This window comes from Pantoea cypripedii (assembly GCF_002095535.1).
Taxonomy (GTDB): domain Bacteria; phylum Pseudomonadota; class Gammaproteobacteria; order Enterobacterales; family Enterobacteriaceae; genus Pantoea; species Pantoea cypripedii.
Genome location: NZ_MLJI01000001.1, coordinates 2,705,505 through 2,763,175 on the forward strand (window position 1 = coordinate 2,705,505; position 57,671 = coordinate 2,763,175).

Annotated in this window: 54 protein-coding genes, 1 tRNA gene and 1 other annotated feature (2 of these 56 cut by a window edge); of the genes, 28 read left to right on the plus strand and 27 right to left on the minus strand. The window is 51.7% G+C overall.

What is annotated here, in order from left to right:
• The 4 genes from tssJ to HA50_RS12530 all read right to left on the minus strand — a co-directional run.
• Positions 1-34, minus strand: partial view of a type VI secretion system lipoprotein TssJ gene (gene tssJ / locus HA50_RS12515; protein WP_084875898.1) — the 5' portion only. It extends 470 nt beyond the left edge of the window; only the first 34 of its 504 coding nucleotides appear in the window; its start codon is at positions 32-34; its stop codon lies off the left edge, out of view.
• A gap of 26 nt (positions 35-60) precedes the next feature.
• Entirely contained in the window at positions 61-651 is a 591-nt protein-coding gene (locus tag HA50_RS12520; RefSeq protein ID WP_084875900.1) for a hypothetical protein, read from the minus strand.
• A 939-nt stretch (positions 652-1,590) separates the two neighbouring features.
• Complete coding sequence (locus HA50_RS12525) at positions 1,591-2,247, minus strand: methionine ABC transporter permease (RefSeq protein WP_084875902.1); 657 nt, start codon at positions 2,245-2,247, stop codon at positions 1,591-1,593.
• Entirely contained in the window at positions 2,228-3,328 is a 1,101-nt protein-coding gene (locus HA50_RS12530) for a methionine ABC transporter ATP-binding protein (protein WP_084875904.1), read from the minus strand. The genes HA50_RS12525 and HA50_RS12530 overlap by 20 nt, the downstream gene beginning before the upstream one ends.
• 194 nt (positions 3,329-3,522) lie before the next feature.
• Between HA50_RS12530 and HA50_RS12535 the strand changes: the two genes are divergently transcribed.
• The 3 genes from HA50_RS12535 (at position 3,523) to HA50_RS12545 (ending at position 6,462) form a co-directional block, all read left to right on the plus strand.
• Entirely contained in the window at positions 3,523-4,161 is a 639-nt protein-coding gene (locus HA50_RS12535) for a TetR/AcrR family transcriptional regulator (protein ID WP_084875906.1), read from the plus strand.
• A 75-nt stretch (positions 4,162-4,236) separates the two neighbouring features.
• Positions 4,237-5,616 carry a D-arabinono-1,4-lactone oxidase gene (locus HA50_RS12540; protein WP_084875909.1) on the plus strand — a complete coding sequence of 460 codons (1,380 nt, stop codon included), beginning with the start codon at positions 4,237-4,239 and terminating at the stop codon, positions 5,614-5,616.
• Positions 5,617-5,634: 18 nt separating this feature from the next.
• Positions 5,635-6,462, plus strand: coding sequence for a glycosyltransferase family 8 protein (locus HA50_RS12545; protein ID WP_084875911.1), 828 nt, complete (start codon positions 5,635-5,637; stop codon positions 6,460-6,462).
• 107 nt (positions 6,463-6,569) lie between these two features.
• On the opposite strand, the gene HA50_RS12550 is transcribed toward HA50_RS12545, so the two are convergent.
• On the minus strand, positions 6,570-7,691 hold the full coding sequence (locus HA50_RS12550; RefSeq protein ID WP_084875914.1) for a Gfo/Idh/MocA family protein: 1,122 nt from the start codon (positions 7,689-7,691) through the stop codon (positions 6,570-6,572).
• 344 nt (positions 7,692-8,035) lie between these two features.
• Here HA50_RS12550 and HA50_RS12555 point away from each other — a divergent pair.
• Positions 8,036-8,111, plus strand: a tRNA-Asn gene (locus tag HA50_RS12555).
• 105 nt (positions 8,112-8,216) lie between these two features.
• Here the strand turns inward: HA50_RS12555 and HA50_RS12560 are convergent.
• Positions 8,217-9,239 (minus strand): LLM class flavin-dependent oxidoreductase, encoded by a 1,023-nt coding sequence (locus HA50_RS12560; RefSeq protein WP_084875917.1) that lies wholly within the window; start codon positions 9,237-9,239, stop codon positions 8,217-8,219.
• 219 nt (positions 9,240-9,458) lie between these two features.
• Between HA50_RS12560 and HA50_RS12565 the strand changes: the two genes are divergently transcribed.
• On the plus strand, positions 9,459-10,430 hold the full coding sequence (locus HA50_RS12565; RefSeq protein ID WP_084875919.1) for a fatty acid desaturase: 972 nt from the start codon (positions 9,459-9,461) through the stop codon (positions 10,428-10,430).
• Complete coding sequence (locus HA50_RS12570) at positions 10,423-11,211, plus strand: phosphate/phosphite/phosphonate ABC transporter substrate-binding protein (protein WP_084875922.1); 789 nt, start codon at positions 10,423-10,425, stop codon at positions 11,209-11,211. Before HA50_RS12565 ends, HA50_RS12570 begins: the two co-directional genes overlap by 8 nt.
• A 2-nt stretch (positions 11,212-11,213) precedes the next feature.
• On the opposite strand, the gene fusA is transcribed toward HA50_RS12570, so the two are convergent.
• Complete coding sequence (fusA, locus tag HA50_RS12575) at positions 11,214-13,310, minus strand: elongation factor G (protein ID WP_084875925.1); 2,097 nt, start codon at positions 13,308-13,310, stop codon at positions 11,214-11,216.
• A 205-nt stretch (positions 13,311-13,515) separates the two neighbouring features.
• On the opposite strand from fusA, the gene HA50_RS12580 reads away from it, so the two are divergent.
• A complete protein-coding gene (locus tag HA50_RS12580; protein ID WP_084875928.1) occupies positions 13,516-14,427 on the plus strand; it encodes a ketopantoate reductase family protein in 912 nt (303 codons plus the stop codon).
• A 44-nt stretch (positions 14,428-14,471) separates the two neighbouring features.
• Here the strand turns inward: HA50_RS12580 and HA50_RS12585 are convergent, their stop codons facing one another.
• The gene (locus HA50_RS12585; protein ID WP_084875931.1) at positions 14,472-15,245 is read right to left on the minus strand and encodes an ElyC/SanA/YdcF family protein; all 774 of its coding nucleotides are present in this window, start codon (positions 15,243-15,245) and stop codon (positions 14,472-14,474) included.
• A 99-nt stretch (positions 15,246-15,344) separates the two neighbouring features.
• Between HA50_RS12585 and HA50_RS12590 the strand changes: the two genes are divergently transcribed.
• Complete coding sequence (locus tag HA50_RS12590; protein WP_084875934.1) at positions 15,345-16,403, plus strand: LacI family DNA-binding transcriptional regulator; 1,059 nt, start codon at positions 15,345-15,347, stop codon at positions 16,401-16,403.
• Between the two features lie 43 nt (positions 16,404-16,446).
• Here HA50_RS12590 and tmaR read toward each other — a convergent pair whose 3' ends face one another.
• The 4 genes from tmaR to dacD all read right to left on the minus strand — a co-directional run bounded on the left by tmaR (position 16,447) and on the right by dacD (position 19,960).
• Complete coding sequence (tmaR, locus tag HA50_RS12595) at positions 16,447-16,767, minus strand: PTS system regulator TmaR (RefSeq protein WP_013509702.1); 321 nt, start codon at positions 16,765-16,767, stop codon at positions 16,447-16,449.
• Between the two features lie 282 nt (positions 16,768-17,049).
• On the minus strand, positions 17,050-18,108 hold the full coding sequence (locus tag HA50_RS12605) for an FUSC family protein (RefSeq protein WP_084875940.1): 1,059 nt from the start codon (positions 18,106-18,108) through the stop codon (positions 17,050-17,052).
• A 170-nt stretch (positions 18,109-18,278) separates the two neighbouring features.
• Positions 18,279-18,740, minus strand: coding sequence for a GyrI-like domain-containing protein (locus HA50_RS12610; protein WP_084875942.1), 462 nt, complete (start codon positions 18,738-18,740; stop codon positions 18,279-18,281).
• A gap of 53 nt (positions 18,741-18,793) precedes the next feature.
• The gene (gene dacD, locus HA50_RS12615) at positions 18,794-19,960 is read right to left on the minus strand and encodes a serine-type D-Ala-D-Ala carboxypeptidase DacD (protein WP_208617286.1); all 1,167 of its coding nucleotides are present in this window, start codon (positions 19,958-19,960) and stop codon (positions 18,794-18,796) included.
• A 195-nt stretch (positions 19,961-20,155) separates the two neighbouring features.
• On the opposite strand from dacD, the gene sbcB reads away from it, so the two are divergent.
• Entirely contained in the window at positions 20,156-21,577 is a 1,422-nt protein-coding gene (gene sbcB / locus HA50_RS12620; RefSeq protein WP_084875948.1) for an exodeoxyribonuclease I, read from the plus strand.
• Positions 21,578-21,688: 111 nt separating this feature from the next.
• Here sbcB and HA50_RS12625 read toward each other — a convergent pair whose 3' ends face one another.
• Together HA50_RS12625 and HA50_RS12630 are read right to left on the minus strand one after the other, a co-directional pair.
• Entirely contained in the window at positions 21,689-23,047 is a 1,359-nt protein-coding gene (locus HA50_RS12625; RefSeq protein WP_084875950.1) for an APC family permease, read from the minus strand.
• A 370-nt stretch (positions 23,048-23,417) separates the two neighbouring features.
• Positions 23,418-24,836: a glutamine synthetase family protein gene (locus HA50_RS12630; RefSeq protein WP_208617317.1), complete on the minus strand. Its 1,419-nt coding sequence runs from the start codon at positions 24,834-24,836 to the stop codon at positions 23,418-23,420.
• A 207-nt stretch (positions 24,837-25,043) separates the two neighbouring features.
• On the opposite strand from HA50_RS12630, the gene puuD reads away from it, so the two are divergent.
• The 5 genes from puuD (at position 25,044) to HA50_RS12655 (ending at position 29,082) form a co-directional block, all read left to right on the plus strand.
• The gene (gene puuD / locus HA50_RS12635) at positions 25,044-25,808 is read left to right on the plus strand and encodes a gamma-glutamyl-gamma-aminobutyrate hydrolase (protein WP_084875956.1); all 765 of its coding nucleotides are present in this window, start codon (positions 25,044-25,046) and stop codon (positions 25,806-25,808) included.
• On the plus strand, positions 25,805-26,362 hold the full coding sequence (puuR, locus tag HA50_RS12640; protein ID WP_084875959.1) for an HTH-type transcriptional regulator PuuR: 558 nt from the start codon (positions 25,805-25,807) through the stop codon (positions 26,360-26,362). The genes puuD and puuR overlap by 4 nt, the downstream gene beginning before the upstream one ends.
• Positions 26,363-26,386: 24 nt before the next feature.
• A complete protein-coding gene (locus tag HA50_RS12645; protein ID WP_084875962.1) occupies positions 26,387-27,664 on the plus strand; it encodes an NAD(P)/FAD-dependent oxidoreductase in 1,278 nt (425 codons plus the stop codon).
• A 135-nt stretch (positions 27,665-27,799) separates the two neighbouring features.
• On the plus strand, positions 27,800-28,159 hold the full coding sequence (locus tag HA50_RS12650) for a GtrA family protein (RefSeq protein WP_167379248.1): 360 nt from the start codon (positions 27,800-27,802) through the stop codon (positions 28,157-28,159).
• The gene (locus HA50_RS12655; protein ID WP_084875965.1) at positions 28,156-29,082 is read left to right on the plus strand and encodes a glycosyltransferase family 2 protein; all 927 of its coding nucleotides are present in this window, start codon (positions 28,156-28,158) and stop codon (positions 29,080-29,082) included. Before HA50_RS12650 ends, HA50_RS12655 begins: the two co-directional genes overlap by 4 nt.
• 71 nt (positions 29,083-29,153) lie before the next feature.
• Here the strand turns inward: HA50_RS12655 and HA50_RS12660 are convergent, their stop codons facing one another.
• On the minus strand, positions 29,154-29,981 hold the full coding sequence (locus HA50_RS12660; protein ID WP_084875967.1) for an SDR family oxidoreductase: 828 nt from the start codon (positions 29,979-29,981) through the stop codon (positions 29,154-29,156).
• 180 nt (positions 29,982-30,161) lie between these two features.
• On the opposite strand from HA50_RS12660, the gene hisL reads away from it, so the two are divergent.
• From hisL to HA50_RS12715, 12 genes are all read left to right on the plus strand, one after another.
• Complete coding sequence (hisL, locus tag HA50_RS31085; RefSeq protein ID WP_100396937.1) at positions 30,162-30,209, plus strand: his operon leader peptide; 48 nt, start codon at positions 30,162-30,164, stop codon at positions 30,207-30,209.
• Positions 30,185-30,306: a sequence feature (His leader region), on the plus strand. It overlaps the preceding gene by 25 nt.
• Positions 30,307-30,360: 54 nt before the next feature.
• Positions 30,361-31,260: an ATP phosphoribosyltransferase gene (gene hisG, locus HA50_RS12665; protein WP_084875970.1), complete on the plus strand. Its 900-nt coding sequence runs from the start codon at positions 30,361-30,363 to the stop codon at positions 31,258-31,260.
• A 4-nt stretch (positions 31,261-31,264) separates the two neighbouring features.
• Positions 31,265-32,572 (plus strand): histidinol dehydrogenase, encoded by a 1,308-nt coding sequence (gene hisD, locus HA50_RS12670; RefSeq protein WP_084875971.1) that lies wholly within the window; start codon positions 31,265-31,267, stop codon positions 32,570-32,572.
• Positions 32,569-33,645, plus strand: a complete 1,077-nt coding sequence (gene hisC / locus HA50_RS12675) for a histidinol-phosphate transaminase (protein ID WP_084875972.1) — start codon at positions 32,569-32,571, stop codon at positions 33,643-33,645. Before hisD ends, hisC begins: the two co-directional genes overlap by 4 nt.
• Positions 33,642-34,709, plus strand: a complete 1,068-nt coding sequence (gene hisB, locus HA50_RS12680) for a bifunctional histidinol-phosphatase/imidazoleglycerol-phosphate dehydratase HisB (protein WP_084875973.1) — start codon at positions 33,642-33,644, stop codon at positions 34,707-34,709. The genes hisC and hisB overlap by 4 nt, the downstream gene beginning before the upstream one ends.
• Positions 34,709-35,299 carry an imidazole glycerol phosphate synthase subunit HisH gene (hisH, locus tag HA50_RS12685; protein WP_084875974.1) on the plus strand — a complete coding sequence of 197 codons (591 nt, stop codon included), beginning with the start codon at positions 34,709-34,711 and terminating at the stop codon, positions 35,297-35,299. Before hisB ends, hisH begins: the two co-directional genes overlap by 1 nt.
• Entirely contained in the window at positions 35,299-36,036 is a 738-nt protein-coding gene (gene hisA, locus HA50_RS12690; RefSeq protein ID WP_084875975.1) for a 1-(5-phosphoribosyl)-5-[(5-phosphoribosylamino)methylideneamino]imidazole-4-carboxamide isomerase, read from the plus strand. Before hisH ends, hisA begins: the two co-directional genes overlap by 1 nt.
• Positions 36,018-36,794 (plus strand): imidazole glycerol phosphate synthase subunit HisF, encoded by a 777-nt coding sequence (gene hisF / locus HA50_RS12695; protein ID WP_084875976.1) that lies wholly within the window; start codon positions 36,018-36,020, stop codon positions 36,792-36,794. The genes hisA and hisF overlap by 19 nt, the downstream gene beginning before the upstream one ends.
• On the plus strand, positions 36,788-37,399 hold the full coding sequence (hisIE, locus tag HA50_RS12700) for a bifunctional phosphoribosyl-AMP cyclohydrolase/phosphoribosyl-ATP diphosphatase HisIE (protein ID WP_084875977.1): 612 nt from the start codon (positions 36,788-36,790) through the stop codon (positions 37,397-37,399). Before hisF ends, hisIE begins: the two co-directional genes overlap by 7 nt.
• A 118-nt stretch (positions 37,400-37,517) precedes the next feature.
• Positions 37,518-38,834, plus strand: coding sequence for a type II toxin-antitoxin system HipA family toxin (locus HA50_RS12705; protein ID WP_084875978.1), 1,317 nt, complete (start codon positions 37,518-37,520; stop codon positions 38,832-38,834).
• Positions 38,831-39,166, plus strand: coding sequence for a helix-turn-helix domain-containing protein (locus HA50_RS12710; protein WP_084875979.1), 336 nt, complete (start codon positions 38,831-38,833; stop codon positions 39,164-39,166). Before HA50_RS12705 ends, HA50_RS12710 begins: the two co-directional genes overlap by 4 nt.
• On the plus strand, positions 39,153-39,629 hold the full coding sequence (locus HA50_RS12715) for a YbaK/EbsC family protein (RefSeq protein WP_084875980.1): 477 nt from the start codon (positions 39,153-39,155) through the stop codon (positions 39,627-39,629). The genes HA50_RS12710 and HA50_RS12715 overlap by 14 nt, the downstream gene beginning before the upstream one ends.
• A gap of 19 nt (positions 39,630-39,648) precedes the next feature.
• Here the strand turns inward: HA50_RS12715 and HA50_RS12720 are convergent, their stop codons facing one another.
• Together HA50_RS12720 and HA50_RS12725 are read right to left on the minus strand one after the other, a co-directional pair.
• Positions 39,649-40,914 (minus strand): O-antigen ligase family protein, encoded by a 1,266-nt coding sequence (locus HA50_RS12720; protein WP_244193579.1) that lies wholly within the window; start codon positions 40,912-40,914, stop codon positions 39,649-39,651.
• Positions 40,907-41,998 (minus strand): glycosyltransferase, encoded by a 1,092-nt coding sequence (locus HA50_RS12725; RefSeq protein ID WP_244193580.1) that lies wholly within the window; start codon positions 41,996-41,998, stop codon positions 40,907-40,909. Before HA50_RS12725 ends, HA50_RS12720 begins: the two co-directional genes overlap by 8 nt.
• Before the next feature lie 317 nt (positions 41,999-42,315).
• Here HA50_RS12725 and HA50_RS12730 point away from each other — a divergent pair, with 317 nt between their 5' ends.
• Positions 42,316-43,113, plus strand: a complete 798-nt coding sequence (locus tag HA50_RS12730; RefSeq protein WP_084878514.1) for an ABC transporter substrate-binding protein — start codon at positions 42,316-42,318, stop codon at positions 43,111-43,113.
• 119 nt (positions 43,114-43,232) lie between these two features.
• Positions 43,233-44,348 (plus strand): succinylglutamate desuccinylase/aspartoacylase family protein, encoded by a 1,116-nt coding sequence (locus HA50_RS12735; RefSeq protein ID WP_084875982.1) that lies wholly within the window; start codon positions 43,233-43,235, stop codon positions 44,346-44,348.
• A 34-nt stretch (positions 44,349-44,382) separates the two neighbouring features.
• Here HA50_RS12735 and gndA read toward each other — a convergent pair whose 3' ends face one another.
• The 10 genes from gndA to rfbD form a co-directional block, all read right to left on the minus strand.
• Positions 44,383-45,792 (minus strand): NADP-dependent phosphogluconate dehydrogenase, encoded by a 1,410-nt coding sequence (gene gndA / locus HA50_RS12740; RefSeq protein ID WP_084875983.1) that lies wholly within the window; start codon positions 45,790-45,792, stop codon positions 44,383-44,385.
• Between the two features lie 235 nt (positions 45,793-46,027).
• Positions 46,028-46,846, minus strand: a complete 819-nt coding sequence (locus HA50_RS12745; protein ID WP_084875984.1) for a glycosyltransferase — start codon at positions 46,844-46,846, stop codon at positions 46,028-46,030.
• Positions 46,847-46,861: 15 nt separating this feature from the next.
• The gene (locus HA50_RS12750) at positions 46,862-47,791 is read right to left on the minus strand and encodes a glycosyltransferase family 2 protein (protein ID WP_084875985.1); all 930 of its coding nucleotides are present in this window, start codon (positions 47,789-47,791) and stop codon (positions 46,862-46,864) included.
• 6 nt (positions 47,792-47,797) lie between these two features.
• On the minus strand, positions 47,798-49,606 hold the full coding sequence (locus HA50_RS12755; protein ID WP_139810930.1) for an HAD family hydrolase: 1,809 nt from the start codon (positions 49,604-49,606) through the stop codon (positions 47,798-47,800).
• Positions 49,607-49,620: 14 nt separating this feature from the next.
• The gene (locus tag HA50_RS12760; RefSeq protein ID WP_084875987.1) at positions 49,621-53,664 is read right to left on the minus strand and encodes a glycosyltransferase; all 4,044 of its coding nucleotides are present in this window, start codon (positions 53,662-53,664) and stop codon (positions 49,621-49,623) included.
• Entirely contained in the window at positions 53,639-55,018 is a 1,380-nt protein-coding gene (locus HA50_RS12765) for an ABC transporter ATP-binding protein (protein ID WP_084875988.1), read from the minus strand. Before HA50_RS12765 ends, HA50_RS12760 begins: the two co-directional genes overlap by 26 nt.
• Positions 55,008-55,844 (minus strand): ABC transporter permease, encoded by an 837-nt coding sequence (locus HA50_RS12770; RefSeq protein WP_415860459.1) that lies wholly within the window; start codon positions 55,842-55,844, stop codon positions 55,008-55,010. The genes HA50_RS12765 and HA50_RS12770 overlap by 11 nt, the downstream gene beginning before the upstream one ends.
• A gap of 116 nt (positions 55,845-55,960) precedes the next feature.
• Positions 55,961-56,494 (minus strand): dTDP-4-dehydrorhamnose 3,5-epimerase, encoded by a 534-nt coding sequence (gene rfbC, locus HA50_RS12775; RefSeq protein WP_084875990.1) that lies wholly within the window; start codon positions 56,492-56,494, stop codon positions 55,961-55,963.
• Positions 56,491-57,375, minus strand: coding sequence for a glucose-1-phosphate thymidylyltransferase RfbA (gene rfbA / locus HA50_RS12780; RefSeq protein WP_084875991.1), 885 nt, complete (start codon positions 57,373-57,375; stop codon positions 56,491-56,493). The genes rfbC and rfbA overlap by 4 nt, the downstream gene beginning before the upstream one ends.
• Positions 57,376-57,415: 40 nt before the next feature.
• Positions 57,416-57,671, minus strand: the 3' portion of a protein-coding gene (rfbD, locus tag HA50_RS12785; protein ID WP_084875992.1) for a dTDP-4-dehydrorhamnose reductase. 632 nt of this gene lie beyond the right edge of the window; 256 of the gene's 888 nt are visible here — the last part of the coding sequence; its start codon lies beyond the right edge, outside the window; it ends in the stop codon at positions 57,416-57,418.

Genomic DNA, 57,671 nt, shown 5'->3' on the forward strand with positions numbered 1-57,671 from the left:
GCCTCAGTCGGAATGTTGTTAGCGTCAATGCCATCTCCTGTCCCTCTATGCTCATCGTGATTAGTTGATGATCCAGGTCCCGCTATTGCCGTTCTGACAGGCTTTGCTGTCACCATCGACCGACACGCAGGTTTTCTTCTTCGCACTGGTACGGGCACGGCGTTTAGGTTGGTCAGCCTTCAGGGTTTGATCATACAAATCGCTTTTCACCAACGCGCGGAACGGCACATAACCGGTTAGCTGAGCTGGCTGCGCCGTCGTCTGAGGGACTGAATCTGCGGCTTTTTTCGCATCGGCATCCGGCGCTGCAGCCTGCTGGGGTTGTTCGCCCACAGCCAGCCAGTTGTTCTCTACCATGCCCAGCACGGTATAGGTTCCACCGGTTTGTAATGTAGTGACGACTTTGCCGCTAAAGTCAGGGCGGGTCATGACCGACGCCGGATAGAGCGCACGATATTCTTCATTGATGGGGCTTAACTGCGCAGGGGGGGTAACGGCATGACGATGGCTCAGGGTCACACCATCGACGGTGCTGGTGACCACAGTGTCATCAGTGATTTTCGGTGGCGCTTTACAACCTGCAACAGCAAAGACAAACAGCAGGCTTAACGCAATGCGGAGATTCACCATTTTCTTCATGTTTAGTTCCATTAATCTCTAAAAAATGGCCATTGGCCGGTTGTTGGCAAAACAAATCACTGGTTGCAGTTATTCATACTGCAATACAGGACCATTTAAAAAAATTAACCACAAGATTCATGTGGCAGAAATAAGCAAAAAGATGCTCACAACTGATCAGTTATAATTAAGTATTTAAGATGCAATAAAAGGAAACGAGAGACCAGGCGGGAGTTTCTGAGTGGCGGATGAATCATTCATCAAAATGATCAATATTTGCAACTCAAAGGAGGTTATGCAGCGATCACAAGATTTTCTTATGACATTCCCGGTCTGAAAATCACCCTATTCAATGAGACTGATTAATCAGTATTGAATTAGGGGGTAATAGCAGTGACGAATTTTAACTGTTAATTGCGTTAAAATAATCGATCTAAATCAATATGTTAAAAACGTGTACGCCAGCATGGCTACCGCACGAGCCAGGTAATACCCGCCCGTGAGCACATAATCGCAATCGAATTGTTAACAATCGCCAAAGGTTTACATAACCCTGACGAAATATCAACGCGATGTTATCCTGGAAACATACTTAAATAAACGTTAACAAATAAAACTAATGCAAATTCAGCTCAATTTACCGGGTTTAAATAAGAATGCTCCCAAAAAATGATTAGAAACATAAGAAAATAATCACTTATGATGAGATTTCGTACATAGAAAATTCATAAAATTTCATACAAATAATGGATCTGATTCAGGGAGGAATTAGCGAAAGCTGCAGTGACGGGCGATATGAAGGTTAAAAAACTTACAAAACCGTACAAATGAGACGTTTATCCCATCAGGTGATGGATTTCACCTGATTATTGAAAATAAACGCCCATCTGAAATGTGAAGAGAAAGAAATGAATTCGAATTTTTCCGATGCTTACCAGTCGGTTCAGGGGGGATTGGGCAGAAAACGGGTGCTTAACGCCGCTTGTCCACACGCGCAACCAGACGATCGCCCAGCCACTGAATTCCGCATACCAGGATAATCAGCACCGCGATCACCGCCAGCATGACATTGGTTTCGAAACGTTGATAACCGTAGCGAATCGCCAGATCCCCTAACCCACCGGCCCCAATGGCACCCGCCATCGCCGACGCGCCCACCAGCGCCACCAGGGTGACAACAAACCCCGCCAGGATACCCGGAAGCGCTTCGGGCACCAGAACCTCCCAGACGATGCGTAATCTGCTGGCACCCATCGCGCGTACTGCATCGATCAGGCCACGATCCACCTCACGTAATGACACCTCCGCCACACGGGCAAAATATGGTGTCGCGGTGATTGAAAGGGGGACAATTGCGGCCCAGGTTCCAAGCGAGGTGCCAACCAGAAAACGGGTAAACGGAATCAACGCCACCAGCAGAATAATAAACGGCAGCGAACGAAAGCCATTAATGATCACCCCAAGCACCCGATTGATGAATCGATGTTCGGCTATTCCACCCGGACTGGTGACCACCAGAATTAACCCCAGCGGTAAGCCTGCCACCAAAGAAAACAATCCAGCAACCAGCGTCATTAGCAACGTTTCGCCAATGGCGTTAAGCAATAAATCAATCATGACTGGCGACATAACCTATTAACTCCACTTGCGCCTGCTGCTGTTGCAGCCAGCTGATTAACGGTTGCTGCTGCGCGTGTGGCAGTGCAATAAAGAAACGGACGACCGCGTAGTGCTGAATATGATCCTCCCCGCCCTGCAACAGACGAAATGCGCCTGGCCATTGACTGGCGAGCCGCGTCAGCAGGTCACCCTGAGCATCATCACCGGCAAAATTGACGCGAAAAATCGCGTCTCCATCAGGTTGCGGCTGGATACGTGCCGCCAGACTTTCCGGCAGCTGCGGCAGCAGACCACGTAATAATGTTTGTGTTAATGAGGTTTGTGGATGGGCAAAGACCTGCCACACCGGGCCACTTTCAATAATTTCGCCGCCGTCGATCACCGCCACCCGATGAGCAACCGTTTTGATGACCTCCATCTCGTGGGTGATCAGCAGGATAGTGATGCCGAGCTGTTGATTAAGTGATTTCAGCAGCGCGAGAATCGAGCGTGTGGTTTCAGGGTCGAGCGCCGATGTGGCTTCATCACACAGCAGCAGTGCTGGTTCTGCCGCCAGTGCACGAGCAATCCCCACGCGTTGCTTCTGCCCCCCTGACAGGGCTGCCGGGTAGTGATCCGCTTTGTCAGCCAGCCCCACCAGATGTAATAACTCATCAACGCGTTGCTGCCGCTGTGCTTTGGCCACCCCGGCGATTTTTAGCGGCAGCGCCACGTTCTGTGCCACCGTTTTTGCTGACAATAAATTGAAGTGCTGGAACACCATCCCTACCCGGCTACGCACCGCCTGTAAGGCTTTCTCTGATAAATCACTGATAGCGCGCCCTTCAATCTCAATCACACCTTCATCAGGTTGTTCCAGGCCGTTCAGACAGCGAATCAGCGTGGATTTCCCGGCACCACTGCGACCAATGATGCCGAGTATTTCGCCCTGATTGACCGCCAGGGAAACCTTACGTAGCGCATGTGTGGCACCAAACCGGCGTGAAATATCGCGTACGCTTACCACCACTGGCGAGGAGTGCAGGCGATCCTGCGCATCGCTGACCGCACGGCGCGATATTGAAATGTCATGGGGAAGGAGTAGTGTCATGGGTCATCCTGCATCGGCTGAGCTCTGCCCGGTTAACGGGTCGGGAATCAGCGCAGTATACGCAGCGCGTTATTATCACTTAATCTCGATTTCAGAATTGTTATTCACAAAATGCATATAAAGCGCACAGCCTCTGCGTTATCACGCGTTATGCTGTGCTAACATCCTCTTTTTGCACCTTGTTACTGAGCACTATGTCGGATACCACCAAACGTAAGAATGACCCTGAAGGGCTAAAGAAACGCATCCTCGCTGGCGCACTGAAAACCTTTGCCGAGTTCGGTATGCAGGGTGCACGGCTGGAGCAGATTGCCGAGCACGCTCAGACCACCAAACGTATGGTGGTGTACCACTTTGGTAATAAAGAGAAGTTATATATCGAAGTGCTGGAGCAGGTTTATCAGGCGATTCGTCAGCATGAAACCGGGCTGAATCTGGCGGCGATGGCCCCGGAAGAAGCGATGGTCAAACTGGTGGAAGCCAGTTTTGATTACCACGTCTCTCACCCCGATTTTATGCGACTGGTCTGCACCGAAAACCTGTTACGTGGTCGCTACATCACCCAGTCGGAACGGATAAAAGCGCTGAACAAGAGCGCCCTTGATTTGCTTGATGATATTTTGTTGCGCGGGCAGCAACAGGGCATTTTTATCACCGATGTGAATACCATCGATGTGCATCGCCTGATCAGCAGTATCTGCGTACATCATGTCTCGAACCGCTACACCTTCAACGCGCTGTTTAGCCCGGATAAGAGTGAAGAGGAGAGTATCCACCGCAACCGGCAGCTGGCCGTCACCGCCACGCTGCGCTATATCCGTAAAGCCTCTTAGTCTGTGGCTGCGCTGTGATGGTCTACGCTTTAGTGAAATGGGACCGTCACAGACCTCAGACTAAGGAACGCCGTAGTGAAAGATTCCCACCTTTATCCATTACGTCACACCGCCAGCATCGATCATGCCACTGCCTTATGGAACTGGGCGCGAAATGCCGTCGTCGGCCAGCGCAGCCAGTTACTGCGACCACAGAACGAAGCCGAACTGCAGCATATTTTGCGCCATTCGCAGGGCAAAGTGCGCGTACTGGGGAGCCGTCTGTCACCCGGACGAATGCTGCGGGTCGGTGAGCAGGATGTGTTGCTGGACCTCAGTGCGTTTCAAGGGGTGATCGCCAGCGATGATGCCAGCGTCACCTTTGGGGCGGGTACCCGGCTGGAGCAGGTCTATGCCACGCTCACTGCCATGAACCTGATGCTGGCTTCATCTCCGGGCGTGATTGCGGTACAAACCCTGGCTGGCGCCATGTCCACCGGTACCCACGGCCAGGGATTGGATCAGAGTTCACTGGCAGACGAAGCGCTCCGCATCCGTATGGTGCTGGCCGATGGTAGCCTGCGGGAATTTACCCGCGACGATGCCGATTTCCCTGCCGCGCAAGTCGCGCTTGGTGCACTGGGCATTGTTACCGCAGTCACACTGCGTACCCGGCCTTTTCGCCTGTTTACCTGCCACAAGAATGCCGTGTCCGCCGATAACCTTGAACAGGATTTGCTGAACTGGAACCAGCAATACGAATTGAGCAAAGCCTGGTGGTTTGTCGATGACAACCTGATACATGTCTGGAATGCCGAAGAGGCCAGCGAGCAGGACAAGCAGCGTTATTACGCCAGTCAGCGTGCCGTGATTGAACACGGAGAAGAAACCAATAGCAGTCTGAATGACACCATTGATCAAACGCTGGCGCAGATGCATCGGGATACGCAAATCCAGGGCAAAGGCGGCAAACAATTCCGCACTGTCACGCGTTTTCGCGACTTCACCGATATCAGCGGCGATATTTACCAGCTGTTTTGTCGCGGCATTGCGGTGCCGCAAATTAATGTTGAGATTGGTGTCCCACTGGACAAGACTCCGCAAATAATCAGCAAAATCAAAGCCTGGTATGCGGCCAATCATCCCCATATGCATTACCCGATCATTCTGCGCTGCACCGGCCCTTCATCAGCCTGGCTGAGTCCGGCCTGGCAGCAAGCCACCTGTTTTTTCGGCTTTGTGGTGTATTACGCCGATGATGGTTCGTTATCGCAGGACGGGCTGCACTTTCTCACTGAAGTGGAAAAATTGCTGGCAGCCGAGGGGGGACGCCCACACTGGGGTAAATATTACGATGCCCGACGCTACCACTGGCGTGATATTTATCCGCAGTGGGAGGCTTTTCGCGCCGTGCGCCAGCAGCTCGATCCGTACCGCCGTTTCAGCAACGACTACGTTACCGCCCTTTTCGATTAAGCCTGACGAGAGGAAAGTATGTTTGCCTGGGTCACTTTATTGACACAACCCGACTACCTGGTCGGAGTGAAAGCTTTGCATCGTTCGCTACAAAAAAGCGCCACCCAATGGCCGTTGATTGTGATGGTCACCGACACCATTGATGTCGCCACGCGTGAAGCGTTGCAGACTGATGGTTGCGTGCTCCATCCGGTGACGCCACTGACTCCCCGTGCCGATTTAGATCAACACTACGCTTCGGCGCAGTTTGGCGAGGTGTGGAGCAAACTACGCGCCTGGGAACTCACTGGCTGTGAACGCGTGGTTTTTCTTGATGCCGATATGCTGGTGTTACGCAATATGGACGAGCTTTTCACCCTAGATCTGGGTGATCACGCCCTCGCCGCCTGCCATGCCTGCCGCTGCAACCCGAATCAGATTGCCAGTTACCCGGCCAGCTGGCAGCCGGAGAATTGTCACTATACCTGGCAGGAACGCCACCAGCCGGCCCCGCCAGAACTGGATCGCTATCTCAACGGCGGATTTCTGGTCCTGAAGCCCGATATGGCCGTTTTTCAGCAGTTGCAGGATAAAGTCGCCGCGATTGACGATCTGCGCCGGTATCCTTTTTCCGAGCAGGATTTGCTCAATGAGGTTTTTGCCGGGCGTTGGCTGCCCCTGCCGTATATCTACAATGCGCTGAAAACCTTGCCTTTTCAGCACCCGAAGATGTGGCAGTCTGAAGAGGTAAAAAACCTGCATTACATTCTGGCGAAACCCTGGAAGCGCGATTTGTACCAGCCTGAGATGGAGCGCGACCGCTACTATGCGCTGGATAAGTTATGGTGGCAGATGGCCGAAGAGTGACCACAGAACTGATCAGATCGTAGCGGCGCGATTTATCGCGCAATTCCATGCACGCTGCCGGAAAAACCTGCGCGATAAATCGCGCCGCTACGCCTAACGCTCCAGAACTACACCGTCATCCAGCGACGTTCCACTGCCGACACCGCCACCGCTTCCAGCACCTTCTGCACCTGTAATCCTTCAGCAAAATCAGGCCACATACGATCGCCTGCCGCGATGCCGTTAATCAGGTCACGAATTTCCACGGTTTTCTGATCGTTGAAACCAATGCCATGTCCGGCAGAAACGCAGAAGTTGGCATAGTCCGGGTGAGCAGGCCCGGTAAGAATGGTTTTAAAACCCTGGCGACCGGCTGGATCATCGTGGAGATAAAGTTCCAGCTCCGCCATACGCTCCTGGGTATAACGCAACGTGCCTTTGGTGCCGGTTACCACGTAGGTCAGCCCCATTTTGCTGCCGCAGGCGATACGCGAGGTTTCAAACACCCCATGTGCGCCGTTTTTGAATCGCAGCAATGCACTGGCCTGGTCTTCATTTTCTACCGGCAACAGGCGGGTCGCGTCTTTCGGATCGGGACGCTGTTTGATGACCGTCATCATGTCGCCACTGACTTCGGCAATGTCGCCCACCAGATAGTGCGCCATATTGACGATATGCGCCGCAAGGTCGCCCAGCGCGCCCAGTCCGGCCAGCGCTTTCTGGCAGTGCCAGTCCAGCGGCGTTTCGGGCTTCGCCAGATAATCTTCATTGTGGGTGCCATAAAAATGCACCACCTCACCAATTTCCCCCCGGGCGATAATTTCACGCGCCAGCTGGCTGGTTGGGTTTTTCATATAGTTGAAGCCCACCAGGGTTTTGACACCCGCCTCGCGGGCAGCCTGCACCATTTCTTCCGCATCGGCGACCGAGAGTGACAGCGGTTTTTCTGAATAGACATGTTTACCGTGGCGAATCGCTTCCAGCGCCATCTCCTTATGCAGGAAATTGGGAGCGCAGATATCAACCACATCAATACCGGGATCGCGCACCAGCTCACGCCAGTCGCCGGTGGAGCGGGCAAAACCAAAGGTTGCCGCCTGTTTTGCTGCCAGCTCCGGATTGACCTCCGCCAGCATCTCTCGCACGATTTCACCTTTCAGCGCAAAAACCGTGGGGGCCTGGGCATAGGCAATTGCATGACAACGTCCAATGTAGCCACTGCCAATCATACCGATTCTGACTTTGTTCATAGCGCACATCCTGGGTTCACAGAAGAAGTGATCCGGAATATAAATTTCATCCTGTGCGTCTACAATGGTGAAATGAAATATCTGTGATCATGCATGCGATCGACCTGACAAAAACGACAAAAGAGAATGTAATTTTTCATATAGTTAGTGACAAACATCACAATTCATTGTTCCCACTTGCCGTTTATATGGATGTTACATTTCATTATCTTCCTGCGTGGATTTGCCGTTTTTACGTTTGACGCTGGCCGCCCTGATGCTTTATTCAGCAGTCAGAACAATTTGTGCAAAAGGGCTTTGACAAGCTGCGGCCTGCTCGTTACTATGCGCCCCGTTCAAACGATTCCTCTGTAGTTCAGTCGGTAGAACGGCGGACTGTTAATCCGTATGTCACTGGTTCGAGTCCAGTCAGAGGAGCCAAATTCGAAGAAGAGCAGCCTGAAAAGGCTGCTTTTTTTTTGCCTGTAGTAACGCCAGCAATGTGCCAACGTCAAAACAGCGCGATAAATCGCGCTGTTACCTGAATTAACGCCAGCCCAGCTCCGGTGCGACGTGGGTCAGAATCGCTTCCATCACATGGGCACAGTAGTCCACGCCCAGCTGGTTCGGAATGGTCAGCAGCAGGGTATCGGCTTCAGCAATCGCCTCATCCTGCGCCAGCTGTTTGATCAGCTGTTCCGGTTCCGCCGCATAGCTGCGACCGAAGATAGCGCGGGTTTTCTCGTCGAGGAAACCTACTGAATCCTGTTCCTGCCCACTGCGGCCAAAATAAGCACGGTCAATATCGTTGGTCAGGGCAAAAATACTACGGCTGACGGAAACGCGTGGCGTATGCTGATGCCCCGCCGCCTGCCAGGCTTCACGGTAAGCACGAATCTGTTTCGCCTGCTGGATGTGGAACGGCTCGCCGGTTTCATCATCTTTCAGCGTAGAACTTTGCAGGTTCATCCCCTGTTGCGCCGCCCAAATGGCCGTGGCATTGGAGCCAGAACCCCACCAGATACGCTCACGTAGCCCTTCTGAGAACGGCTCCAGACGCAGCAGGCCCGGCGGATTCGGGAACATCGGCTGTGGATTGGGTTTGGCAAAACCTTCACCGCGCAACACCTCAAGAAACTCTTCGGTGTGACGACGGCCCATATCCGCATCGCTCTCCCCTTCCTTCGGGTTATAACCAAAGTAGCGATAACCTTCGACCACCTGCTCCGGCGAACCACGACTGATCCCCAGTTGCAGACGACCATTAGAAATCAGGTCCGCTGCACCGGCGTCTTCCGCCATATACATCGGGTTTTCATAACGCATATCAATCACGCCAGTACCAATCTCGATCTTTTTGGTACGTGCCCCCACCGCAGCCAGCAGCGGGAATGGCGAACTTAGCTGACGGGCAAAGTGATGCACACGGTAATAAGCGCCGTCGGCTCCTAACTCTTCAGCAGCCACGGCCAGATCGATGGATTGCAGCAGTACATCCTGCGCGGAACGGGTGGCGGACTGCGATGATGGGGTCCAGTGACCAAAGGATAAGAAGCCAATCTTTTTCATGGAAATATTCTCCTCGTGGGCGGGTTACGCCCCGGCTAAGTCAAATCAGTTTCGATGCTGAAAGGTTACGTCAGACCGGTCCGCACTGATAGCCAATAGTTTTCAACCGTATCATCAAGTTTTTCGACATAAGTAAGAAAATTAAGGTCTTTGTCTTTTTTTTGACCTTGCCGCATCGTCTGGCGGAGAGAGATTACACCGCAGGACTACGCCGCCATCATGACCCAGGGTTCATCCGCCTATATCAGCGCGCAACAGCGTGAACAGATTTATCACCTCAGACGCAGCTGGCTGTGGCGCAGTGAGCTGCCGACCTGGCTGCTGATCCTGGCTGTCTATGGCGGCTGGTTTGGCACCTTGTGGTATGGACAACGACTGGGGCTGTTGCCCACCACCCTGCTGATGATTATCTTCACCACCTGGTATATGTCGTTGCAGCATGAGCTGATCCATGGCCACCCCACGCGCTGGCCACGCCTTAACCAGCTGTTTGGCACCCTGCCGCTGGCGGTGTGGTATCCGTATGGGTTATATTGTGACTCGCATCTGGCACATCATCACAACCATACCCTGACCGATCCGCAGGACGACCCTGAAAGCTATTACCTGACACCGCAACATTGGGCGCGGCTCCAGCCGTGGCAACGCCGGATCATTCATCTGCGTAATACCTTCCCTGGGCGTCTGCTGCTCGGGCCGCTGCTGGATATCCTGGCCACCCTGCATGCCATGCTGAGCGCTTTCCGCCAGCGTGATGGGCGCGCTATCACCATGTGGATCATTCACCTTGGTCTGCTGGCAGGGCTGTTTACCTGGCTGGCACAGCAGGGATTTTCGCCGCTGTGGTTCGTGTTGGCTGTCAGCTATCCGGCGCTGGCGCTGACCAAAATCCGATCCTTTTATGAACATCGGGCTGAAGAGGAGCCGCTGGCCCGCTCGGTAAATAACGAAGCAGCACTGCCGTGGCGTTTGCTGTTTCTTAACCTCAACTATCATTCAGTACATCACGATCTGCCTGGCCTGCCGTGGTATGGCCTGCGTCGGGTTTATCTGCTGCACCGGGATGGCTACTTTCAGCGTAACCAGGGTTTCCGTGTGGCAGGATATGCCGAGTGGCTGCGACGTTTCTGGGCCAGGCCGATCAATGTTAACGCCCATCCGGGCCGCAACCAGGATGCACAGGATGACTAAACGCTTGTCGTTACCGATGTACGACATCAATCACACCGTGACCGAAGCGTTAATCGGCACGCTGGCACAGCTGCTGGCAGTGCGCGGTATCACGGCCAAGGTGGAGTGGCACAGTGACCTGCTGCCGCACTGGCGCGACAGAGACTTATTGCTGAGTCAGACTTGCGGTTATCCGCTGGTGAAATTGCTGCCGGAGGTGCAACTGGTCGGCGCGTTTCAGTCCAGTGCGCCGGGTTGTGAGGGGCTGCGCTATCGCAGCTGGCTGGTGGTCCGGGATGAAGATCAGGCGCTGTCACTGGCTGACTTTCGTGGTCGCCGCGCGGTGTGCAACAGCGACGATTCGCACTCCGGCTACAACTCGCTGCGTTATGTGGTGGCGCCACTGGCACAGCAGGGGCGTTTCTTTGCTGAGACTCACTTCAGCGGCAGCCATCGTCAGTCACTGGCCGCACTGCGTCAGGGCCGGGCGGATATCGCCGCCATCGACTGCATCACCTGGGCGCTGTTACAGCGCAATTTCCCCAGGGAACTGGCCGGGCTGACGATGATTGGTGAGACGCCGCTATGCGCCGCGTTGCCGCTGATCACCGCAGCACAGACCGACTCGGATACGCTGGCACAATTACGCGCCGCGCTTACGCAGTTGACGGAGGACGAGAGGTATCGGGAGCTGTGCGCCGCCAACCTGATTGGCGGTTTCGCCACGCCAGAGCGCGCCTTTTATGATGAGGTGTTGCAGTGGGAACAACAGGCCGCCACGCTGGGCGTGACGGCGCTGTAAGGTTAATGACGTGAAGCGATGATCGCGTCAGCCACATTTTTCGGTGCTTCGGCGTAGTGGTTAAACTCCATGCTGTAGGTGGCACGTCCCTGCGACATCGAACGCAGCGTGGTGGAGTAACCAAACATCTCCGCCAGCGGCACTTCGGCGCGGATAATACGTGCGCCAAAACGTTCGTCCATGCCCTGCAACGTGCCACGGCGTGAGGAGAGATCCCCCATCACGTTACCGGCGTACTCTTCCGGGGTTTCCACTTCAACCTGCATCACCGGTTCGAGGATCACCGGGTCAGCCAGTTTTGCTGCTGCCTTAAAGCCAAAAATTGCCGCCATGCGGAACGCCATTTCCGACGAGTCAACATCATGGTAGGAACCAAATGTCAGGGTGGCTTTAATGTCCACCACCGGATAGCCCGCCAGCACCCCGCTATTGAGCGCTTCGCGAATCCCCTTCTCTACCGAAGGAATAAACTCGCGCGGCACGACCCCGCCTTTAGTGGCATCTTCAAACGCAAAACCGGCTCCCGCCTGCTGTGGTTCCAGCGTCAGAACCACATGACCATACTGGCCTTTACCGCCTGACTGACGCACAAACTTCCCTTCCACATCACGCACCGTTTTACGGATGGTTTCGCGGTAAGTCACCTGCGGTCGGCCAATGTTGGCTTCAACGCCAAACTCACGCTTCATGCGATCAACGATGATCTCCAGATGCAACTCGCCCATGCCGGAAATAATCGTCTGACCTGACTCTTCATCGGTATGCAGGCGGAATGAGGGATCCTCCGCCGCCAGCCGCTGCAATGCCAGCCCCATTTTTTCCTGGTCGCTCTTGGTTTTCGGCTCGATGGAGAGCGAAATCACCGGTTCCGGGAATTCCATGCGCTCCAGCGTGATCACCGCGTTGGGATCGCACAGAGTTTCGCCAGTGGTCACTTCTTTCAGGCCGACGCAGGCAGCGATATCACCCGCCCGAATCTCTTCGATTTCAATACGATCATTGGCCTGCATCTGCACAATGCGTCCGATACGTTCTTTACGCCCTTTCACCGCGTTCCACACGCTGTCGCCTTTGCGCAGCACGCCAGAATAGACGCGGACAAAGGTCAGCTGGCCGACATACGGATCGCTCATCAGTTTGAAGGCCAGCGCCGAGAAGGGCTCATCATCGTCGGCATGGCGTTCAGCGTGTTCACCGCGCTCATCCACCCCGGCGACCGGCGGTACATCCACTGGCGACGGCATCAGCTCGATCACCGCGTCCAGCATGCGTTGCACCCCTTTGTTTTTAAAGGCGCTGCCGCACAACATCGGCTGGATCTCGTTCTGCAAAGTACGCTGACGCAGACCGGCAATCACCTGCTCCTCGCTCAGGTCTCCCTGCTCAAGATACGCATCCATCAGCGCTTCACTGGCTTCCGCCGCAGCGGCGACCATGTTTTCGCGCCACTCCGCCGCCAGGGCCTGCAACTCATCCGGGATCGGGGCGTAACTGAAGGTCATCCCCTGAGTCGCGTCATCCCAGGAAATGGCGCGCATTTTGATCAGATCCACCACGCCGGTAAAGTGTTCCTCGGCACCAATCGGGATCACAATCGGCACCGGATTGGCGTGCAGGCGATCTTTCATCATCTGCACCACATGGAAGAAATCCGCACCCTGCCGGTCCATTTTGTTGACGAAGGCGATGCGTGGCACATGATATTTGTTGGCCTGACGCCAGACGGTTTCTGACTGCGGTTGCACGCCGCCAACGGCGTCATACACCATCACCGCCCCATCCAGCACGCGCATGGAACGTTCCACCTCGATAGTAAAATCGACGTGTCCGGGGGTATCAATGATGTTGATACGGTGTGGCGCAAAGCTGCCATCCATACCCGGCCAGTAGCAGCTCACGGCAGCCGAGGTGATGGTGATACCACGCTCCTGCTCCTGCGCCATCCAGTCGGTGGTTGCCGCGCCATCGTGCACTTCACCCAGCTTATGGCTCATCCCGGTGTAAAACAGGATGCGCTCGGTGGTGGTGGTTTTACCGGCATCGATGTGCGCGGAAATGCCGATATTGCGATAACGTTCGATGGGTAGCGGTCGGGGCATGATGCGTCCTTAGTCTGTTTGACGGAAAAAAGCGGGCACCAATTGCCCGCTGCTGCTAAATAGCTTAGACCCATTGTACGAATGAATACGAACAGTTTGAGCTGTTTTTCATCAACCGCAATGACATCAATACACATTTGACCACTGGCATCCCATGCCGCTGCGTTTTAAGGTAGGGGTCTCATTCTCAACGGGAAACACAACCATGCGTATTCTGGTAGTCGGCGCCGGCGCAACCGGCGGGTATTTCGGTGCGCGTCTGGCGCAAGCAGGACGTGATGTGACTTTTCTGGTGCGCGAGCGCCGTTTTCAGCAGTTAAAAAGCGGCGGGCTGGTACTGAAAACCCCCACCAGCAGCGAGCCCCTGCAACCGCAGCTGGTGCAGACCGGTGCGCTGCACGGCACTTATGACCTGATTATCCTGACGGTGAAAAGCTTTGGGCTGGCACAGGCGATTGAAGATATCGCCCCTGCGGTTGGCCCGGAGACGTTGATTATGCCGATCCTGAACGGCATGCGGCATATCGATACGCTGCGCAGCCGCTTTGGCGATAAGGTGATTGGCGGACTGTGCAAAATCAACGCGACTTTGGGTGAAAACGGCGAAGTGGTGCAGATGACCCCGCTGCATATCCTGTTCTATGGCGCGCTGGATGGTCATAACGATGCACGGCTGCAACGGGTGAATGAGGCCCTGAGTGGTGCGCAATTCGACAGCGTTTTTGCCGATAACATCGGCAGCGAACTGTGGGAAAAGTGGCTGCTGCTCAGCACGCTCGGAGCCGTCTGCTGTATTGGCCGTGGCAATACCCAGCAGATTCTCACCTCACAGGGCGGTGAAGCGTTATTGCGGGGAGTTTTCGGCGAAGTGCTGTCCGTCATCAGCGCAGAAGGCTATCAGGAGCGCCCGGCCGTGACCGCGAAGATTTTTGAGACGCTGAATAACCCGGCGACGCCGATGACCTCATCGATGTATCGCGATCTGACCCAGGGCTATGACATCGAAGCGGATCAGATCATCGGTGACCTGCTGGTGCGCGCCACGCGTAACGGCGTGGTAACGCCGCTGCTGAATGCGGTGTACGTCAATTTGCAGGTGTATTTGAAGAATCGTTAATACTGCACCGTCACGGCGCGATTGATCGTGCCGTGACGGCAACATTAACCCGCTACGCGTGATTGTACGCCCGGCAGACGCATCAGCCGCTGCCATCCAGCTTCTACCGCTTCCGGCACCTCAACATGACCAAAAAATCCTTTGCCACGCGGCCCATACCCATTTTCATCGTCACGCAGCCGTTGCACTTCCCCCATCAGCAACGACAGGAAGCGTTCCATTGACCACAATCCCTGCGGCGGTGCGCCGGTGATACGCAACATGCCGGAATCAACAATCACCTGCGGGGTAAACACCGGCCAGCTGATAAATTCCGGGGCATCCGCGCGATCGCGCCATTGCCAGCGAAAGGTTTCCCAGGTACGACGTTGCATCAGGGGATCCTGCACCAGAATCACCCGCTGCGGCTGCCATTGCTCGGTATCCAGCAATTGCTGACTGAACGCCGCATTTTCTCCGCAGTTACGTGATTTCTCTTCCAGCAGCAGCAGATCGTCCGGCAATGCCGCAAAGACGCGCGCAATGTCACCCAGCATGGCGGCCTCGCTTTTGCCCTGGGTATCAATCTGCCGATACAGCGGATGCGCGGCCATCATCTGTGCCAGTAACGGCGTGGAATGACCGATTCCGCCGCTGATTAATAATGGCAGCTGGTATTTCTTTGCCAGCGCCACCACACCTTCAATATTCGGCAGCACCGCATGCCCGGCCAGAATGGCCAAGTCAGCCTCCAGCGTGCCCTGATGCGGCATATGATCCAGCGCCAGCCACTGCGCCAGCGTGTTGATATCGTGAATGTGTTCCTTATTGAGTTGCATGCTGTTCTCCTCAGGTTATCTCTCGCAGTGTACGCCTTAAGACCACGCCGACAGGGAAAAATTTGCTACACTCGCCGCTATCATCTTCAGGAGAGTTCAATGACTTCGCGCTCCGTAACCCTCGATGACGTCGCTCAACTGGCGGGGGTTTCCTACCAAACCGTTTCCCGCGTGCTTAACCGTTCCGTACAGGTCTCCGCGCGTACCCGCGCCAAAGTTGAAGCCGCGATGCAGCAACTCAACTATGTGCCGAACCGCGTGGCACAACAACTGGCCGGTAAAGCCACTCGCACGCTGGGACTGGCAACCAGTGATCTGGCTCTGATGGCACCGGCGCAGATCGCCTCCGCCATCCAGCAACGTGCCGCAGCACTTGGCTACCATCTGGTGATTGCCATGGCTTCAGGCAGCGCTCAGGACACGGTCAATGAACTGCTGGCGCAGCGGGTTGATGCGCTGCTGATCAATCTGCCGCTGGACGCCAGCGCGGCAGAACAGATTCAGCAGCAATGTGGTGATAAACCGGTCCTGTTTCTTGATGTTGAGCGTAGTGCCAGGGTCATGCAATGTCAGTATCGCAGTGAATCTGGCGCACGCCAGGCAGTGGATCATCTGGTGGCGCTCGGCCACCGCCAGATTGGGGTGCTGAACGGTCCGGCAAGTTCAGCCTCTGCGCGCGCACGCTTTCAGGCGTGGCAGCAGGCGCTGGCAGCACATCAACTTAAAGCCTGTTGCGTGCTGGAAGGCGACTGGAGCGCGGCGTCAGGTTATCAGGCATTGCTCAGTCAGTTACCGCACCATCTGCCGCAGGCACTGCTGGTGGCGAACGATCAGATGGCGCTCGGGGCGATGCGCGCGCTGCATCAGCATGGCGTGCAGATTCCCGCTGAGATAGCCGTGATTGGTTATGATGACACGGTGGAAAGCGCCTGGTACCAGCCCCCGCTGACTACGGTACGACAGGATTTGCAGCAGCTCGGTGCAATCAGTGTGGATCGGCTGCTGGCGCGCCTGGACGGCGCGAGCCACGACGAGCAGCCACTGGAAACCACGTTGGTGGTGCGGGAAACCACGGCAGCGCCGCAACAGGAAAAGTCAGATATCGCCGAGGTGGCGCAACAGTTGCAGGTGCTGGCAAGACGGCTGCTGCGCGAATAGTCGCGACGGAAAAACATTCAGGGGCCTTTCGGCCCCTGAATACTTATTGCGGCTTGGGTTCGCCCATCGCCTTGAGCTTTTTCGACAGCTCACGGCGTTCTTTGGAGAGATCCGCGTTTTTAATGATGTACTCGTCCACGCGGTCTTCATAGTCCACGCGCATGCTGGCGATAATTTCCTGAATCGCCTCAACGCTCATGCCCGGTTTGATGTATTCGCTCAGGTTATCCAGCAGCAACACACGTTTCTGGTTATCACGGATTTTCTTCTCGTTGTCCGTAATTTCGCGCTGTAGTTTGTTTTTACGACGAAACATACGCACAAACTCCAGAACGTCCTGAAATGATTGCTTGGCATTTTCCATGTTGGCACCTTTCTTTAGGCCTGCCTGAGCAGGCGGAATAGTCATATACCCTAAATACTTCGAGGTGCAGGAAGGCGGCAAGAGAATGAAGCCCCAGGAGCTTACTGAAGTAAGTGACTGGGGTGAATGAGCGCAGCCAACGCACCTGCAACTTGAAGTATGACGGGTATCTTCAGCTTAGCGGCTTGCCAGCCTCGTAAGCAATTTTCACAGCTAAAATCGGACAGGGACTTATCTTAGCGCAAAGAAAGGGCGATTCACATTAAGTCATTGCCGCGAAAACTATTTACGTAACGCCAGACGTACCAGATCGGTCATTCGCTCCAGCTGGCGCGCCTGTTCAAGGCTCAGCCAGACATAGCCATAAATCGAGGTGGTCTCCAGCTGCTTGCTGCCATTAGCAATCAGTTGCTCCAGTTCCTGCATGATGTTGCCCAGTTCATGGCTGTTGGCCGTGACCTGTTCCGTCTCCCCTTTAACCATCAGCACCGCCAGTGCCTTCAGGGTGTTTTCCGTCATCTGCTGAGTGCGGCGTAACGCGGGTGCATTCAGTAACAGATAATGGCTTTCGCGTGACGCCCACCACGCATCAATTTGCATCTGCATGGTGTTAACCATATTACGGTTTATGGTCTGAATCGCTTCAAACACCGATTTTGGAATGCGGGTCTCTTTGCTGGCGGGTTCCAGTAGCGCGCGCATTTTGATCACGCTGGTGAGCAGTTTTTGAAACGGTTTATTCAGCCGGGGTTTATCCACCAGGTTGGCAGAGAAACCGGTGTGATGAATTTTCGTCATATTGATAAAGGCATCGGAGAGCTGGATACGCCAGTGAATGTAGGCACGCTGCGCCCAGATGGCGGTGAACATCAGTGCCATCAGCGAGCCCAGAATCACATCCCCGCCGCGCCACATCGCCACGGTGAAGTCCCCGGCCGGTGCGCCAACCACCACACTCAGGGTGATGCCTATCAGCAGTGCCATATACGGATGTTTGCCAAGGGTAAGATAACCGCACACCACCATCACCGCAAAACACCAGACCAGCATCACCGGCAGTGAGATCAGTTCCAGCTTCAGGGCGATCAGCCCCGAGACCGCACCCGCAAAGGTGCCAATGATACGCTGGACCACACGAGGAAAGACATTTCCCCAGGTCGAGATCGGCCCCATCACGACCACCAGCGTAATCAGTGGCCAGGTTCCTTCCGGGATCTCAGTCAGACGGACAAACAAAAAGCTCAGGACAAAAGCGATGGCGATACGCACGCCATGCACGGCGCGATAATGACGGTAGAGCCAGAACTCAATGGATGAAATAGGCTTATCAGCGCGTAACATGATGGTCCGGGAACGGGAAAATTTTGCGCGCTATGTTACCCTGGCAAAACAGGATCGCTTAAGCCCTGACGCGCATTTTTACTGACTTTTTGACGACTGCTTACAAAAACCAACATGCGCGCTACATCCATTTTTCCCAATCGAAACATAGATGTAACGCCATGATCTTTTTAGCGTGGCCGCACCGGGATATACATGTTCAGCAACCAGTTGCCGCTTTGCGAACCGTCAGAAAGATAATGCTCATAACAGGGCCGTTCATCGATTTGCCAGTCGCTGCGTTGCTGCAACAGCGCGAACAACTCATTCCAGGCAGCGAAGAAGTCGTTATTGGTCACTTCCCGGCAGGTATGGAAGTAATAACCACCCGCCAGCGTACCGTGTTGAATATTGTCCCCCGCCGCGAGGGCAAAATCCGCAGGAACCGTCAGCACGGTTTCCACTGCTAACTCCTCAGGCGGTAACTGCTGGGGATTGCCATAGTAAATGGCCATCCACTCCCCGGAGAAACCATGACGCGCCGCCCACACCTTCAGCTGTCCAAAACCCTGCGGCACGGTTTCCTGCCAGGGTCCCTTCAGGCGGTAACCGACCCAGCTTTGCGCCGGACGATCAACGACAGATGTTTTCATGATTCACCTCGGTATCAGCAAATGGGGATGCTGATACCGAAGTTAGACCATGCTTACAGTTTTTGCTTCAGGTAATCTTCAATACGCGTCACGATCCCGGCTTTATTTACCGCCGTCAGCGCATAGAGCGGATAGCTCGCCAGCTGCTTATCCTTGTCCATCACCTGAATCTCACCCACCTGCTCGTTGGCCTTTAATGGCGCTTCCAGATCTTTGCGGTCGATAACGTATTTCGCTTTCACGTTCTGCACTTCGCCACGTGGCAGCGACAGATAGATATCCTGGGTGGTGCCGACATCCACCTGATGCGGATTACCGTACCAGACGTTTTCGGTGCCAATCTTCTTACCGGCATGGAACAATTGTACGGTGTCGAAGTTGTTCTGACCCCAGATCAGCAGCTTACGCGCCTGATCCTCACGTCCTTTCGAGCTTTTACCCCCCATAATCACCGCAATCAGACGATGCTGACCGATGATATTTGAGGCGATAATGTTAAAGCCGGCGGTTTCGGTATGACCGGTTTTCAGGCCGTCAACGTGCAGGTTGTTATCCCACAGCAGCCCGTTACGGTTGTTCTGGGTGATGCCGTTCCAGGTGAGGGTTTTCTCACTGTACATGGCATAGAAATCAGGTTCACCACTGATGATAGCGCGGGATAACACTGCCAGATCGCGGGCGGTGGTGTGCTGACCTGGCGCATCCAGACCGTGCACGGTTTCAAAGTGGGTATGCGTCAGACCCAGTTTCTGTACATAGCTGTTCATCATGGTGACGAAGTTTTGCTGGCTACCCGCAACATAATCGGCCAGTGCCACACAGGCATCGTTGCCTGAATCGATGATCACCCCACGGCTCAGATCGCGCACCGTCACTTTATCACCAGGCTTGAGGAACATCAGCGAGGAACCTTTAAACACCGGATTACCGGCAGCCCAGGCATCTTTGCCAACGGTAACCACATCGTCGCGCGTGATTTTGTGCTGATCGATAGCCCGATCCACCACGTAGCCGGTCATCAGTTTGGTGAGACTGGCCGGGTTGCGCTCCTCATCGGGATTCCCGGATGTGAGAATCTGCCCGGTGGTCGCGTCCATCAGGACCCAGGAAGCCGCATCAATCGACGGAGGCGTCAGGGGGAATGGCATGCTGTCGTCAGCCTGCGCCAGCGATGCCCAAAAAATCATTCCAGATACAGTTACCAGCAGACGCCTTTTCAACACTTCTTCCTCAAAAAATGAATTTACCGCCGCACTTTGTACGGCAAATGCCTTTAAGAGGTTTGAATAAATTGAAAAAAAGTATGAACTGAGGACAAATTCTGCGCGCGGACGCGCAGAGCTGTGGAGGGAGGTTGTACTGTGCCAGCCGGACGACTATTCTGTGCGTTGATTTTACATTGCCAGGATAACGCCGTGCCCGCCTCCGAATTCACCTTTTTAGTCCACGATTACGAAACCTTCGGCAAGAGCCCCTCGCTGGATCGACCGGCGCAGTTTGCCGGGTTGCGAACTGATAAAGATTTCAATGCCATAGGTGAACCGCAGGTGTTTTATTGCCAGCCAGCCGATGATTATCTGCCGCAACCTGAAGCGGTGATGATCACCGGCATTACCCCGCAAACGGCGCAGGCACGCGGCGTAACGGAAGCGGCCTTTGCCGAGCGTATCCATGGCCTGTTTACCGAGCCGCAGACCTGCGTGCTGGGATACAACAATGTCCGCTTCGATGACGAAGTCACCCGCAACATTTTCTATCGAAATTTCTTCGATCCCTACGGCTGGAGCTGGCAAAACGGTAACTCGCGCTGGGATTTGCTGGATGTGATGCGCGCCTGCTATGCGTTGCGCCCGGAAGGCATTATCTGGCCGGAAAATGATGACGGCTTCCCCAGCTTTAAACTGGAGCATCTGACCAAAGCCAACGGCGTGTCACACGAACAGGCGCATGATGCGATGTCAGATGTCTATGCCACGCTGGCAATGGCAAAGCTGGTCAAAGAGAAGCAACCGAAACTGTTTGAGTTCCTGTTTAGCCATCGTAATAAACAGAAACTGATGACGCTGATCGACATCCCGCAAATGAAGCCGCTGGTGCATGTTTCAGGGATGTTTGGCGCGGCACGGGGCAACACCAGCTGGATTGTGCCGCTGGCATGGCACCCGGATAACCGCAATGCGCTGATCGTGGCCGACCTGGCGGGAGACATGACGCCACTGCTTGAGCTGTCTCCTGACGAATTGCGCGAGCGGTTGTACACCCGCCATAGCGAACTGGGCGATCGTGCGGCAGTGCCCATCAAACTGGTACATATCAATAAATGCCCGGTGCTGGCCCCGGCCAACACCCTGCGGCCGGAAGATGCTGAGCGGCTGAATATCGATCGCCAGGCCTGCCTGGCAAACCTTGCGCTGTTGCGTCAGCATGCGGAAGTGCGGGAAAAAGCGGTGACGTTATTTGCAGAAGCCGAGCCGTTTACCCCATCGGATGATGTGGATGCGCAGTTGTATAACGGTTTCTTCAGTGATGCCGACCGGGCAGCAATGAATATTGTGCGTCAGACACCGGCACAGAATCTGCCCGCGCTGGATTTAACCTTTGATGACAAGCGCATTGCAAAGCTGTTGTTCCGCTACCGGGCGCGCAACTTCCCAGGCACGCTGGATGATGCCGAGCAGCAGCGCTGGTTACAGCATCGCCGCGAAGCGCTGAACGCCGAGCGTGTGCAGGCATTCCTGCTGGAGCTGGAGTCACTGGCGAGTTTGCATGAAGGGAATAACGAAAAACTGGGATTGTTAAAATCGCTGTATTTGTATGCGCAGGAACTGGTTTCGTAATCCCCCATTCTCTGCGCGATAAATCGCGCCGCTACCACGCTGCCGGAAAAACCCGCGCGATAAATCGCGCCGCTACCGATGAAGGTGCGCGTTACCGCGCACCTTTTTGATTTAAACTTCTTCGCTGTACTGCGGCACCGGGTTACGGAAGGTGCGGGTCACAAACGCCAGGTAAATAATCCCTACCGCTGCCCACACCAGACCTAACACCATGGAAGTCTCTTCCAGGTTAATCCACAGCGCGCCGACGGTCATGGCACCGAGTACCGGCAGCACCAGATAGTGGAAGTGATCTTTCAGCGTTTTGTTACGCTTTTCACGGATCCAGAACTGCGCAATCACCGACAGGTTAACAAAGGTAAACGCTACCAGCGCACCGAAGTTAATCAGTGCCGTTGCGGTCACCAGGTCGAAGTTAATCGCCAGCAATGCAATCGCGCCCACCAGCAGCACGTTCAGTGACGGGGTACGCCATTTCGGGTGTACATAGCCAAAGAAACGCTCCGGGAACACGCCATCACGCCCCATCACATACATCAGACGGGAAACGCCCGCGTGTGCCGCCATGCCAGATGCCAGCACCGTGACCACCGAGAAGATCAGGATGCCAACCTGCAGCGCTTTACCCGCTACAAACAGCATAATTTCCGGCTGAGAGGAATCCGGATTCTGGAAACGCGAGATATCCGGGAAGTACAGCTGCAGGAAGTAAGACACCGCAATAAAGATCACACCACCGATCAGCGCGGTAAGGAAAATCGCGCGCGGAATGGTGCGTTCAGCGTCTTTGGTCTCTTCCGACAGCGAACTGATGCCATCAAAGCCAAGGAATGAGAAACACAAGATAGTCGCACCGGTGATCATTGGCACCACATGGGCGTCAGATGACCAGAATGGTTTCGAGCTGGTCAGCGTACCTGCACCTACACCGTGCGCCACACCGTAGATCACCATCGCGGTAATCCCGATCATCACCAGAACCTGCAACACCACAATCAGGCTGTTGAAGTTAGCAACGGTTTTGATACCACGCAGGTTGGAGAGCGTCATAAAGCCCACCAGCAACACCACGAAAATCCACGACGGAATACCCGGCACCAGCGTTTCAAAATAGCTTTTTGCCAGCAGGATGTTGATCATCGGCATGAACAGGTAGTCCAGCAGTGATGACCAGCCGACCATAAAGCCAACATGTGGGCTGATGGCCTTCTGTGCATAGGTATAAGCGGAGCCCGCAGATGGGAAGCGGCGTACCAGCTTACCGTAGCTAATAGCAGTGAACAGAATGGCAATCAGCGCAAACGCATACGCTGTGGCGACGTGGCCGTCAGTCAGACCTGAAACGATGCCAAAGGTATCAAACAGGGTCATTGGCTGCATATATGCCAGGCCCATCATGACCACCGGGATCAAGGTCAGGGATTTTTTCAGATGTGCACGCTGCGGTGCGGCAGAGGTATTAAGCGACATTGTTCAGGCCCCCTACAGCAACAACCGGACTGGGTTGTACCACAGGGAAACTGCGCAAATTGCGACAGGAGGTGGGTTGATAAGCATTTGTGCTTACCGCAGCGCCGTAGTCATCACGAAAGCGAGAACCAGCCTGCGCTGGTGCAGTTGTAAACAGCCCCATCTTTGTATCCTCAAAATCTCACGCGCAACGCGTGTTTCAGTGTCTATCTATCCGGATGCGTGTCCGGCCTCGGTTAAATTATGGTGAAATCACTCTGCAAAAAATAACCGACGCGATAAGCGTCGGTTATGTTGGTATTTTGCAGGGCGCATATTTTGCCTTAATTACTGGCTTCAATACAAGATGTTGCCGCTATTCTTCCTGCGATCAAGCATTCTTCAGCATCCAGTCAATCTCGGTGGCGGTGATCAGCCGCTCAAACTGCATCAGTTCGTACTGTTTGCAGCTATGCCACACGGCACTGAAACGCTCCCCCAATATTTTTTGCAGCGGATAACTGTTCTCAAATTCATACAGCGCATCACTCTGCCGAATCGGCAGCGCCAGCCCCTCCGCCTCATGGCCATTGCCTTTCACCGGATGCGGTAACGGCAGTGGATTATCCAGACCATGCAGAATACCGGCAAGAATGGTTGACACCACGAGGTAAGGATTTGCATCGGCTCCGGCAACCCGATATTCCACGCGATGATTTTCCACATCGCCGCAGGGAATACGTAACGCGACCGTGCGATTGTTATGTCCCCATGAAGCCTGCAACGGCACAAACGCATCTGGCAGGAAGCGACGATACGCATTCACATTCGGTGCCAGCAGCGCCATGGAAGCCGGCATCAAATCGATCATCCCGGCCAGCGCACGCTTCAACAGTGGTGAATCGCTACCATCATCCAGCGAGAAGGCGTTGTGATCGGCCGCGTCGAGCATACTGATATGTACGTGCATCCCGCTGCCCGCATACTCTTCGTAGGGCTTCGCCATGAACGTTGCGGTCATGCCATGATTTTCCGCTACCTGGCGCACCAGGCGTTTCAGCTGGATGGCGTGATCGCAGGCTTTGAGTACGTCACGCGTGTGATGCAGGTTGATTTCAAATTGTCCTGGTGAGGCTTCGGCCAGCGCACCATCCGCCGGAATGCCCTGCTGTTTTGCCAGGTCGTCAATATCGCGCAACACGTCGGCGAAGTGATCGAGGTTATCCACCGAATAGACCTGGCTTTGCATGTTGCGTTCATCACTACCCGGCGCGCAAGGCGGCTGGATATACCCTTCTGCATCACGCTTTTTATCGACCAGATAGAACTCCAGCTCTACCGCTACCACCGGAAATAATCCGCGATTGCGCAACTGTTGCCACAGCTGATTGAGGACATTTCGGGGTTCAACGTCAAAGGGAGTGCCATCTTGGTTGCACATGGTCAACAGCAGTTGTGCAACACGTTGGGGGTCAGCAGCGGAAGGCATTAAAGAACCCAGGACAGGAAAGCAGATATTGTCTGGCTCGCCGAGTGCCTGTCCCAGTCCGGCCTCTTCGACGGTGTTACCCAGAATATCCATGGCAAAGACCGAAGCCGGGAAGTAACAGCCCTTTTCCAGTTTTGCTAACGCTGAGACGGGAATGCGCTTACCGCGAAATACCCCATTCAGATCATTTAAAAGTATATCGACATACTGCGTTTCAGGATGGCGTTCCAGCCAGGTTTTCACCTCCAGCTGGAACGCGCTGGTTCGCTTCTCTTCACTATGTCGCGTGAAGTCTTCTACTTCCACGAGGTTCGTCATGATCCCACCCGCCCTTTACCGTTTGTCAGGTTTGCGCAATGCTCAAAATAACAGCCACCTATCTAACATAGCTCCAACACAAAAAGTGTGCAAATGTAACAAATCTGTTTGAAGATTAGCCAGGCGGTTGCTAGATTGACAATATATTGCACACTTTTACGTCAGGTGCGCATTATCGGCGAAAATATTGAACAGCGACGCGGAGACGTAATGGGCATTATTTTTGACAAACCCTTGATTGGCGTAGTGATGTGCCAGAACAACATTGGCAGCCATCCGGGTCAGACCGTCCATAACAAGTATCTTGATGCCATCGTGCTCGCTGATGGCCTGCCCCTCCCTTTGCCACATCAACTGATGCAAGCCCCTCATCTATTAGAAAACAGTATGACGCTGCTGGATGGTATTTTGCTCACCGGCAGCCCGAGCAATATTGAACCCTGGCATTATGGTGAGGCAGGGGTGGAATCCCATGCCGACCCGGCGCGCGATCGTCTTGCTTTTGGTCTTATCACCCACGCGATGGGTAAAAAGATGCCAATACTGGGTATATGTCGCGGTTTGCAGGAACTGGTGGTGGCTAACGGCGGTGCGCTGCATCGCTACCTGCACCTGACGCATCAATTCCAGGAACATCGTGAAGATGATTCGCTACCACTGGAGCAGCAGTACGCCCCGGTACATGAGGTAAAACCGGAAGCGGATGGCCTGCTGAGCCAGTTGCTCGGTAGCGCTGACGCTTTTGCGGTGAATTCGCTCCATCAACAGGGGATACGCGAACCCGGTCCCCAGGTGCGCATCGAGGCGCGCGCGGCCGATGGCCTGATAGAAGCGGTGAGTTTACGTCAGCACCCGTTTGCCCTGGCAGTGCAGTGGCATCCGGAGTGGCATTCGACCGACGATCCGGTTTCGCGCCGGTTGTTCGAAGCATTTATTCATGCTGCTGCTCGTTATCACAAGGAAAAACGACCATGAACGACGCCACTCTGGCGCCCGGACGACGTTTATCACAACTCCGGCAGGAGCTGGGATTGTCTCAGCGCCGCGTTGCCGAATTATCCGGTTTAACTCACAGCGCTATTAGCACCATCGAGCAGGATAAAGTCAGCCCGGCGGTGAGTACCTTACAAAAACTGCTCAAGGTCTATGGGTTGTCACTGTCGGAGTTTTTCTCCGAACCCAAACAGGATAATACCCCACGGGTGATTATCCGCCCTGACGATCGTGTCGAGATCGGTAGCCTCGGGGTGTCGTTGCAGTTGATTGATAACGGTGTACCGCAGCGCGCACTGGCGATGCTGCTGGAAAATTATGCTCCTGGCTCCAGCACCGGTGAAAAACTGCGCCATCCCGGAGAAGAAACCGGGACAGTGCTGGAAGGAGAGATCACCCTGGTGGTGAACGGCCAGAGTTATCATCTGTACGCCGGTGAAAGTTACGTGATCGATACCGGCTTGCCACACAGTTTTACCAATATGTCCGATCAGCCGTGCCGGATTGTTAGCGCCCATTCTCCGGCAAATTTCTGACGTTCCGCGCATAAGGAGGTTGTGATGCAACATGTGGAGAGTTATTACGCCGCAACGGCGAATGCGCACCAGCCCTGGCCAGCCCTGCAGGAAAGCATTCAGTGTGACGTGTGCATTATTGGTGGCGGCTTTACCGGGCTGTCATCGGCGTTGTTTCTCACCGAAGCTGGCTATGATGTGGTGGTGCTGGAAGCGGCGAAAATTGGCTTTGGTGCCAGCGGCCGTAACGGCGGTCAGGTGGTGAACTCCTATAGCCGCGATGTTGATGTTATTGAACAGCGCTATGGCAAAGATACCGCGAAGATGCTGGGCAGCATGATGTTTGAAGGGGCGGACATTATTCGCGATCGCATTGATCGCTATGCCATCGCCTGTGATTATCGACCCGGAGGCATTTTTGCCGCGCTCAACAACCGCCAGATGGGACACCTGCGCAGTCAGAAAGCCAGCTGGGCACGTTATGGCAACCATGATTTAGAACTGCTTGATGAACGCGCTATCCGCCGGGAAGTGGCGACCGATCGCTATGTTGGCGGTCTGCTGGATAAACGCGGTGGACATTTGCATCCGCTGAATCTGGCGCTGGGTGAAGCCGAAGCGATTCGTCGGCATGGTGGGCGTATTTATGAGCAATCTGCCGTACTGCAAGTGGCATATGGCACGCCGAATCGGGTGAAGACCGCACAAGGGGAGGTCAGTGCCACTTTTGTGATTTTCGCCGGAAATGCCTACCTGCCCTCACAACTGGAACCGCGTCTGAGCCGCAAAAGCATGCCCTGTGGCTCACAAATCGTCACCACCGAACCCCTCAGCCGCGACCAGGCGCTTGGGCTATTGCCAAACAATCATTGTGTCGAAGATTGTAATTATCTGCTGGATTACTTCCGCCTGACTGCCGATAACCGCCTGCTCTACGGCGGTGGTGTGGTGTATGGCGCGCGTGAACCGGATGATATTGAGACGCTGATTCGGCCAAAATTGCTACGGACCTTTCCGCAGTTGCGTGATGTGCAGTTGAGTTATCGCTGGAGCGGCAATTTTCTGCTCACGCTGTCGCGCATGCCGCAATTCGGTCAGTTGGAGAAAAATGTCTATTTTATGCAGGGCGACAGCGGGCATGGCGTGACCTGCACCCATTTGTCCGGCAAGTTGATTGCCGAAGTGCTGCGTGGCCAGGCAGAACGTTTTGATGCCTTCGCCAGATTGCCTCACCTGCCCTTTCCGGGCGGCAGACGTTTTAAAATACCCCTGACGGCGATGGGCGCGGCCTGGTATGCGTTAAGGGATCGGCTGGGGGTGTAAAAAAGGGAGCGAAAGCTCCCTCAGGATCAAGTAACTCCATGCACCATGATGAAATGATAACCTGCATGAACAATCCCTTGATTCAGTGGCAGGCAAGTGTAAGGATCTGCACCTCACTTGCTACAGAACATTGCCATGCTGAAACTCTTTGCAAGATACACATCGGTAGGTGTGATCAACACGTTAATCCACTGGATCACCTTCGCCATCTGCGTCGAACGGGGTCTCCAGCAATCTTTGTCCAACTTCATTGCATTTCTCGTTGCTGTAACCTTCTCATTTTTCGCTAATGCCAAATGGACGTTCGGCTCAAATGCGACCACCATTCGCTATATCATGTATGTGTTCTTCATGGGGATGGTCGCCGTAATGATAGGTTCATATGCTGACAGAATGAAAATTAACCCGGTGGTGACGCTGGTCGTCTTCTCCGCAACAAGCCTGGTATGTGGATTTATCTATTCTAAATACATTATTTTCAGAGAACATAAATGAAAATATCTCTTGTTGTTCCTGTTCTTAATGAAGAGGAAGCACTGCCAGTTTTTTACCATGCCATCCGCAATTTTCAGGGATTTGGCCATGATGATGTTGAAATAATCTTTGTCAATGATGGCAGCACCGATAATACCGAGACGTTACTTCAGCAAATTGAAAAAACCGATCCCCTCGTTAAACATATCTGCTTTACACGTAACTTTGGTAAAGAACCTGCATTATTTGCCGGACTTGAATCAGCAACGGGTGACGTGGTTATTCCTATCGATGTGGATCTGCAGGATCCGATCGATGTCATACCTCGTCTGATTGCAAAGTGGCAAGAAGGGGCTGACGTCGTTCTGGCAAAACGTGTTGATCGTTCGTCCGATAGCCACCTGAAGCGCAAAAGTGCTGAATACTTTTATAAATTGCACAACATGATCAGCAAGCCGCAGATTGAAGAGAATGTAGGTGACTTCCGCCTTATGTCTCGTGAGGTCGTTAATAATATAAAACTGCTGCCTGAGAAGAATTTGTTCATGAAGGGCATTCTTTCATGGGTCGGTGGCCGTACTGCAGTCGTGGAATATATCCGCGCCGAGCGGATTGCCGGTTTGACAAAATTTAATGGCTGGAAGCTATGGAATCTGGCGCTTGAAGGGATTACGTCCTTCTCCACTTTTCCTTTACGTATGTGGACATATATTGGCTTTTTCGTCGCCGGATTATCATTCCTTTATGGTATCTGGATGATTATCGACAAGCTGGTTTGGGGCAACCCTGTGGCGGGTTATCCATCCATCCTCGTGTCGATTTTGTTTCTTGGTGGTGTTCAGTTAATTGGTATTGGTGTGCTAGGTGAGTACATCGGAAGAATTTATGTCGAGGCTAAGCAAAGGCCGAGATATATTATTAGAAATAAAGATAACAACCCATGAAAATATGTTCACGTGTCACACGCTGAAAAATCAGCGGCGACACGTGAAGGAAGACCGTGAAATAAAATGACTTAACCCAAAGGCATCGTCATGGGGTCACTCCAGCTATATTCGAAACCGAGCTCATCGCAAATCGCCCTGCCGTCGATGCTTTTTCCGACATTCCCCTGGATCTCGGCCACAAATGTCGGCGGTGTCAGACCAAGCTGACGTGCCACCGTGGGGTAAAACTCACTGCGTGTCGGATGTTTTGGCGCGCACAGATTATAAACGCGCCCGCCTTTCGGTGTCTGCAACAACAAGACGATGGCTTCCACCACATCATCCAGATGCACCAGATTCACCACATGCGAGCCATCACTTAAATCGATTTTCCCGGCAAGAAAACGTCCGGGGTGACGGTTTGGCCCCACCAGCCCGGCGAGGCGCACAATATCCACACTGGTGCCCGGCAAATCATGCAGCCAGTTCTCCAGCGCCACCAGCGTTTTACCGGCCACGGTTTCTGGCCGTAGTGGACTACGTTCTTTCATCACCCCCGGACCGGGACCGTACACCGACGTCGAACTGGTGAAGATAATCCGCGGGACTTTGTAAGCCAGTGCCGTGTCCACCACGTTTTGCACCGCCTGCATATAGTCTTCACCGCCCTGCACCGTACGGCTGGCGGGTAACGTCACGACCAATGCATCCACCGACATAAGCGTATCCAGATCGTCGGCTTCACACTCCAGCTCCGGCGTCAGCACCAGCTGACACGCCTCAATACCGCAGCGGCGTGCCGCATCTACCCCATCCGGCGAGGTTTTGCTGCCCGTCACCTGCCAGCCGCGTGCCGTTAGCGCCATCGCCAGCGGCATGCCCAGCCATCCCAGCCCTACAATCGCGACCTTTTTCATATCGACTCCTGGCTTCGCTACTCAAAGACATTTCATCTTAGTGCTGTCGTCTGTGTCAGACCAGCGCTAACTGTTTCGGGGAATTCCGGAAACTGACATAAAAAATTCTTGCCAGCAGGCGTTATCTTCGTTAGGTTAATCAGCACGCAAATGAATACCCATTCAGCAACGGAATTTTTTATGACACGCGTTCAGTTCAACCACCATCATCACCATCATCCTGACTAGTCTTTCAGGCGATGTGTGCTGGAAGACATTTAAGATCTTCCAGTGGTGTGAGCGCAAAGAGAGCCCCCGGAAGATCATCTTCCGGGGGTTTTTTTATGGGCTGACGCAACCCAACTGAGTTCAGACAGGATTGAATAAGAGGACAGGAACCATGTTAGATAACACCCGTTTACGCATAGCTATGCAGAAATCAGGCCGTTTAAGTGACGAATCACGCGAACTGCTGGCACGCTGCGGCATCAAAATTAACCTTCAGCAACAGCGTTTGATTGCGTTTGCGGAGAACATGGCTATCGATATCCTGCGTGTGCGTGATGACGATATCCCTGGCCTGGTGATGGATGGCGTGGTGGATCTCGGTATCGTGGGCGAAAACGTGCTGGAAGAAGAGTTGCTGACGCGCCGCGCCCAGGGAGAAGACCCACGTTACTTTACCCTGCGTCGCCTCGATTTCGGTGGCTGCCGCCTGTCACTGGCGATGCCGGTTGATGCCGAGTACACCGGTCCGCAATGCCTCGATAAGTCACGTATTGCTACCTCCTACCCTCATCTGCTGAAAAAGTACCTCGATAAACAAGGCGTCGCGTTCAAATCCTGTCTGCTGAATGGTTCTGTCGAAGTGGCACCGCGTGCCGGTCTGGCTGATGCAATCTGTGACCTGGTGTCTACCGGTGCCACACTGGAAGCGAACGGCCTGCGTGAAGTTGAAGTGATTTATCGTTCCAAAGCGGTGCTGATTCAGCGCGATGGTGAACTGAGCGGAGCCAAGCAGGAGCTGGTTGATAAACTGATGACGCGTATTCAGGGTGTGATCAAAGCACGCGAATCTAAGTACATCATGCTGCACGCGCCGAGTGAGCGTCTGGAAGAAGTGATTGCCCTGCTGCCGGGCGCAGAACGTCCTACCGTGTTGCCGCTGGCTGGTGAAGTGAGCCGCGTGGCAATGCACATGGTCAGCAGCGAAACGCTGTTCTGGGAAACCATGGAAAAACTGAAATCCCTGGGTGCCAGCTCCATTCTGGTGCTGCCAATTGAAAAAATGCTGGAGTGACCGAATGAGCACCCTGATGACCCCGATTGAATGGCAGCAATGCAGCAGCGAACAGCAACAGGCGCTGTTGATGCGTCCGGCGATTTCCGCCTCCGACAGCATCAGCCAGGTGGTGCGTGATGTGCTGGCACAGGTAAGGGAAAACGGTGATGACGCATTGCGCGAGTTCAGCGCGCGCTTCGATAAAACGCAGGTGGAGAACCTGCGTGTCACCGCAGAACAAATGCAGGCAGCCAGCGCGCGTCTCAGCGACACTCTGAAGCAGGCAATGGCCGTGGCAGTGGGCAATATCGAAACCTTCCACAACGCGCAGCAACTGCCCGCCGTCGATGTGGAAACGCAACCCGGCGTGCGCTGCCAGCAAATCACCCGTCCGGTGCAATCGGTTGGCCTGTATATTCCAGGCGGTTCCGCACCCTTGTTCTCAACGGTATTAATGCTGGCAACCCCGGCGCGCATCGCCGGTTGTGGCCGCGTGGTGTTATGTTCTCCACCGCCGATTGCCGATGAAATCCTGTATGCCGCGCAGCTGTGTGGCGTGAAAGAAGTGTTCCAGGTCGGCGGCGCACAAGCCATCGCCGCCCTCGCCTTCGGTACCGCCACCGTGCCGAAAGTGGACAAAATTTTTGGTCCTGGCAACGCGTATGTTACCGAAGCCAAACGCCAGGTGAGCCAGCGCCTCGATGGCGCTGCCATTGATATGCCTGCCGGTCCGTCTGAGGTGCTGGTGATTGCCGATGCGGGCGCAACCCCGGCATTTGTCGCTTCCGATTTGTTGTCCCAGGCAGAGCACGGCCCGGATTCGCAGGTGATTCTGCTGACCCCCTCACTGGAACTGGCTAATGGCGTTGCTGCTGCGGTGGAAGAACAGCTGGCACGCTTACCTCGTGCGGCTACGGCGCGCCAGGCACTGGCGAGCAGCCGCCTGATTGTGGCTCGCGACCTGGCACAGTGTATTGAAATCTCCAACCAGTACGGCCCGGAGCACCTGATTATTCAGACCCGCACTCCACGCGACCTAGTGGATAGCATCACCAGCGCCGGTTCGGTGTTCCTGGGTGACTGGTCGCCGGAATCGGCAGGCGACTATGCCTCTGGTACTAACCATGTGCTGCCGACCTATGGCTACACCGCCACCTGCTCCAGCCTGGGGCTGGCTGATTTCCAGAAGCGTATGACGGTGCAGGAACTGACACCGCAGGGCTTCCTTGGCCTGGCAGCCACCATCGAAACCCTGGCCGCCGCTGAACAGCTGGAAGCCCACAAAAATGCCGTTACCCTGCGAGTTGCAGCCCTGAAGGAGCAAGCATGAGCCTGAATGTTGAAGATCTGGCCCGCGCCAATGTGCGCGCGCTGACGCCGTATCAATCAGCCCGTCGTCTGGGGGGTAATGGTGATGTGTGGCTGAATGCCAATGAGTTTCCGCTGCCGGTGCCTTTCGAACTCTCGCAGCAAACCCTGAACCGTTATCCGGAATGCCAGCCGAAACTGGTGATCAGCCGCTATGCCGCGTACGCCGGTGTGACGCCGGAGCAGGTGCTGGTCAGTCGTGGCGCGGATGAAGGAATCGAACTGGTGATGCGCGCTTTCTGCGAACCAGGTAAAGACGCGATTCTGTTCTGCCCGCCGACTTATGGCATGTATAGCGTCAGTGCGGAAACCATCGGCATCGAATACCGTACCGTTGCAGCGCTGGATAACTGGCAGCTGAATCTGCCAGCAATTGCTGACCAGCTGGACGGGGTGAAAGTGGTGTACATGTGCAGCCCGAATAACCCCACCGGCAACCTGATCAATCCGGACGATATCCGCGCCCTGCTGGATATGACCGCCGGTAAAGCGCTGGTTGTCGCCGATGAAGCCTATATCGAATTCTGCCCACAGGCGACGCTGGCCGGCTGGCTGAAAGATTACCCGCACCTGGTGATCCTGCGTACCCTGTCCAAAGCCTTTGCGCTGGCTGGTCTGCGCTGCGGCTTTACCCTGGCGAATAAGCCGGTGATTGATCTGCTGATGAAAGTGATTGCCCCTTACCCGCTCGCCACCCCGGTTGCCGACGTGGCCGCCCAGGCGCTGAGCGATCAGGGTCTGGCGCTGATGCGTGAACACGCGCTGCAACTGAATGCTAACCGCAGCTGGCTGCTGGAGCAGTTGCCGCAGATTGCCTGCGTCGAAGCGGTATTCCCGAGCGAAACCAACTACATTCTGGCGCGCTTCACCGATTCACCAAAAGTGTTTAAAGCCCTGTGGGATGAAGGCATTATCCTGCGCGACCAAAACAAAAACCCAGGCCTGGCGGGATGTCTGCGCATCTCCATTGGCACCCGTGAAGAATGCGAGCGTCTGATCGCCGCACTGCAAGCCTTACCCGTGGAGCAAGCATGAGTCAGAAGACCCTTTTTATCGACCGCGACGGCACCATCATCTCTGAACCCCCGGTGGATTTTCAGGTGGACCGCATGGAAAAACTGGCTTTTGAGCCGAATGTGATTCCTGCCCTGCTGGCGCTGCAAAGCGCCGGTTACCAGCTGGTGATGATCACCAATCAGGATGGTCTGGGTACCGAGAGCTTCCCGCAGGCCGATTTTGACGGGCCGCATAATCTGATGATGCAGATCCTGACATCGCAGGGAATTCGCTTCAGCGACATTCTGATTTGCCCGCACAAGCCGGAAGATAACTGCGACTGCCGCAAACCGAAAACGAAGATGGTGGAAGCCTGGCTGGCCGAGGGCGCACTTGATATCGCTAACAGCTATGTGATCGGCGATCGCCACACCGACATTCAGCTGGCGCAGAATATGGGCATCCAGGGCCTGCGCTACGGAGCCGAAGGCGAAGACTGGAATGCTATCCAGCAGCGTCTGACCAAACGTGACCGCTACGCGCTGGTGAATCGCAACACCAAAGAAACGCAGATTAAAGTTGAAGTGTGGCTGGATCGCGAAGGCGGCAGCAAAATCAACACCGGTGTCGGCTTCTTTGACCACATGCTCGACCAGATTGCGGTGCACGGTGGCTTCCGCATGAATATCGATGTCAAAGGCGATTTGTATATCGATGATCACCACACGGTGGAAGATACCGGCCTGGCGCTGGGCGAAGCCTTGCTGAAGGCGTTGGGTGACAAACGCGGTATTGGCCGTTTCGGCTTTGTCCTGCCGATGGATGAATGCCTGGCGCGTTGTGCCCTGGATATCTCCGGCCGTCCGCACCTCGAATACAAAGCTGAATTCAGCTATCAGCGCGTGGGCGATCTCAGCACTGAGATGGTCGAACACTTCTTCGGTTCACTCTCCTACGCCATGATGAGCACGCTGCACCTGAAAACCAAAGGCCGTAACGATCACCACCGGGTGGAAAGTCTGTTCAAAGCCTTTGGCCGCACGCTGCGCCAGGCGATCCGCGTGGACGGTAACACCCTGCCGAGCTCGAAAGGAGTGCTGTGATGAACGTGGTGATTCTCGACACCGGCTGCGCCAACCTATCGTCGGTAAAGTGGGCGGTTGAACGCCTCGGCTATACCCCGGAAGTCAGCCGTGACCCTGACGTGGTACTGCGTGCCGATAAACTCTTTCTGCCGGGCGTTGGCACTGCGCAGGCAGCGATGAACCAGCTGGAAGAACGTGACCTGATCGAGCTGATTAAAGCCTGTACCCAGCCGGTACTGGGCATTTGCCTCGGTATGCAGCTGCTGGGACGCGGCAGCGATGAGAATGGCGGCATCACCACGCTTGGCATTCTCGATCAGCCGGTCTCGCTGATGGATACCAAAGGCTTACCGCTGCCGCATATGGGCTGGAACCAGATCACCTCACAGGCCGGGAATCACCTGTTCCGCGGCATCGATGATGGTAGCTATTTCTATTTTGTGCACAGCTACGCCATGCCGGTAAATGCGAATACCATCGCCCAGTGCGAATATGGCCTGCCCTTCACCGCGGCATTGCAGAAAGATAACTTCTTTGGTGTGCAGTTCCACCCAGAGCGTTCCGGCAAAGCAGGCGCACAGCTGCTGAAAAATTTCCTGGAGATGTGATGATTATTCCGGCTTTAGATTTAATCGACGGCAAAGTGGTGCGCCTGCATCAGGGTGACTACGGTCAGCAACGTGATTACGGTAGCGACCCGTTGCCACGCCTGCAAGATTATGAACGGCAGGGCGCGCAGGTGCTGCATCTGGTGGATTTGACCGGGGCGAAAGATCCCGCCAAACGCCAGATCCCGTTGTTGCAGACCTTACTGCGCGGCGTGAGCGTGCCGGTGCAGGTCGGCGGCGGTATCCGTAACCGTGAAGATGTTGCGGCGCTACTTGCGGCGGGTGCCAGCCGTGTGGTGGTGGGTTCCACCGCAGTGAAGCAACCGGAAGAGGTAAAAAGCTGGTTCCGCGAATTTGGTGCCGATGCCATTGTGCTGGCGCTGGATGTGCGCATCGATGCTGATAATCGCAAGGAAGTGGCAATCAGCGGCTGGCAGGAAGCAGCCGGTGTCACGCTGGAAGAAGTGATTGGCTGGTTCCAGCCGGTGGGGCTGAAACACGTACTGTGCACCGATATTTCGCGCGATGGCACGCTAAGCGGCTCCAATGTCGCCCTGTATCAGGAAGTCTCTGCGGCATTCCCGGACATCGCATTTCAGTCTTCCGGCGGTATCGGTTCGCTGGATGATATCGCCGCGCTGCGCGTCAGCGGTGCACAAGGCGTGATCGTCGGTCGTGCACTGCTGGAAGATAAATTTACGGTTTCGGAGGCTATTGCATGCTGGCAAAACGGATAATTCCCTGTCTCGACGTACGTGATGGACAGGTGGTGAAAGGGGTTCAGTTCCGTAACCATGAAATCATCGGTGACATCGTGCCGCTGGCGCAACGTTATGCGCAGGAAGGTGCTGATGAGCTGGTGTTCTACGATATCACTGCCTCTTCGGATGGACGCGTGGTGGACAAAAGCTGGGTGTCACGCGTGGCGGAAGTGATTGATATTCCGTTCTGCGTGGCTGGCGGGATCAAAAGTGCCGAAGATGCCGCGCGCATTTTGCAGTTTGGTGCCGATAAAATCTCCATCAACTCTCCGGCATTGGCTGACCCTTCTCTGATCATTCGCCTCGCCGATCGCTTTGGCGTGCAGTGTATTGTGGTCGGCATCGACACCTGGTTCGACGAGGCTACCGGCAAATATCACGTCAATCAGTACACCGGTGATGAGTCCCGTACCCGTGTGACCCAGTGGGAAACGCTGGACTGGGTGCAGGAAGTGCAGAAGCTGGGCGCAGGTGAAATCGTCCTGAATATGATGAACCAGGACGGCGTGCGTAACGGCTACGATTTGGTACAGCTGAAGAAAGTGCGGGATGTCTGTAAGGTGCCGTTGATTGCTTCCGGTGGCGCAGGCACCATGGCACACTTCCTCGAAGCCTTTGAACAGGCTAACGTCGATGGCGCGCTGGCGGCTTCGGTGTTTCATAAACAGATTATTAATATCGGTGAGCTGAAAAGCTTCCTGATTGACAACGGTGTGGAGATTCGCGCGTGTTAACTGCAGAACAACTGGCCAACCTGGATTGGGTCAAAACCGCGGGCATGATGCCCGCTATCGTCCAGCATAGCGTCTCTGGCGAAGTGCTGATGCACGGTTATATGAATGAAGAAGCATTGCAGAAAACCCTCGCGGACGGCAATGTCACCTTTTTCTCGCGCACCAAAAATCGGCTGTGGACCAAAGGCGAAACCTCGGGCCATTTCCTGAAAGTGGTCAGCATTACGCCGGACTGCGACAACGACACGCTGCTGGTTCTGGCAAACCCGATTGGCCCCACTTGCCATCTCGGCACATCGAGCTGCTTCTCCCCGGCAGCACCAGACTGGACTTTCCTGTATCAGCTGGAGCAACTGCTGGCCGAACGTAAAAGCGCCGATCCCGCCAGTTCTTATACTGCCAAGCTGTATGCCAGCGGCACCAAGCGCATCGCGCAGAAAGTGGGTGAAGAAGGCGTTGAAACCGCCCTCGCCGCCACCGTTAACGATCGCTTTGAACTGACCAATGAAGCGTCAGATTTGATCTACCATCTGCTGGTATTGTTGCAGGATCAGGACCTTAATCTGAGCGCCATCATCAATAACCTGCGTGCACGCCATAAATAACCAATTGTGCACTATGCTGCTCAAAATCGTCGCTAATGGCGAATTTTGAGCAGCATGCTTCTCAAAAATAACAAATCCAGCTAAAATTGAGCAATATACTGCTCAAGTAAGGTCTGGTATGTTAACTCTCCAATTATACATTGATGGTCTCTGGCAGGATGCCGCTCTGCTGGACGTGAAAGAGCCGCGCAAAGGCCGGGAGAGTGCCGCTTTGCTCGCTTATGACTTCGACTACGCTTCACAGTATCTTGATCGTAATGACCTCGCCAGCTGCAGTCTGAATAATGCAGTGATGCTGATTGGTAGCCACTTTTCCCAGCCATGGTTTGGTTTTATTGACGATATCATGCCAGCAGGTGCCAGCCGACGTTACTGGATAGCGCAACTGGGTTTGCAATCTAAATCTCCTGCAGAACAAGACTACGCATTACTGAAAGCGGGCACCATTGCGCCAATTGGTAATCTGAGAGTCAAAGAATCTTTGCCTCAACTCCCTGAGGAAAGTCAGTTGAAAACCCGTCGCTTTCCAGCGGAATGGGCAATTGAACGTGATACGGATTTCCTCGAATACGCACAGCAGATGGGTGCCGCCAGTGGGGGAGCAACCGGGGCGGGAGGTGAAGCACCAAAATTACTGTTGCGGCGAACAGAAAACAGCGAAGTCTGGATCGACACCTGGCAAGATGATTTACACATTCAGGATACGCATTATCTGGTGAAGTATCCGCGCGGTTCTCGCAGTGAGATAGATTGCGATATTCTGCGCGCTGAATACCATTTCTATCATGAGATACATTCCCTCGGTATAAACACTATCAGCACCCGCAAAATGCTGTTGTGTGAAGGTGAGCGCTATCCATCCTTGTGGCTTCCACGCTTTGATGTGGACTTTGTTGCAGGAAAAAAAGTGTTGTTCGGCCTTGAGTCAGTCTATTCCATTATGGAAAAGTCCCCTGGCAGCTATCTGAATCATTTTGACGTGATTCGCACATTGATTGAAAAGCTGCAGCTCACTGGTAGAGAACGTAAGCGCCTGGTTATTGAATGGGTGCAACGCGACATGCTCAACATTGCTTTCGGCAATTCTGATAATCATGGGCGTAACAGCGCGATTATAAAGAAACCAGACGGCATGTGGCTGGCCCCGGTATATGATTTTGCGCCGATGAAAGCCGATCCGGAAGGTGTGGTCCGTACTACCCAATGGGGATCGCCTTATGAAGAAGGGGGTCACTTTCAATGGCATTTGATTGCCGCACAGCTGGACGAATTAATACCGCAACATGAACTTCTGCAGGCAATGAAAATGCTGGCTGAGAGTTTACGCGGACTGAAAACACGGCTGGCTGCACGCGGTGTGCCTGCTTCAATCCTGGAAATGCCGGGGATTGGTTTTAATTTTCTTGATCAACGCATTGCTGGATGGCAACTATGAAAAAAAACATTTCACCATTCGAACGTGAGGCCATGCTACTTGATCTGTTGCAGAAATTTATCGAGGAGCAGATGACGCAGGGAGAATTATTGATGCAACTGCGCAAGAAAGTCCTTGGTTTCTCGCAGGAACGCTATGCCGCTCTGGCTGGCATCAGTCGCCGTACACTCTCAGATGTTGAGCTGAATAAAGAGAGCATCACTCTCACCACATTAAGCCGCGCATTTAAGCCATTAGGGTTAAAAGTCGGTGTTTTGCCGCGCCAGCCTCATATGATGCAGACCCTTCTCACCCACCTTGTTCGTCACGGAGACAACCATGACCACCCATGAAAAATTGCTGGCTCTGCTCGATCAACATCATGCGCGTTATAACGTGATGACGCATGAAGCCACCGGCAAATGTGAGGCTGTGGCGGCGATTCGCGGCACGGAAGTCGGCCAGGGTGCGAAAGCGCTGGTGTGTCATGTAAAAGGTAACGGCATCAAACAGCATGTCCTGGCGGTGCTGCCCGCCGATCAACAGGCAGATCTCAGCAAAGTGGCAGAAGCTGTAGGCGGACGACGCGCCTCACTCGCCAGCCCGGCCGAGGTCGATGCGCTAACGGGTTGCGTTTTTGGTGCCATTCCCCCGTTCAGTTTCCATCCGGATTTGTTGCTGGTGGTTGATCCGCTGCTATTCGAGCGCTATGACGAGATCGCCTTTAATGCTGGGCTGCTGGAAAAATCCGTGGTGTTAAAAACCGCCGACTATCGTGCTATTTGCGGTGGGAATGTGGCGCGTTTAACGGCTTAAGCCGCACGCGCCACGGATATCAGAGGTGGTGAAGCTTTGGTCGTATGGCACACAATGCCAGGGCGCTGACAAACATCATCGATGTCGGTGAGTAGATCAGCACCGAGTCCGTCATTCCCATGATGAAAAGTGTCGCAACTGGCATGGACACCCCCATCAGGGCGCTGCGTTTAAACCACACCCACAGAGCAACCGCATAGAAAAATACCAGCGCCGCCAGTCCGGCCATGCCCTGCAAAGTGGCAATTTCAAGAAATTCATTGTGCATGTTGTACTGCACGTTTTTGTAGCCTTCAGTATTACCGGGATGAACACGCGCTATAAAGGCTCTGGCAGTCACGGTACGCTCATCAGGAGATGAATAACCCAGATGTTGCGGCAGGAAATGCAGACCACTATCCCAGATGGCAACGCGCGCCCCGAGCGAGGTCGAGCTATCGGAATCGTAGTTCTCAAGGTTATTGATGCCCTGGAGCCAGCGCTCACCCGTCAGTGCCGCCAGCGCAACCACAATAACTAACGCGATTAAGCGATTCCGTTTTGGCTGCAAAATCTTTAATAAGCCGTAAAAACGACTTATCTGGCACAACGTAATAAAGAAAAAGGCCAGTTGAGTGACCCGCGTTCCGGTGAGGAGCACCAGACTTAGCGTCATAGCAATCAAAGCAATATCCAGTATCTGCCACCTGAGACCCGCCTCTTTAACTGACAGCCACAAGTAAGTGCAATAAAGGAACATCACCATGTAAGAAGAGCTGGACGCGACATTTGCCGTAAGCCTGATACGATCGCCCGTTAGCAGATGCTCATGCACCCCCATCACCAGCGCCACAGCAGCACCAACCCAGAGAATCGCTTTACACCAGTTAATACTGACTTCAGCAATTTCCTTGTTATAGACGCTGATCACTAAAACAATAAAAGCGCCAAGTATCAACCGCTTACCACCAAGCTGGTAGTTACTTATGGTATTTATCGTGGTTAACGTAAAGTCAGCATAGTGTTTGTTGACATAATACGCCCAGCTGATTTGGACCAAACCCAGGGCAAAAACCGCGATAAACAGCAGCAAGGCGTACTTATTGAGCCTTTTACGATTAACCGGAGTGGCCAGGGTATAAACAACCAAAAACAGCGCCAGGTAGGAGGCAAAATAGAATATTTTTTGCGCATAGCCGTAAGTGGAAAGGCTGCTCGCCAGTGAACCGCATAATAAAAGTGAGATGATGGTCACAATCATCGCAACCCATTTGGCAGGTGCGACGAAGGGAAGAGAGTTATTCAATGTGGGTGTCCTGAACAATGATACGTTCCAGTCTTTCCATGTAATTTGCCTCGTAAAATACCGCGAGGCTTTGTTTGATTTCCTGCGCATCGGGCAACGCCCTGCCATCCGCAATTCCCTGCAATATTTCAGCCAGTTGCCCAACCTGATTCACAGGATAAAGCAAGCCATTGACGTCTGGGTAAATTATCTCCGATGGACCACTGATGCAATCGGAAGAGACGCAAAAAATACCACGAGCCATCGCCTCCAGCAGTATCAACGGGAAGCCTTCATGATTCGAGGTGAGTACCAGGCTGGTCACTTCTTTGATATGTGTTTCAATATACTTCCAGGCGTTAGGTTGCCAGCCATGCCATTGCAGGTTAGCGGCAATCCCCAACTGCTGCGCATAGTCTTCACAACGCTCCCGATCGTAGCCATCACCCACAATATCCAGCGTCCAGTTGCCCTGTACCTGCTGCAATGCATCGAACAAATCCTTCAGCTGTTTCTGATCTTCAAAGTGCACTCGCCCAACATACAAAAAGCGCGTGTGAGCAGGGCGCGCGATCACCAATGGCACCGCTTTTACCGGGTTAAACACCACATGAATACTGTCAGGTTTGGCTCCCAACTCAATCAGCTGAGATTTGATTTCCGCGCTGATAGCCAGATGGGCATCAGCCATTAACAAATAATGTGGGCGGTAGCGATTTTTCGGCGGCAGGTGCATCCAGGAATACAATGTTGCCTTGCATCCTGAAAGATGCAGCGCCTTACGCGCCAGCATACAGGGGATGGTATTGAGGGCAATAACCACGTCAGGTTTGTGCTGACGCATAAAGCGCGCCAGACGGAGAATATGCACAAAGCGGGCAATTTTAGGATTACGGGTCACGCTGCTGCTCTGGCCCCAGACCAGCCCGTCTAACCAACGTTCTGAAGCGATTTCCAGCCGGGAATCCAGCAGGAACAAGCCCGCACTGAACGCGTTATCACTATTGATTAAATTTATGACCTGCCGGGTGACGTTTTCCATTCCGCCATGACCATGCAGCGTTTCGCTTACGAAGAGAATTTTTTTATGGTTTGCGTCATGCATTTTTTATCTCATTGAAGTAGGTCACAAGCGCCTTAGCCCGAAATTCCGCGCATTTCTGACCGCTTTCTTCGCACTATCCCTGGTCATCACAATGAGCATAGATAAAGACTCACTGGAGAGGTGGCCTTTCTACCATTTTTGTACTACCCAGGCAACCTGCCTGACGCCAGGAATTAACTGGATTGATATCCGTCAAATTCTGGCCGACACATTTCCTGCAAAATTATAACGATATTAAGGTGTTGCCTCATTTGATTTGCCGCGCACAGCAGGGTAATCTGCTGGGTTCCACATCACGACAAAAGAAGACCGATTTTATGGCAAGTACACGTTTTTCCGTCCGTTTGCGTCAGACGCTGGCGCTGGCATTACTGGCAGGTTGTGCGTTTGGTGCTCAGGCAAAAATTGATCAGGTGCGTTTCGCCGTTGATCCAACCTACCCTCCTTTCGAATCTAAAACGCCGCAGGGCAAACTGGTCGGTTTTGATATCGATCTGGGTAACGCTCTGTGCGAGCAGATGAAAACCAAATGTGTCTGGGTAGAAAGCGAATTTGACGGCATGATCCCAGCGCTGAAAGCACGCAAATTTGATGCCATTTTGTCTGATATGGGCGTGACGGAAGAACGCCTGAAACAGATCGATTTCACCATGCCACTGTACGACACCAAAACACAGTTGATCGCGCGTAAAGGCTCTGGCCTACTGCCAACGGCTGAATCGCTGAAAGGCAAAACCGTGGGTGTGGAACAGGGTACCGTTCAGGAGCGCTATGCTCGCGCCAAATGGCAGCCCAATGGCGTGAACGTGGTGCCTTATGGTGACCAGGCTCAGGTTGAGAACGACCTGGTTTCTGGCCGTCTTGATGCGGTGTTTACCGATGCCGCACAGGCCGCCATCGGCTTCCTCAAACAACCGCAAGGCAAAGACTTTGAGCTGGCGGGACCGACAGTAGAGGACCCGATTATCGGACCGGGAACGGCAATTGGCCTGCGTAAAGGTGATACCGAGCTGAAAACCGCGCTGGATAATGCCTTCAACGAGATCAAAAAGAACGGCACCTTCGACAAAATCCAGAAGAAATACTTCGCGACAGATATCTCCATTCAGCAGTAAACCCAGGGCGGCTATTGCCGCCCTTCTTTTCAATCACACTATAATAATTGCCATTCGGACAACTTTTGCCGGTGTGAATCACCCTGCACCGCGGCGAACAACAGGACATCATCAACGTCATGCAACAACAACATCATCCTCTGCTCAGCGCGTCGCTGGGAACACAGCGCGAAATCTTTAGCTTCCACTTCAGTGGCGATGGACATAAACGTGTGTATATTCAGGCCGCACTACATGGTGATGAGCTACCCGGCATGGCGGTGGCATGGTATCTGAAGCAGAAGTTGCTGGCGCTTGAGTCTGCCGGACAGCTCAAAGCCTCGTTCACGCTGGTGCCCGTCGCCAATCCATTGGCGCTGGGGCAACACTGGCATGGTACACATCTGGGGCGCTTTCATACCCTCTCAGGCCAGGATTTCAATCGCCGCTTCCCGGCACTGGGGGAAACGCTGGTCGATGAACTGGCTGGAACGCTGACCCACAGCGAATATGAAAACAAGCGGCTGATTCGTGATGCTATCGACCGCCACTACCGCGACAAGATCGCCAAAACCGAACTGGATGCACAACGTTTCACGCTGATGCGCATGGCCAGCCAGGCGGATTTGATGATCGACCTGCACTGTGACTGGGATGCCCTGCCACATTTGTACACCACACCTCACGCCTGGCCTGATATTGAGCCGCTGGCTCGCTGGCTGGGAAGTGAAGTCCAGCTTCTGGCGCAAATTTCCGGTGGTGAACCATTTGATGAGGCCTGCTGCGAACCCTGGTTAACGCTGGCGGAACGTTTTGGCGACGAGTATCCCATGCCACGTGGCTTGCTGCCGGTGACACTGGAACTTCGTGGTGTGGCGGATGTTGCCGCCGATCAGGCGGAGAAAGATGCCGACGCCATTATCAATGCGTTGATTGAGGGTGAGTATATTGCCGGAGAGGTAAAAACTTCCCCTGCCCTGATTAACCCCGCGACACCATTAGCCGGGTGCGAGTATATTTTTGCACCGCATTCCGGCCTGATTCTTAATCGTCGTAAGCTCGGTGAAAAGATAAAAGCGGGTGAAGTGGTGGCAGAGATTGTTGATCCCATCACTGATCAGGTCACACCGTTGGTGGCGGAATTTGGTGGTGTGCTGTATGCACGTAATCTGATGAAGTTCGCGACAGCGGGCATGCTGGTGGTAAGACTGGCGGGGGAAAGTGCGGGTCGGGAAGGTGATTTGCTGGTGGGTTAAAAAATAAGGCTTCCCGAGGGAAGCCTTATCGCTATCAGTCCATCCACTCGGTATGGAACACACCGTCTTTATCGATACGCTTGTAAGTATGCGCACCAAAATAGTCACGCTGAGCCTGAATCAGGTTAGCTGGCAGAACTTCTGAACGATAGCTATCATAGTAGGCAATCGCTGCAGAGAAGGTCGGAGTCGGGATACCGTTCTGTACCGCATAAGCGACGACGTCACGCAGTGCCTGCTGATATTCGTCAGCAATGTTCTTGAAGTACGGAGCCAGCAGCAGGTTCGCAATGTTCGCGTTTTCCGCATAAGCATCGGTGATTTTCTGCAGGAACTGAGCACGGATGATACAGCCTGCACGGAAGATTTTAGCAATCTCGCCGTACTGCAGATCCCAGTTGTATTGCTCAGATGCAGCGCGCAGCTGAGAGAAGCCCTGTGCGTAAGAAACGATTTTGCCCAGGTACAACGCGCGACGTACTTTCTCAACGAATTCAGCTTTGTCACCGGTGAAGGCTTTCGCCTGCGGGCCGCTCAGCACTTTAGATGCCGCAACACGCTGTGTTTTCAGTGAGGACAGGTAGCGGGCAAATACTGATTCGGTGATCAGAGACAGCGGTTCGCCCAGATCCAGCGAGCTTTGGCTGGTCCATTTACCGGTGCCTTTGTTAGCCGCTTCATCCAGAATCACATCAACCAGGTATTTTCCGTCTTCATCTTTCTTGGTGAAGATATCTTTGGTGATGTCGATCAGGTAGCTGCTCAGCTCACCGTTGTTCCAGTCAGTGAAGGTTTTCGCCAGTTCTTCGTTGGTCAGACCCAGCGCACCTTTCAGCAGTGCATACGCTTCTGCGATCAGCTGCATGTCACCGTATTCGATGCCATTGTGCACCATTTTCACGTAGTGACCTGCACCGTCCGGACCGATATAGGTCACACAGGCTTCGCCATCTTCGGCACGTGCAGCAATTTTGTCCAGAATCGGCGCAACCAGTTCATAAGCTTCTTTCTGGCCGCCAGGCATGATAGAAGGTCCCTTCAGAGCGCCCTCTTCGCCACCGGAAACGCCAGTACCAATGAAGTTAAAGCCCTGGTCAGACAGTTCTTTATTACGACGGATGGTATCTTTGTAGAAGGTGTTACCGCCATCGATCAGGATATCGCCCTTATCCAGATGCGGGGTCAGCGAAGCAATGGTTTTATCAGTCGCTTCACCAGCCTGTACCATCAGCAGGATACGACGGGGTTTTTCCAGTGAGTCAACAAACTCTTCAATGGTGTAGTAAGGCGCGAGTTTCTTGCCCTGATTCTCAGCAATGACTTCGTCAGTCTTTTCACGAGAACGGTTGAAGATAGATACAGTGTAGCCGCGGCTCTCAATGTTAAGCGCAAGGTTACGGCCCATTACCGCCATACCAACAACACCGATTTGTTGCTTGGACATTTCTTACTCCTGTCTGGATATAAAAGCTCTAACAGCTTTGGCCTTATCTAAGGGAAGTATCGATTACATTATCAATGACCGCACCATCATACATCACCAATGATGCTAAGTGCTCTCCCAAAAAACACGAATCGATAATTTCAAATCACTGATAAAAATGAGGTTTTAATTTGTACAATCTTGACCATCATGAGATTTTATCGTCCGTACAACCTCTTATTATCAGGATGACTTGTCAAACATTTCGTGCCTGAGGAAGCTCTGCTAAACAACGCGTGTTCAACGCATCGCGGTCTGTATCCAGGAACCATCCCCACTTATTAAAGTAGCGAACAGCAGAAAAAACATGGTACATCAGGAACTTGATATCACGATATGAGCGTCGCTGCGATTCATGCACCACGGTTGAACCAGGGCAATATTCAACCGGCAATGCCGATGTACAGACCCGACGGCTGAGATCAACATCTTCCAGATAGAGGAAAAAACGTTCATCGAAGCCACCGGTCTTTTGCAGGGCCTGCCGGCTGATCAGCATAAAGCAACCTGACAATGAGGGTGCAAAAAAAGAGCAGCTGTAATCGGCCTGGCGCAGTTCGTAATCCTGATTCATTTTGTCAGCAAGTGACGAACCAAAGCGACGGACAAAAAGCTGCCATGGTGTAGGCAACAGCTTACAACCGTGTTGCAAACTGCCATCGGGATAGACAACTTTAGGTATTGAAAGCCCTGTCTGCCGCTGCATGCTGAAGCTATAGAGCTTATCAACCTGCCCGGTAGTAAAAGAGATGTCTGGATTGCACACCAGAATGTAGTCGCAGTCCTGGTTGAACTTTTGGAATACCGCATTGTGACCGCTACCAAACCCACGATTGACCGCCAGCTTGATCACTTCAATTTTAGGGTGGGTTAAACCTTCCAGCCAGCTGCAATGACCACCATTATCGACGATGCAAATCTTATCGATACTTTGCTCGGAAGATAACGATTCCAGCGTTTTTTCGATATCGGCCTGGCTATGGCGATATAAAACTAAGGAGGCAATAATTTTCACTCAAACACCAGTTGGTTACATACGGTTCAATAGTGTGTAAGACACAGTGGTTAGCGTACCCGCCAACTGTTGGTGATAGACACCAGACTTCCTGAGCAAACATAAACGCTGCATTACTGAGCTATCGCGGATAGCGAAAAAATCATTCAGTCTGCGTTGGTTGTCAGCCGTCATCTGCCCACCTATTAACCTCATCATGGCAATATTAGTATCATTCCAGGCAGCCTTTCGACCATGGTGTGCTTTCCGAAAATTAGCCATACGCGTCATAAGGCCCATACCGTTACCAATGACGTTGTTATCGTGCTGACGGTATAAAACGGTTGGTTCACGATCAAAGTAAACATGGCCACCACAGGCTGTTACGACGAGGTACAATGCCCAGTCATGAATCACCATCTCGCCATCAGCTGCCTGCCTCAACAATTCGCGCGCCTTATTATTGAACACCATGGTATTACCGCTGGCGATATTCTGCAGTAAAGCATTAGCGAATGAAGGGGGTTTAGCATAATCAGGAGAAAAGCCAATCTTTTCCCCGTCAGTGTTGATAAGTTCTGTCCGACTGCAATAGAGCGCTGGAATCTCTGGATCAACTGCATCAAGCCAGTTTACGGCCCGTTCTAACTTATCATTTATCCAGATATCGTCCTGATCAGAAAAAGCATAATAGGACGCGTTAATATTTTCATTATTAATTAATGAAACAAAATTGCGACAAACGCCCTTCCGTGGACCTTCCAGTAGGTTAACAGGCTGCGGTACAGACAGGGCAAAATCTTTAATAGCACTTAAGCCCTGATCTGTGGACCCATCGTCTGAGGTCCACAAAGACCAGTTGCTGTACGTTTGTCGCTTATATGAATTCAGTTGCTGATTGATGAAACGGGCACCATTATAAGTGCCCAGCAGAATAGCAACAGAAGATGAAGACTTATTAGTCATAAGTTTTCACGGCTTTTTAAAGTAATCTGCGAATTTCATGGTTTGATTGCGTGAACTGGCCCATGAATCGAAATTCTCGATTTGTCCAAAAAGAGGATCATTGCGCCAGTTGTCATTGGTGACCAAATCAATCATCGGTTGGGCTAATTGCAGTGGTGAAAACCGCACGTTGATCTTCTTAGAGAAGGCCAGATAATCTTGTGTAAAAGAGGCCAATCCATGATTAAGACTTGAAATGATCTCATTGTGATTCTTCGCTTTGGCGCGACCAACGTCCGCAACCGCAATTACACGATTTCTGAGTGGATTGTAGCCAATGATGGTTTCATGGGGAGCGGAAAAGAATAACTCGACCGCCATCCGATTTTCATAAATTTTATCAACAATCTGTGGGCTGGCAGACTCGGTATTGACCAACGCTTTCATAACATGTTTGCTTTCACGACGTTTTTTCTCGGGGGTATTTGCCAGGCAAAAGTAGTACCCCACAACTTCAACATCCATGAAGCTCTTAACGATCTGTTCGAAGGCTTCCTGCGTTGTTCCACTCCAACCAACATCGACCATACCAATTTTATCGCCCGGTTTAATACCTAACTCACGCAGGTACATGAACAAACCACGGCGATTTAGCTGACAGACTTTGAGTATCTCTGTACGGTAAGCTGTGAGGAACTTACTCACCAACTCATAATTATCTGGGGCAATAATCGTGCTGGCAGGAATTCCTATTGATTGCATCACCTCATCATTCGGAGGTTCAACACCAATTCTTTCTAATAACTCTCCCGGGGAAAGCCCGTCAGAGCCTGACATGAGAAAAGGGATGTGACTGATAAAATTTTGCTCAGTTATCAGTGCCAGGTTGAAAGCGATTCTTGAACCCATGAAATAGTCAAAAGATGGCAATTTCTCTTTAAAGTATTCCTTCGCAAGCAGTTCAAGCGAATAACCATCACGCGAGACAAAGAGTAACTTAGTGATACCATCGGTAATGCACTGTAATTTTATCCACTTCAAAAAACCCCATGTTGCAGGGGCCTGGAACTTATAGCCCAACTCACTGAAAGTTCCGGCAGGAATAATATCCTCAGAACGGGTGCGATGTAACCCACTCACGATTGAACCAATAAGGGATTGCCCCCTACGCTTATTGGCCAAATGCTCGGGATTATAATGCCAGGTTAGGATACCTTTCTCACCCGGGCGAATAACATCAGCGGTTTGGTTATCACCGATGTGCAATATTTCATCGGGTTTAACAGACAGTTCGCGGATGATGTTCTCAAAGATCTCCCCACTGTCACGTTTGGTCGCATTTTGATCGGCTGAAATATAGAGAGGTACCTGTTTGATATTGTATTTTTCTAAGGCTTCGCTGAAAAAACTGGCATCAAAATACATATCGGAGGTAATGATCACCTTTTTACCCGCAGCGACCATTTCATTGAAGAAACTCATAATAACCGGGTTGGGCTCGACCAGTTCCAGTTCGAGGGAATATTCAGCCTCTTCTAATTCCAGACGAAGATGGCCGACTTCAGGAAAATTGTTATAAATATTTTTGAGATTAATCTCTTTACGCCCTTCCTTAGTCATTTCGCGAAATGCTTCAGTCTGGGCTTTGCGGCGTAGCTTACGGAAATTGGCAAAATTATATTTGATACCTATAATATCAAATGTGTCCTCAGGGTCATCAAAGGGTCTTAAGAAGAGCGTATCAAAAAAATCAAAAGAGATGACCTTCGCATTTTTTGCGAGAAATCTCAGCGTGTAAAGGTCCTGCTCTCCCAGAGACTTGTTTGAAGTTATCATGTTATATATTTCCATTATTTCATGATCTCGAAATTATAACCATTAGGCGAAAGATTGCGATTAAAATAGGGGTCGAATTGATAGAATTCGGGGTGTTTGATATTTAACCGATTCAGTTCACCTTTGAGGCGTAAGGCTTTTTGCTCATCCATGTGATCAACACCACGTGATATTGATTCATGATGAATTAAATTAACGCCCTGGCACATCACATTATAATAGCCTTTTGAACTCAGTGACATGCAGAGATCGACATCGTTGTATGCAATCGGAAATGATTCATCAAAGCCAGAAATTGCCTCGAATTTCTTCCGCTCCACCATCAGGCAGGCACCGGTCACAATCAACCAATTATATTCGATCTGATTACGCAGGAAATAACCGGGATAATCTTTATTCTGATGCAGGAAAGCATGGCTTGGACCATTTTGCAGATTCAATACGCCAGCATGTTGGATACTCTTGCCATCAGGATAGAGTAGCTTCGCACCAACAGCACCAACGTGTTCCAGCTGCGCATAACCGGCCATACGCTCCAGCCAATCTTCATGAAGAATCTCAGTATCGTCATTCAGGAATAGCAGAATGTCGCCAGCCGCATTAGAAACACCAAAGTTATTCAGCTCAGAGAAATTGAACGGAATATCATGTCGTAAAACAGTGATTTTCTCCTGTTCATTCAGTCTGGTTAATAACTCAAGCGTTTTCTCATCAACAGAACCATTATCAACAATGATTATTTCATAATTTTTATAACGTGTTTTTTCTGTCAGTGACTCCACACAGCGAGCCAGAACATTAACATTGTCTCGTGTCGGAATAATAATTGAAACCAACGGGTTGTTAACAGGCTGATAATTTACCCTGAAATAACCGTGATAGCCGGGTAATTCTTCAACTACCCCCTGTAGCTGACGGCGTTCAAGGGCCTGCTCACGTACGGCTTTTGAAGCTGCAAGGACATAAGGCTTCGCAGTAATATCAGAGGCAATAGATGCAGGTATAATGCGCCAGTGATATAACACCTTCGAAATATGACTGATTTTATCGGTCATTTCCGAAACGCGTAATACGAAATCCCAATCCTGGCAACCATCAAACTCAGAACGCAAACCACCCAGTTGCTTCGCCAGAGCCGTCCTTACACAGGAAACATGACATGTATACATCGTACTCATCATGGTTTCTGGCGACCAATCAGGTTTGAAATGTGGCTGAGTATAATTTCTGTCTGGCGTTAATTTATCTTCATCGCTATAGATGAAGTCTGGATCTTCCTCATTAATGCATTTCACCAGCTCAAACAAACAGTCATGAGTCAGTTCATCGTCATGATCAAGGAAAACAATATAATTTCCGGTAGCATTATCTATAGCAACGTTAGTGGCTCCGGCAATACCCTGATTTTCTCTCAAATGAACGACTTTAATTCTTTCGTCAGATTCAGCGGCTTTCTTAAGCACCGGAACAATTTCAGGACGTGGGCTGGCATCGTTAGCCAGAATCAACTCCCAGTTGCCATACCATTGCTCCCTGACCGACGACACCATCAGTTCAAAAAGTTCCAGTGGGGTATTGTAGATTGGAACGATTATCGAGAACTTAGGTTTCAGAGATAATCCAGCAACGATATCATCATAATAGAATGGCTTCTTCGCCGGGATATAGATGTATTCATCTGGCGTTGCTGTCAGGCTATATCCAGATTTGCCGTTGTGGTTGATAAATGCGGGATGTGCGTAGGTAGCAAATGAGCCAGCCGATTGCCCTGCAACAGCATTATATTCAGGATGATGTGTAAATCCACGCGGGTACAGCTTCATCGCAATAGTCAGCGCTTTATGGCGATATTTGAGCGGCAAACGATAGTAGCTTGCGCGCGCCAGACGCCTCGCACTCACCTTCAAGGTGCTAAGCGTTCCATTACGTGCACTATGCTGTTTGAAACGGTTGAACGCTAGACCAACTTTAACCTTCAAAGGCTGTAGCAATCTAAAAGCATACATAAAGACTCGCTTTACCGGCGCACGGAAGCGGACAGGTAAACGGCGTCCAATCACACGTAAAGGAGACGTCAGCCTCCAACTAAATGAATTAAGTATTTGCTGCATATCGGCATGATATTGCCCCAGCAAGCGTTGCTGATGGGTATGTTCTGCAGCATAGGATTGATTAACTCTTTCTAATTCATTTTTAGCATTTTCCAGCTCTGTAATGGTTTCACTGAGCGTGGCGATTTGACGATTTTTGTTATAAATATCCAGTGCTAATTCGCCGGAGTAATCTTCTGATCTAGCCAATACCGCATTAAGTTGGTTAACCGCACTGGCCGCTTCAGCCTGAGCCGCTTCAAGTAAATTGACATTAATTAATTTCTTAGCACGAACGACTAAATTCAATGACTTAAGTGTTTCGTAAATTCGACTTTCATCATCATGCTGCACATGCCCAAGAAATTCAGCTTCCTTATGAAGATAAGTGTCATAAACTGTCTTATCAACGCTAAAGCCCATATCATTTATAATAATATAAGTCAGCTCGGAAATATTGACGGTAGGGCAAAGATCACTATGACTTAATGATGTAATGCGCAACAGCGAATGGAAAATACCACGGAAGGCAATATAGCCAAGCGTTGGCATATTGCTGGTCCACTCAAGATCAAAGAAGTGATATTCACCGGATTTTGGCGAGATGACGTTGAATGGTAATGCATCCTGATAAGAATCAGGCAATGTGATGTCTTTATCAAAAGTGACGGGTAGTTCCGCAATGTTTAGTAGTTGTTTGATCCATTCCTGCGCCCACGCAGAAACCTGAGAGAGTTCCCAATTTGGGCGATTCAATAAATGAGTTAATTCAAACCATAATGAATTACCCTGGTAAAAATCAGTGATACTCGTTGTGTCTTCATCACCTGACACTACTCCAGTAGCATCTTTTTTACGCGTATGTACTCGCAAAGCTCCATCATCATGTCGAATAAATTCGATGGTTTTACTAAATTCAGCTAAGCGAACATCAGAATAATGGATGGCAGCAACATCTTCTAAAAGTGTTTCCTGTTCTTTTTTAGCCGAGATCATTAAAAATGAATTAGCAAGATCCACAGCCAGTTTATTATTCCAGACGTTGCGAGTCCCCTGCTCTGCCGAAAAAACATGCTCAAATGCTAATTGCTGATCTTTATGAATACTTTCAACAGCAAGCTGACAAAGCTCAGGAGAATAGTCACGCCAGCCAACTGGCGTCACAATAGAAGTTGGGAGTTTATAGTCTGGGAGTGGCAGGAATTCCTGGGTATTGATGAATCCTGCTGTACACAGCTTCGCAATTAACTCCTGGCGACCAAAAGTTACCACACTTTTGTCAGTGTACGAATTATTAATACCGAACATCGGCTGGTTTACATGATCTTCATGTGCACCAGAAAAATACTTGATGCCAAGTTTATTCTCAATCGCAACAAAGAGTTTACCTTCATCACTCAGGCGGCTATAACACTCAGCCAGTAACTTATCTTCACCGTTAACGCCAACAAAAACGCGTGAGTACTCAAGCACACCAATCAGTAAAACAAAGTCAAACTCACCCAGGTCAGGCAATTTGTCGGCTGGATTACAAATAATTTCCACATTATCCAGATCCCGACAACGGGCCCTGGCGATGCTTGCACGTCTGAAGCTGCCTTCAACGGATACTACCTGAGCACCCGATTCCCCAAGAAAGCGGCTAATTGCGCCACAGCCACACCCAATTTCAAGCACTCTCTTGCCGTGGAATAAATGACTAAATGGACGTAATAAATTGGCACGACGCGGACTTAAATGATACGTCGATGGCCAATCAATCATCTTTTCCGCAAGTTCATCAGAGGTGACACTTAAATCTAAAGCATTAGACACTACATTTAATATGTAATTTTCTGCTTCGTCGCCGTCATTGTAGCCGAATTCTGCCATTTTCTCTGGAAACCATACACCGCTATCGTCCTTTTGGCGAAATCCAAATTGCTTTAATACTTCGTTGATATCATTTTTCAAAGTTAATTCTCGCATTCAGATCAACTAATCCTGTAAATCTTTTGACAGGTCCTGCTGTAATATGTATAGAATCATAACGACGATCGTGGGGAATGATTTCTCCAGCAGTGTTACTGCTGGCAATACCTACAGAAATGAAATAGTCACCTTCAGACAGTTGATTATGCATTTTTAAAGAAACAATAATCTCACTGTCGGCCACACCTTCATCAAGAACTGGCACCGATTGCCACTCCGAATTGGTATTATAAATCGTTACACCTTCTTTGGTTTTAACTGCAAAGCCAAAAATAGGACGAAAAACGGTATGATTAAATCGAACTTTTAAAGCTAAAATACACTCTTTAGCCGGATCCAGGACGGTTGGGTAAGCTATATCATTCTGTTCAAGATAGAAATCGATAATTTCTGCTGCTTTGTCACCCCAGCGGTACTCGGTAGGGTTATAATTCGCTCGTTCATGGTAATCACCATTCAACAATGCGTTGAATTCACTTTCTTCTGACTTATTATTTATTTCTCTTGTCAGTCGATCGCGCTCGCCTTTAGCAGCTTCTTCTATCTGCTCATCAACTTTTTGTCTCTCATCATTACCGCCGTTTTTCTTACCAAAAAGAATATCGAGGTATTGGTTAACGATATCTTTAGGTTTCCCGACCGCCTGGGCAATGCCGCTATCAAGTAATACCGCACTATCACAATGTGTGACTATCTGCTCAGTAGCATGTGAGACGAATAAAATAGATGTCCCATTTTGTTTTAATTTTTTCAGGCGCGCAAAACATTTAGCCTGGAATTTTGCATCCCCAACTGCAAGGGCTTCATCGACAATAAGGATTTCCGGATCGATCTGGGCCTGTACTGCAAAAGCCAGACGCACCAGCATACCACTCGAATAGGAACGCACCGGAGAATCGATAAAACGTCCAATATCAGCAAAGGAGAGAATATCATCTAATTTATTTTCCGTTTCCTCCCTGGTCAGTCCCAGCAAGGAGGCATTTAGATAAACGTTTTCTCTACCGGTGAAATCACTATTAAAACCCGCACCCAATTCAAGAAGCGCCGCGACTCGCCCATTCACATTGACCGTTCCGCTTGAAGGGCTTAACGTTCCCGCAATAATTTGTAGCAGTGTAGATTTTCCTGAGCCATTGCGCCCTACAATCCCCATAGTTTGCCCTTTTGGCAAAACAAAAGAGATATCACGTAGTGCCCAAAAATCGTCGTGATAAACCCGGGCTTCCTTACCAAAAGCCCTGTCGATACGCGGGAAAATAAATTGTTTCAGCCGGCGTGCTGGGTTTTCATAAACCTGAAAGCATTTACTTACGCCATGAATCTCAATCGCATTTTCTTTAAAGGACATCTGCAAAGCCTTTTCGAGTTTTCTGGAACCAGATAAAACAAATCCACATCAAGAAAATCGCACCAATCGAATAAATTGCCAAACCCTTAAAATCTGGAATCTTGCCCCAAATCAATACATTTCTTGCCTGTTCAATAATGAACGTTAGTGGATTGAGCATAATAACTGCTTGAAATTCTTTTGGTAGTGCACTGACTGGATAAAATATTGGCGAGAGGAACATCAATATCATAGTGATGATAGCAATAGTTTGTCCGACATCTCGAATAAATACGCCAAGTGAAGAAAGGAACCAGGAAAACCCGAGTGCAACGATAATCAATGGGAAAAAAACTAACGGAATAAATACCACTGTCCAGTGAATGAAGCCGTTAAAAATCACGAACGCGATGAGTAACACCAGTAGACTGATTAAAGAGTGAAAAACAACACCGGCCAAACTGGTAATTGAAAGTGTCTCCAGCGGGAAGACTACTTTCTTAACATAGTTCACGTTCCCGATGATTAATGTTGGGGCACGCATTAATGTTTCAGCAAACAATGTATGAACAATCAACCCAACAAAAAGTATAACAGCAAAATCTGTTTTTGATTCTCCAGCAGTACCCGTTCCCCATCGAGCCTTGAATACTACCGAGAAAACGAATGTATAAACTGTCAACATTAATATGGGGTTAATGAAAGACCAAAGCAACCCCATAACAGAACCTCGATATCTGCCTGTTATTTCTCGTTTAGTCATCTGAAATATCAGATTGCGATTCGCGCATACACTTTTCAGTAGTGCGAGCATCGATGAAGATTTTATAGAATGCGGGTCCATTATAAATCCATTACTATCAGTACCAGACGTCTGTTAATCAAAAGGAAGCTTAACTCATTCACTGATGTATTGAAAAAAGCTCAGCAAAGAAAACCTTGCCGGAACTTTTTTCTTATTACTCACAGCAGCTCAGAAAGTAATTTTCCACACTTATCTTTTTCTGAAAGAAGTGGTGATTCCATCGGCCATTCGATCCCGACTTCCGGATCGTTCCACAGTAAGCAACCTTCGCTACTTGGATCATAGTAGTTCGTACATTTATATTCAAAGTCAGCGAAGTCAGAGATCACCACAAAGCCATGCGCCAGGCCCGGTGGAATCCAGAATTGTGTTTTATTCTCTTCAGAGAGATACACACCAACCCACTGCTTAAAGGTAGGTGATTCAGGGCGAATATCAACTGCTACATCAAATACTTCGCCCCTTACCACTCTCACCAGTTTTCCCTGCGGATTTTCACGCTGGAAATGTAATCCGCGCAAAACACCTTTAGAGGAGCGCGAATGGTTATCCTGAACAAAATCACCCTCAATATTCAGAGCTGACAGGTAGCGTTCTTTCTGAAAGGTTTCCAGGAAAAAGCCACGCTCATCGCCAAATACTTTCGGCTCAATAATTTTTACATCCGCAATTTTCGTGTCGATAATCTTCATACTAACTTACCTTCATACAGCGCCATCAGATATTGGCCATATTTGTTCTTCATCATAGGTTCGGCCAGAGATTTCAAACTTTCCCGGTCAATAAAGCCCATGCGATACGCAATCTCTTCCGGGCATGCAACCTTGAGGCCCTGGCGTGTCTCGATGGTTTGAATGAAGTTATTTGCTTCAATCAGGCTTTCATGAGTTCCGGTATCGAGCCAGGCATGGCCGCGTCCCATAATTGAAACAGAAAGCTCACCTTTCTCCAGATAGAGATTGTTGATATCGGTGATTTCCAGCTCGCCACGCGGAGAAGGCTTGAGGTTTTTAGCCATTTCAACCACGCTGTTGTCATAGAAATACAGACCGGTCACAGCAAAATTACTTTTCGGTTCTTTCGGCTTCTCAACCAGTGAAATTGCTTTTCCGGTTTTATCAAATTCAACAACGCCATAACGCTCTGGGTCATGAACGTGATAGGCAAAAACGGTTGCACCCTGCTCTTTATTCGACGCCTCTTCCAGCTGCTTATAAAGATCGTGGCCGTAAAAAATATTGTCGCCAAGAATCAAAGCACAGTTATCATCGCCAACAAACTCCTCACCAAGGATAAAGGCCTGAGCGAGTCCATCCGGACTTTCCTGCACTTTATACTGCAGGTTTAATCCCCACTGGGAACCATCGCCCAGCAGGCTTTCAAAACGGGGGGTATCCTGTGGTGTACTAATGATTAAAATATCCCGAATCCCCGCTAACATCAGGGTGCTTAACGGATAATAGATCATCGGTTTGTCATAGATAGGCAATAACTGCTTACTGACTGCCATGGTCACAGGATAAAGGCGTGTTCCTGATCCACCCGCGAGAATTATTCCTTTTTTACTTTTCACAACGTTTACCCTTCAATTTGTTAATCTGACGTCACAACACTCAGTTATATAATTCATCCAGCATACGAATCACCCCGAACTGCCAATCCGGTAGATTAAGTTCAAATGTGGAAGTGAACTTATCGGTACTGAGGCGGGAGTTCGATGGTCGCTTAGCGGGTGTTGGAAAGGCCGAGGTTTCAACTTTATTCACGGTTGACACTTTCAGCGGCAAACCTTTTTGCCTAACATGTTCAATAACCGTTTCAGCATAGGCATGCCAGGTGGTAACACCTGAGGCAATAAGGTTATAAATT

Coding starts and splice junctions, on each gene's coding strand:
- HA50_RS12520 (WP_084875900.1), bottom strand. CDS start 651: ATGGAACTAAACATGAAGAAAATGGTGAATCTCCGCATTGCGTTAAGC.
- HA50_RS12525 (WP_084875902.1), bottom strand. CDS start 2,247: ATGTCGCCAGTCATGATTGATTTATTGCTTAACGCCATTGGCGAAACG.
- HA50_RS12530 (WP_084875904.1), bottom strand. CDS start 3,328: ATGACACTACTCCTTCCCCATGACATTTCAATATCGCGCCGTGCGGTC.
- HA50_RS12535 (WP_084875906.1), top strand. CDS start 3,523: ATGTCGGATACCACCAAACGTAAGAATGACCCTGAAGGGCTAAAGAAA.
- HA50_RS12545 (WP_084875911.1), top strand. CDS start 5,635: ATGTTTGCCTGGGTCACTTTATTGACACAACCCGACTACCTGGTCGGA.
- HA50_RS12550 (WP_084875914.1), bottom strand. CDS start 7,691: ATGAACAAAGTCAGAATCGGTATGATTGGCAGTGGCTACATTGGACGT.
- HA50_RS12560 (WP_084875917.1), bottom strand. CDS start 9,239: ATGAAAAAGATTGGCTTCTTATCCTTTGGTCACTGGACCCCATCATCG.
- HA50_RS12565 (WP_084875919.1), top strand. CDS start 9,459: ATGACCCAGGGTTCATCCGCCTATATCAGCGCGCAACAGCGTGAACAG.
- HA50_RS12570 (WP_084875922.1), top strand. CDS start 10,423: ATGACTAAACGCTTGTCGTTACCGATGTACGACATCAATCACACCGTG.
- fusA (WP_084875925.1), bottom strand. CDS start 13,310: ATGCCCCGACCGCTACCCATCGAACGTTATCGCAATATCGGCATTTCC.
- HA50_RS12580 (WP_084875928.1), top strand. CDS start 13,516: ATGCGTATTCTGGTAGTCGGCGCCGGCGCAACCGGCGGGTATTTCGGT.
- HA50_RS12585 (WP_084875931.1), bottom strand. CDS start 15,245: ATGCAACTCAATAAGGAACACATTCACGATATCAACACGCTGGCGCAG.
- HA50_RS12590 (WP_084875934.1), top strand. CDS start 15,345: ATGACTTCGCGCTCCGTAACCCTCGATGACGTCGCTCAACTGGCGGGG.
- tmaR (WP_013509702.1), bottom strand. CDS start 16,767: ATGGAAAATGCCAAGCAATCATTTCAGGACGTTCTGGAGTTTGTGCGT.
- HA50_RS12605 (WP_084875940.1), bottom strand. CDS start 18,108: ATGTTACGCGCTGATAAGCCTATTTCATCCATTGAGTTCTGGCTCTAC.
- HA50_RS12610 (WP_084875942.1), bottom strand. CDS start 18,740: ATGAAAACATCTGTCGTTGATCGTCCGGCGCAAAGCTGGGTCGGTTAC.
- HA50_RS12625 (WP_084875950.1), bottom strand. CDS start 23,047: ATGTCGCTTAATACCTCTGCCGCACCGCAGCGTGCACATCTGAAAAAA.
- puuD (WP_084875956.1), top strand. CDS start 25,044: ATGGGCATTATTTTTGACAAACCCTTGATTGGCGTAGTGATGTGCCAG.
- puuR (WP_084875959.1), top strand. CDS start 25,805: ATGAACGACGCCACTCTGGCGCCCGGACGACGTTTATCACAACTCCGG.
- HA50_RS12645 (WP_084875962.1), top strand. CDS start 26,387: ATGCAACATGTGGAGAGTTATTACGCCGCAACGGCGAATGCGCACCAG.
- HA50_RS12650 (WP_167379248.1), top strand. CDS start 27,800: ATGCTGAAACTCTTTGCAAGATACACATCGGTAGGTGTGATCAACACG.
- HA50_RS12655 (WP_084875965.1), top strand. CDS start 28,156: ATGAAAATATCTCTTGTTGTTCCTGTTCTTAATGAAGAGGAAGCACTG.
- HA50_RS12660 (WP_084875967.1), bottom strand. CDS start 29,981: ATGAAAAAGGTCGCGATTGTAGGGCTGGGATGGCTGGGCATGCCGCTG.
- hisG (WP_084875970.1), top strand. CDS start 30,361: ATGTTAGATAACACCCGTTTACGCATAGCTATGCAGAAATCAGGCCGT.
- hisD (WP_084875971.1), top strand. CDS start 31,265: ATGAGCACCCTGATGACCCCGATTGAATGGCAGCAATGCAGCAGCGAA.
- hisC (WP_084875972.1), top strand. CDS start 32,569: ATGAGCCTGAATGTTGAAGATCTGGCCCGCGCCAATGTGCGCGCGCTG.
- hisB (WP_084875973.1), top strand. CDS start 33,642: ATGAGTCAGAAGACCCTTTTTATCGACCGCGACGGCACCATCATCTCT.
- hisH (WP_084875974.1), top strand. CDS start 34,709: ATGAACGTGGTGATTCTCGACACCGGCTGCGCCAACCTATCGTCGGTA.
- hisA (WP_084875975.1), top strand. CDS start 35,299: ATGATTATTCCGGCTTTAGATTTAATCGACGGCAAAGTGGTGCGCCTG.
- hisF (WP_084875976.1), top strand. CDS start 36,018: ATGCTGGCAAAACGGATAATTCCCTGTCTCGACGTACGTGATGGACAG.
- HA50_RS12705 (WP_084875978.1), top strand. CDS start 37,518: ATGTTAACTCTCCAATTATACATTGATGGTCTCTGGCAGGATGCCGCT.
- HA50_RS12710 (WP_084875979.1), top strand. CDS start 38,831: ATGAAAAAAAACATTTCACCATTCGAACGTGAGGCCATGCTACTTGAT.
- HA50_RS12715 (WP_084875980.1), top strand. CDS start 39,153: ATGACCACCCATGAAAAATTGCTGGCTCTGCTCGATCAACATCATGCG.
- HA50_RS12725 (WP_244193580.1), bottom strand. CDS start 41,998: ATGCATGACGCAAACCATAAAAAAATTCTCTTCGTAAGCGAAACGCTG.
- HA50_RS12730 (WP_084878514.1), top strand. CDS start 42,316: ATGGCAAGTACACGTTTTTCCGTCCGTTTGCGTCAGACGCTGGCGCTG.
- HA50_RS12735 (WP_084875982.1), top strand. CDS start 43,233: ATGCAACAACAACATCATCCTCTGCTCAGCGCGTCGCTGGGAACACAG.
- gndA (WP_084875983.1), bottom strand. CDS start 45,792: ATGTCCAAGCAACAAATCGGTGTTGTTGGTATGGCGGTAATGGGCCGT.
- HA50_RS12750 (WP_084875985.1), bottom strand. CDS start 47,791: ATGACTAATAAGTCTTCATCTTCTGTTGCTATTCTGCTGGGCACTTAT.
- HA50_RS12755 (WP_139810930.1), bottom strand. CDS start 49,606: ATGATAACTTCAAACAAGTCTCTGGGAGAGCAGGACCTTTACACGCTG.
- HA50_RS12760 (WP_084875987.1), bottom strand. CDS start 53,664: ATGCGAGAATTAACTTTGAAAAATGATATCAACGAAGTATTAAAGCAA.
- HA50_RS12765 (WP_084875988.1), bottom strand. CDS start 55,018: ATGTCCTTTAAAGAAAATGCGATTGAGATTCATGGCGTAAGTAAATGC.
- rfbC (WP_084875990.1), bottom strand. CDS start 56,494: ATGAAGATTATCGACACGAAAATTGCGGATGTAAAAATTATTGAGCCG.